Raw genomic sequence first — 57,671 nt, forward strand, 5'->3', positions numbered from 1 at the left:
ACTGAAATGTCGCATCTTCCAATTGATAAAATGCAGATTGCAGCTGTTCTACGATTGGTTGCAGTCCTTTGCTATCATATCCAGAAATGTCTTCAATTCTTGAGAGAGCAATGCTCACAGCTTCAAGTCCGCGTTGACCACTGAGCAGATCATATGCACCAGCAACACTGTCCATCATTTTCTCACTATGGGATAGTTTGACCCGTTCTTCCCCGAGTAATTCATCCTCGCCTTGTGTAAGGCTCGCTGCTGCGATCTCCTCAAGCTGAAAGCGATACATGTCCAAGAGTTGATATGCCCGCTGACTGGACTCCTGAAGGGCACGCAGTTCTTTTTCCGCCGTGATAAACTTGCTGTAGCGCTCCTGGTACTTCGCTTTGATCGGTCCGATGACTTCCGAGCCATAAGTATCGAGAAGCCCCAGATGGCTCTCAGCGCGTAGCAAACTCTGATGTTCATGTTGTCCATGAATATTGATCAGCTTCTCGCCTACTTCCCGTAGCATGGTCAGATTGACCAATTGCCCATTAATGCGGGACGTACTTTTCCCCTGCGTGTTCAGTTCACGTCGAATAACCAGATGCTCTTCAGGCTCACAATGGATACCCAGCTTCTCTAATGTCTGCCATACCGGATGACTCTGCTCCATCTCGAACAAGGCTTCCATCTCTGCCTTATCACAACCGTACCGGATCAAATCAGCTGAACTTCGTCCACCAGCAATTAAGCCAAGTGCATCTATAATAATCGACTTACCTGCACCCGTTTCCCCTGAAAGTACATGGAATCCCGGATGGAATACAACGTCCACTTCTTCCACCACAGCCAGATTACGAATCGATAACGTAACTAACATCTGCAAAAACACCTCCGGATGACTAATTCAGATATTATGTTTTTGAACCATTGATTCAAGAGGTTGTTCAAAAAGTCCGCTTTTGATTACGAAGGATGCCTGGTGGCATCATCAGCATCGAATATGGAATTCAGCCGAAATAAGTGGGATGCTTACGAAGTATGTTTCCTTCGGAAACATTGCAGTTGCTCACGTAGTTTCCCTACGCCCCGCTACTCCATTTCTAGCTTCATCCCATCTTCTCGGTACTGAAAACCAATCTTTTTGAACACGCACTTTAAGCAATATAACCCATGATTCGCTCAATAACGGTCACACTGTTACCTTCAGTCCGGCAGATAATCAGAATGGTGTCATCTCCACAGATCGTGCCCATGACTTCATTCCACTCAATATTATCAAGCAAAGCTGCAATGGAGTTGGCTGTTCCGGGCAAACATTTCATCACAACCAGATTGTTTGTGTGATCAATGTGCAAGAAGTTGTCAACGAGTGCACGCTTCAACTTTTGAATCGGATTATATCGTTGATCTGTCGGTAAAGAGTACTTGTATCTTCCGTCATCCATCGGAATCTTGATTAACAGAAGTTCCTTGATATCCCGAGATACCGTCGCTTGAGTCACCTGAAAACCTGATTTGCGCAGTGCTTCAACCAGATCATCCTGGGTCTCAATTTCATTTTGACTAATGATTTCACGAATCTTGATGTGCCTTTGTCCTTTCATATATGCCTCCAGTTAGATGTATTGCAATAAAGCAGCATTTGTAATTCGCCGCAGACTTTGCCCTGCAATGTTCATTCTTTTATATTAGTCCAGATCATCCCCATCATACACATCTTCCTGATAGTCCATGAGCCTGATTAACTTAATATCGGAATCCTCCACGTCAACATACAGCAATCCTTCACAGCCAGGATATAACAACAGATAATTGAGGAAGCGATCCCTTAGCGCAGGGCCGGTCATATCGATTGGCTGTCTGCGACGAGACGTTTTCACGAGGTATCTGAGATCCTCACGTTCTGCAACATAATCAATGAATAATCTGCTGTAATAAACGGATTCATTGGCCTCAAAAGCCAGAGGGACTTTCATTTTGCCACCGATAACTTCGTAGCCCTGTGCTTCAAGCAAATCCAAGGCCGGGGAATCTTGAATCTTCACGTTCAGTTGCATTCCAGACAAGCTTACCGGCGTCGGTCGGTTCACCCAATTACGCAAGCCAAAGAACAGCCACAAGATCAAACAGACAGCAAGTACACCTATAAAGATTGTGTCATATTGACCATCCATTATCGCTCACCTCGAAGACATATTCGAGGTTCAGTAATGATTTCCCTTTACGTCAATCACCTTTCCAGCGAAAAGAAACCCATCTTATGATGAGTTTCCCGTAAATGTATGAGCTGCTTCCTTTGCAACTTGCTCCGCAAGTGCGTCAAGTGAAGCTGGATCGATCTCTGGTTGTGTTGCCTCTGGTGCTTCCAGACGCCAATGTGCGAGAAATTCTATATTACCTTCTCCACCGGTTATCGGTGAAAAAGTTAAACTCTGCAGATGTAAACCAAGTTGACTGGAGAAATGAAGCATTGTCTGCAATACATCCTTGTGTACCTTCGTATCACGTACCACACCGGACTTGCCTACTTTTTCACGCCCTGCCTCAAATTGAGGTTTAATCAATGCAACGATATCTGCAGGTTGTTTCAAAAGAGCCAGAAGTGGCGGCAATATGATTCGCAGTGAAATGAACGACACATCAATGCTCGCAAAGTTCGGCACGGGTCCCGTCAGATCTTCAGGAGTCACATAGCGGAAATTAGTTCGTTCCATAACAGTAACTCGCTCATCATTACGCAAAGACCAGTCGAGCTGATTATAGCCCACATCAATAGCGTAGACGTGAGATGCGCCATGCTGAAGTGCACAATCCGTAAATCCACCGGTGGATGAACCAATGTCGAGCATGACAAGTCCATTCATATCAAGGTCGAAATGACGGATCGCTTTTTCGAGCTTCAATCCGCCTCTGCCGACGTAGGGATGTACCGAGCCTTTAACTTTCAGCTCGGCTTCCCTTGGAATTTTCATGCCCGCCTTTTCGATCGGCTCATTATTGGCATATACCAGTCCAGCCATGATTGCAGCTTTTGCCTTCTCACGACTTTCATAATAGCCCTGCTCAACCAGCAGAACATCAATTCGTTCTTTCGGGAGTGACATGTCTGTCTCCTATCATGTAAATTTACGAAGGAAAACGTGTTTTGGGTATGCCGTAAGATGATTGAACAGCCATCTTGCGCAGTTCAGCACATACATTTTCAACGGTAAGACCCACTTCCTCACGTTGTTCCTTAATACTGCCATGCTCGATGAAGCGATCCGGAATCCCCATCAATTGTACATGAACATCATGCAGTCCCTGCTCTGCATAAAACTCCAGAACTGCACTACCCATGCTACCTGCTTGAGATGTTTCTTCAAGTACAATCAATTTGGTGCCTCGAACAGCTAAATCACGCAACATTTGCTCGTCAAGAGGTTTCAGGAAGCGAGCGTTGATTACGCCTGCTGTGATACCTTCCCGCTTCACCATCTCTGCTGCTTCTTCTGCAAGCTGCACCATCGAACCTGAAGCGATGACAGCATATCCCTCGGATGGACGCAGTTGCTCCCATGATCCGATTGGAATCGGAACAAGTACATCATCCAAAGGTACACCGACCACATTGTTTCGTGGATAACGGTAAGCAATTGGACCTTCATTATAATCAAGCGCCGTTTTCATCATATGACGCAATTCATTTTCGTCTTTTGGCATCATCAGAACGATATTTGGAATATGGCGCATAAATGCCACATCGTATACCCCTTGATGTGTTTCCCCATCCGGACCAACAAACCCCGCACGGTCAATAGCAAACATCACGTTGGCGTTATGACGGCAAATATCATGTACAATCTGATCATAAGCACGTTGCATAAACGTAGAATACACGGCAAAGACCGGCTTCAAACCTTCCATAGCCAGTGCAGCACACATGGTCGCCGCGTGCTGTTCTGCAATACCTACGTCAATCATGCGATCGGGAAATTCCTTACTGAACGGAATAAGACCTGATCCTGTAGGCATTGCTGGCGTTACCGCTACGACCCGCTTATCCTGCTTCGCAAGATCAATTAACGTTTGACCGAACACTTCCGTGTACATCGGTTTTCCGACTGCCTTCAGCACTTGCCCAGATTCAATTTTGTACGGAGAAATCCCGTGCCACTTGTGCGAATCGGCTTCTGCTGGCTGATAACCTTTGCCTTTGGTCGTGAGCACGTGAACGAGCACAGGGCCATCAACGTTATCTGCCTGTTTGAAGGTTTCGATCAATTTGGGAATATCATGCCCATCAATCGGTCCCAAATACGTGAAGCCCAGTTCTTCGAAAAGAACACCTGGTACCATCATATATTTGACACTATCTTTGATCCAGCTTGCCGATTTGGCCAAACGGTCCCCAATAGCAGGAATTTTTTTAAGCATGCCCTCGACATCATCTTTTGCTTTCAGATAATGACGATCCGAACGAATTTTGCTCAAATATTTATGCATGGCCCCAACGTTTGGAGCAATGGACATTTCATTATCATTCAGAATAACCATCAGTTTTCTCTGCTCATGACCGATATGATTGAGGGCTTCAAAAGCCATACCACCTGTAAGCGCTCCATCACCAATCATCGCGATAACTTGGTTGTCTTCACCCTTCAGATCACGTGCAAGGGCCATCCCCATCGCAGCAGACAATGAAGTACTGCTGTGTCCAGCTTCCCATACGTCATGTTCACTTTCGTTGCGTTTGACAAACCCGCACAGACCGTTATGTTGACGCAATGTATCAAAGCGATCCATACGTCCTGTCAGGACTTTATGCACATAAGCCTGATGCCCTACATCAAAAATCATTTTGTCTGCTGGACTGTTATAACAGTAATGCAGGGCTACCGTGAGCTCAACCACGCCTAAGTTGGGTGCGAGATGCCCACCTGTAACAGACAGTTTCTCAATCAGAAACTGCCGGATCTCTGCCGACAAAAGGGCAAGATCATCCTGAGACATCGACTTTAGATCACTGGGTTGTTTAATTTGTGGAAGCAGCACGAGAATCTCCCCGCTTTCCTAGATTGTTTAGTTATTGTTGTAAATCGATATATACATTATGAATCAAATGACATTAAATCATTATAACATAAAAGAACAAGAATCATAATTTACTGCACTATACTCCCGATAACGAGCATTCTCGCCAGCAAGTTATTTAAAATTCTTCTCCATATGTATTCCCGCATCCACTCGGGACAGAATTTTTCCATCCACTCGGAAAAAGGACATTACATTCATTACACGGTTATATAGTTTTTGAAACAGACCACCCGTCAGAATCTAATGGTCTCGACTCATCAGATAATCTGCAATTTCCAACAATCTGGATGCATCAGGTAACTCGGCTCTTTCAAGTGCGTCTTTTGCAGATTGGGTAAGGGATTTCACTTCATCTACAGAAGCCTCCATGCCAACAAAATAAGGATATGTTACCTTCTGCTGATTCACATCGCTCTGTGTTTTCTTGCCCATCTTCTGCTCGTCACCCGTCAGGTCGAGAATATCATCCTGAATCTGGAACGCCAGCCCCAGATCACGTCCAAACACACGTAAGGCTTCCAATTGTCCTTCCGTTGCTCCACCAATTCGTGCTCCAGCAATGAGTGAGAAAACAATCAGGTCACCTGTTTTGTGCAAATGAATATATTGGAGCTGTGAAAGATCGGTCATGCCTTGCTCGCCTTCCATATCCGCAACTTGGCCGCCGACCATACCTCTTGCTCCAGCAAGTTCGGACATGTCCTCTACGATGGACAGCAACGCATCTGCCGCTACACCGCTACGGCGTCCAGCTTGAACAATGCTATAAAAAGCATGGGTTAACAGCGCATCGCCTGCCAATATGGCTGTTGCCTCACCATATACCTTATGATTCGTTAATTTTCCCCTGCGGTAATCATCATTATCCATAGCAGGCAGGTCGTCGTGGATCAGTGAATACGTATGAACCATCTCCACGGCGCAGGCTACCGGCATTGCAGCTGTACGCTGTGCACCGAAGGCTTCCGCCGCAGCAACGACCAGAAGAGGACGAAGGCGTTTGCCTCCGGCCATGAGTGAGTACTGCATCGCATCCGTCAACGATTGGGGTACATCCCAGTGATCGGGAAGCGTGTGTTTCAACGCTTCTGTCACCGCAGCTGTGACCTCTTCGAGGTACACTTGAAACGAAGGACGATTACTCATGGACTTCACCGCTCTCATCGTCAGCAGTTCCGAAAGGCTTCTTGCGAAGCTCTCCATCTTCTTCTACGATCATCTCGATCTTGCGTTCCACTTGTTCCAGCTTCAGACCGCAAAGTTGCGAAAGTTTCATCCCGCGTTGAAACAGATCGATGGCCTGTTCCAACGGAACATCACCATGTTCCAGCTGACCTACGATGTCTTCCAATGCCGCCATTGCCTCTTCAAAATTCAATTCCGGTTCATTCGCCATGGGTATTGTCGTCCTCCTTCATTCCCCAAACCTGACAGTCCAGCTGTCCGTCTGTTAATTTAATCTTAATTGAATCTCCAGGCTGTACATCTTTCGTTGACTTGATCAATCGCTGTTCCTGCTCGTCATAGACAAGGCTGTATCCCCGTGACATGACTTTGAGCGGGCTAAGCGCATCCAGATGCCGCACAGATGATTTCCACTGTTGCTGCTTCGATCTGGCTATAGACCTGATCGCAAGTTCCAGTTGTCTGCGTGCTGCCGCATTCTCACGGCGTGCTACATTGACCTGCTCACGAGGATTGAATCGTTGCAGTGCTGCCCGCAGACGCTCCTGCTTCTCTCCTGTCCATTTCATACGTGTATCGACTGTTCTCAAAAGACGTTGGTGCATCATATCCAGTCGTTCCGTGTGCTGCATCAAGGTACGTCTTGGATGCACCAGCACTGGCGAACGCTGTAATCTTGCGAGCCGTTCACGATTATGTACAGCACGCTGACGTAAGCTGTGCTGTAACTGGCGCTGACGTTGTCCGATCTGATCAAGCAACTCAGCTCTATTAGGTACAGCTAATTCAGCAGCTGCTGTAGGTGTAGCCGCACGCAAATCGGCTGCAAAATCAGCAATAGTAAAGTCCGTTTCGTGCCCAACCGCAGAAATGACAGGAATATCCGAAGCAACTATTGCTCTTGCCACAATCTCCTCATTAAAGGCCCACAACTCCTCCAGTGAACCGCCTCCGCGTCCAACGATAAGTACATCGGCTTCTCCCATCCGGTTCAGGTTGCCAATCGCTTTGACAATGGAAGGTGCTGCACCCTTCCCTTGAACCAGAACAGGATATAAAACAACTTTGGCAGAAGGGTATCTGCGCTGGAGTGTGATCATAATGTCTCGCACCGCCGCTCCCGTCGGTGAAGTTACAACCCCGATGGTCTGTGGATAACGAGGGATCTGTCTTTTTCGAGAAGGTGAAAATAACCCTTCATCCTCAAGCTTTTTCTTCAGCTGTTCGTAAGCCAGATACAGACTTCCAATTCCGTCCGGCTGCATATGGGTAGCATAGAATTGATACTGCCCATCCCGTTCATACACCGAGACATTACCACGGGCAATAACCCTTGCACCCTCCTTCGGTACAAAGGGTAATCGCTGGTTATGGGACGCAAACATAATTGACTTGATCCGGCTGTCCTTGTCCTTCAATGTAAAATACATATGGCCGCTGGAGTGATGTGTGAAATTCGAAATCTCCCCGCGCAGCCAGACGTCCGACAGGACCTGATCCGATTCCAGTTTCATCCGGATGTATCGGTTCAGGTCTTTGATGGAGTAGATCTTTTGATCTGCCACAGACAAAACCCTAGGCCAATCCGTGAGCGCGCTTGGCAGCGATCAATGTATTTTGCATCAGCATTGTGATTGTCATCGGACCAACACCGCCAGGAACGGGTGTAATTGGACCAGAAACTTCTTTCACACTCTCGAAATCAACGTCTCCTGCCAGTTTGCCATTCTCCAAACGGTTCATGCCGACATCGATAACAACAGCACCTGGTTTCACAAAATCAGCATCCACAAAATTAGCACGGCCGATGGCTACAACTAAAATGTCCGCCTGACGTGTAATTTCTTTCATGTTGGCTGTACGGGAATGACACATGGTTACCGTCGCATTCTCACGTTGGAGCAACAGCGATACCGGTTTGCCAACGATGTTGCTTCTTCCGATAACCACTGCATGTTTACCGGACATTTCCAGTCCAGTACGTTTGATCAGTTCAATTACACCCGCTGGGGTACATGGAAGCAGACTATCGTCTCCAATTACGAGATTACCAACATTGACTGGATGGAATCCGTCTACGTCTTTATCCACGGCAATCGCATCAATAACCGCTTTCTCTTCGATGTGTTTCGGTAGTGGAAGTTGAACCAAAATTCCGTTAATGGATTGTTGATTGTTCAGCTTGTCCACCAGCGCAAGCAGATCTTCTTGGGACGTATCTGCATCCAACCGATGCACTTCGGAGTAGAAACCGAGGTCGTGACATGCTTTTTCTTTATTACGCACATATACTTGGGATGCCGGATCTTCCCCGACGAGCACAACAGCCAGACCAGGTACTACCCCCTGTTCGCTAAGCTGTTTTACTTCTGTTGTCATGCTTGCGCGGATCTCTTGGGATACTTCTTTACCGTTAATAATAGATGCTGTCATTGTACTCTCTCTCCCTTATGTGAATATAAATTTAGAGGTTGTTCAAAAAGCCCGCTTTTGATTACGAAGGATACTGAAAACCGGTCTTTTGAACACACACTATAATTAATCATAACTTAAGATAATTTTGCTTTAATCGCGTCAACTTCCTGAATCATGCGTCCAAGTACACCATTGACGAACTTGCCGGATTCTTCTGTACCAAAATATTTGGACAGTTCAATCGCTTCATTGACCGATACCTTTGCCGGAATGTCATCACGAAACACCATTTCATACGTTGACAGTCGTAGAATCTGGCGATCTACACGTGATAGACGGCTGATCTGCCAACCTTTCAAATAATCCACAAGCAGCCCGTCAATGGCTTCCTTATTGTTCCAGGCTCCTTGTACAATCTCAGTAACATAAGTACGCATTACATCTGCATCGCGAATAACTACTTCGGTTTCATTATCTTCAGCAGCTTCATTGATTAACATGTTCACAGCTTCTGCTGCACCTACCTCATTCATTTCCATCTGATACAGACTTTGTACTGCAATTTCCCTTGCCAAACGTCTTTTCATGTCCTGCCTCCTGCAGCGCTCCGTCTGGAGCGTCATCATGCTTATTTTATAATCCATGCAACCATCTCATCAAATCCTGTATTGGATTGATCGATGACTTCCACGGTATTGTTATTGTTATCCCTTTTCACAAAAAAACCTGCAATACGTATCCTCCAAAAAACGGGCAACCTAAACTACAGCTCTATTTTCGGAAGAAACATATTGCAGGGTTCAGGTAGGTCACTTAAACGGACGCCAGCGATCGCCCAGCCATTGCCCCCACTCCCTCCAGGGAATGGACGAACCCAGCTTCGAATCGCTTCGTCTGCCTAACGTATAACCGATGAACACCAAGAGTGCAAAGAACAACATATCCCAAAAACCGATCCATACATAAAGAAATCCAAAAAAGATGCCGCCGATAATTCCGGTAATTCGGCCTCTGTGACTATCCCAAATCTCTTTCCACAGCATCAGTGAAACTCACCTCATTCCACTCGACTCTTGTAGTTAGGCGACTGGGTTACATTAGCGATATACACCGTGACAAAAGAAACCGGGATGCCCGTAATCTCTTGTACATGATCATGTATCGCCTTTTGCAGATCAGAAGTCAGCGCAGGAATAGGTGTCTCACCATCCACTACTGCACGGATCATAATCTCCAGTCCTGACTCAACCACACGTATGCGTGCCTTGACATCACGTACTCCCCGGAAACGGGAAGTTGCCTTCAAACAGAGATTCTCAATCGTCTCCATCGAAATCTGTACATCACCAAACTCAGTACGTTGATCTACAGACGGCAACGATGCACGCTCACGCCGAACCGAGATGTAGAAAAATCGCAAACTCAGGATAAACAAAATCGCTGCTGCAATAACCGACGCAACAATAACGTTTTGTTCCTGCTGGTAATTCAATTCGTAAGGCAGCACACCGCTAATCAGAAGAATGACGGCTGCCGATATTGCTCCAACGCTTATGCTGTATATAAACAACAGAAGCCGATCCAGTATTTTAGCCACGAACTGCACAGCCTCCCTTGCTCACTAACATTACTTAACCTGTTCACTAGCAAAAAATCAGATCCTCATCTAGCTTTCGCTATAATGAAGACCTGTCCAAGACGGGATAACCCCCGGCAGATGATGCCGGGGGAATCTGTCTTCTTTTATTTTACGCGCTGACTGTTCAGGTCGATCTCTTCCACTTTCTCGGTGCTCTTGAACTGAACGTCATGAATGTGCACATTCACTTCATTCACATTCAATCCTGTCATGTTCTCGATGGAACGTTTCACGTTCTGTTGAATCTCCGTAGCTACTTGTGGCAGACGGTATCCGTACTCGATAATTACGGAAACATCAACTGCAGCTTCACGTTGGCCCACTTCAACTTTAACGCCTTTGGAAAGGTTTTTGCGACCAAGCAATTCAGCAAATCCGCCAGCGAATCCGCCACTCATGCCTGCAACACCTTTCACTTCAAGGGTCGCCAATCCAGCAATCACTTCAATAACTTCAGGTGCGATCTGGATTTCACCGATATCCGTTCGTTCAAATTCAGTCGGTAGTGTACTCATAACTGTTCAACACACCTTTCGCGAGATAAGTTTGCGGCCATCCGTCAGGGCGCTGGACTCAGGTTAATCAACCTTCAGAACCCTTCCGGTCCGGCTTTACCGGAACTCCTGCAAACATCCGCGAGGTGCGGGCTTATCCTTTGCAGGAGACATGCGCTCTTATTATTCATACTATATCATTTGGGCTACATTATGACAAACAAGCCCAATATACCTTTTAAATCTCGTTTTCCTCAAGAAATTTGATATCAAAGTCACCGCGAATGAACGTTGGGTGCTCCAGCAATTTCTGATGGAAAGGAATAGTTGTAGATATGCCTTCAATCGCAAATTCCCCAAGCGCACGTTTCATCTTGGCAATCGCCTCTTCACGATTCGCTCCCCACACGATCAATTTTGCGATCATGGAGTCATAGAAAGGTGAAATGGTATAACCCGGATAAGCAGCACTATCTACACGAACGCCAGGTCCTCCCGGTGCAAGGTAGAATCCGATTTTGCCTGGTGATGGCATAAAGTTACGGTCCGGATCTTCTGCATTGATACGACATTCAATGGACCAGCCATTGATAACCACGTCTTCCTGACGGAATGAGAGTGGGTTGCCTTCAGCTACCGAGATCATCTCACGGATCAGATCCACGCCAGTAACCATCTCAGTCACCGGGTGCTCTACCTGAATACGCGTATTCATCTCCATGAAATAGAACTCGCCATTCGGGCTGAGCAGGAACTCCAATGTACCTGCTCCCGAGTAATCCACAGCAAGGGCAGCCCGTACCGCAGCTTCACCCATCAGTGTGCGCACATCTTCGGAGAGAATCGGACACGGAGCTTCTTCTACCAATTTCTGGCGACGACGCTGAACCGAGCAATCACGCTCTCCCAAATGTGCTGCATTTCCGTGTTTATCAGCAATGATCTGAATTTCCACGTGTTTCATACCTGTCAGGAATTTCTCCAGATATACACCTGCATTGCCAAATGCCTTCTGTGCTTCCTGCTGAGCAGCGGTAATCTGCTTAATCAGCGTTTCTTCATCTTCGGCAATACGAATTCCCTTACCTCCGCCACCAGCAGTAGCTTTGATAATGATAGGATATCCGATATCTCTAGCAATCATGATGGCTTCATCCATATTTTCAACAAGGCCGTCTGATCCAGGAATAACAGGTACTCCTGCATCTTTCATCGTCTGTTTGGCAACAGCCTTGTCTCCCATTTTGGTAATGGCTTCGGGTGAAGGCCCGATGAATGTAATATTGCAAGACTCACAAATTTCCGCAAAATCAGCATTCTCCGCCAAAAAACCGTATCCAGGGTGGATTGCATCACATTCCGTCAGCGTAGCTACACTCATCAGGTTTGTGAAGTTGAGGTAACTGTCCTTAGACAGTGTCGGTCCGATACAATAAGCCTCATCTGCAAGACGAACATGCAGAGAATCCTTGTCCGCTTCCGAGTAGACGGCTACCGTTGAGATACCGATTTCACGGCAGGCACGAATAATACGTACCGCAATCTCTCCACGGTTCGCAATCAGTATTTTTTGAAATTTCATTTCGTTTTGTCCTCCTTCGAAGCTCATGCGGTTAGCTGTTAACCAGCTATAACGGTTATTCCGGTTTCACCAGGAAAAGGGGCTGCCCATACTCGACCAGCTGTCCGTTCTCAACCAGCACTTCAACGATTTCTCCCTTGATGTCCGCATCAAGCTCGTTCATCAGCTTCATAGCTTCGATGATACATACCGTTGTTTTCTCAACAACTTTATCACCAGCGCTCACAAAAGGACCCGCTTCCGGCGAGGAAGCTCTGTAAAAAGTACCTACCATCGGAGATACAATTTTATGTAAATGACTTGTAGTATCGACCTGCGGTGCAGCTTCACTTACCACTGCTGCCGGCTGTACTTGCGGAGCAGCAATCATTTGCGGTTGCACAGCAGTTGCTTGAACATACTCCGTTTTGCCCGGTTTGCGGATTGATAACCGTGATCCTTCATTTTCAATTTCCAACTCTTGAACGGAACTTTCATCTACCAGTTTAATCAGTTCTTTGATTTCACTCAATTTAAACATTTCCATTATTCACTCCTTCGGCATCATGCCAGTCTCACTAGGACGGTCATATGGCTTTATGTATTATATCATAATCATTAAAAATGGAAAGAGCCCGAGAGTACAACCAGCTCCCGGGACTGCATTTCCATGATTTGGATTACTGTTCTGTGACGTATTGCACGCTGATTTTGTTCTGTGAAACCGCCAATTCTTTCATGACCAGATCCACAATGGATACCGCCTGTTTTACATCCAGTTTGTCGCTGAGGACCACAACTTTATACTTGTCGGAATCTTCTTGAACGATCGCATTAGCGTACTGTTGAGAGAGCGTCTCCTCAATGCCAGTGATTTTAGCTTCTTTTTCTTCCAGTGTACGGAGTTGCTCGGTTGCTTTGGCATTCTCCTCTGGCGTTTTGCTCAAATCACCTGCCACGGTCATCAGTTCCTCATACTTACGATTGTTGCTTTCCTCACGTTGCCACTGGTAGTTCTGGAACTGGCTACTCGCAGATGCTGTCGTATTCTGCTCTTCCATTTCCTTGAGGACTTCCTCATCTGTCTTGGTTGCAGTGCCGCCTGCCTGACCGTCTGTCTCCGGTGTAGTTGTTGCGCCTTTGTCGGTCTCTTTGTTGGTTTCTTTACCTGCCTCACCCTTATTTTCGCCTGGTTCGACAGCAGGTGTTTTCTCTGTATTTCCAGCTTCTTTACCTTCCGTAGCCGATGGTTCCTCCACAGCGCCAGCCGCACTTGGATCACTTTCAACTTCGCCGCTATTCACCACTTCATTTACAACCAAACCTTCTGTAGGATCAAGAATGCCTGCCGTCTCCTTTGCTTCCCCCTGCTTGATTCCATCCACTTGCTGACTGTCAGCCACCGGCGCGTTGACTGGACCGGAATCCTCAGTGAACAGATAATACGCGGACAAAATGACCATCAGACTCAGCATGGAAACGAGCCATACCGTTTGACGTTTGTTATTCATTAGAACTTCCTCCTCAAATTGGCTTCAATCTTATGAGAATTGAATCTTGTGATTCAACACATCAGATTAGTCTTGTTTGCGCGGTACAACCGAGATCCGGTAGGCTGCCACATTCAGTCCTTTTTCCACAGCATCGGTTATCAGGTCCTTCACAACCTTGTTCTCTGCACCCCTCGCAACCACAAGCACCCCACGGATCTGCGGTTTGAGCTTTTTGGTCACTATAGGTGTCTGATCCCCTGCTATTTCGTAAGTAATAATCTCGCCATCACGGGTATATTGCGTCATATGCCGTTTGCCCCCGCTAGCATCGGTTTCTTCGGTAAGTTGCTGAGAATCCTTCACGTTCCGCTGAACGACCAATTCTTCTGTGGAATCCACGGTAACCATCACATCAACCGTTCCCACACCAACAATGTTTTCCAGCACACCTTTGATTTTGTCTTCAAATGCAATTTCGATCGCCTGAAAAGGATTCTGTTCCGACGGATCACTCTGTATGGATGCCATGGATGTTGCCGGGTCCGGTGGTTCCCGACCGATATTTTCGGAATCAATTTTTTTGACATTGACGAAGGAATTGAACAGCATGATTCCCACCCCGATCAAACCCAGGATAATCAGCCAGCGGAAGGTTTGACTTCGCCTTGCCCCACCCTCTCCGCCACCCATCCAGGTTTCCATCTTTTTGAACCATTGTTTCATCGGACACCCTCCTTCTCAGAGCACTTCAGCACTTTTTGGTTCTGTCACTTGAACGTTGTTTGCATCAACATCCCACTTTTCAGTCAACAATGTAATAATCTGCACCGCATGTTCGGACCTTGTGGATGTCTCACCTTGCTGCTTCGTCTCATCTGCTTGATCACGTATAACAGGCTCCGAAGACGCTTCATTTCCATCACGTTGCCCTCTACTCACATCAATCTGAACATCAGGCACTTCAATCTGACCGATCTGGATGGGCTGCTGTATTTGATGTGATTTACCCTTATCGACTTCTGTGTCTGTTCCAAATATGGGTTGTGTGTTAGCAGCGACTTCTTGCTTCCCTGCCTTCACTTCTCCTTCTACACCCTCTCCGGCCATCTCGACCAACACACGCTGGATCACAGGCAGTTCGACTGATGAGGCAGCTTCCATCTCCGTTTCATATTTACTCATGGTCAGCTGTACTTCTACGGACCGCACCTTGGCTCCTGTTGTTTCTTCAATCTGACCTTTCATCACATTAGCCAGTTCTTTGGCTGTCCATTGTAAGGATTGTTCCTGTTCATTGGATTGTAGCCGTTTGCCCTGAGCTAATATCTGTTCGAGTGTCGCATTCCCATTCGATGGAGCATCCATTGCAGACATTGCCCGTTTCAGTTCGCCAACCGGATCACTTTTGAGCAGCTTGGTTATGGGTGATAAAAGGGTCAGCAGGATGAGAAGGCTCAGCACAAGCTTGACATAACGTTCCATGGATCGATTGGGCAACAACATATCCACAAAAGTCGCCAGCAGAACGATCATAATCAAATCCTGGAGCCAGTTGCTCAGCCACCCCATCCTTTCCACCCCCTTTCTTGCCAACATACATTCAGCGCATCATGACAGTCAGATTGCCCGCGGTCAGCAAGATGGTAATGGCCAGGAAAAACATCAGCCCGACGGCTGCCAGCGCCGCAAATACGTAGATCATGCTCTTGCCGATGGCCTGGAGGCATCCTACAATCGGGGTGTCTCCTAGCGGTTGCATAATGGCACCAGTTACGTTGTATATCAAGGCAAGAGCCAGAATCTTGAGTGCCGGAAAGGCACATAGAAACAAAATGATGATCACTCCGGTGAGTCCAATTGCATTTTTGACAAGTAAAGAAGCTGTAATTACCGTATCCGTCGCATCCGCAAATGTTCTGCCCACGACAGGGACAAAGTTGCCTGCGATGTATTTGGCGGCCTTCAGGCTAACTCCATCCGCTACGGAGCCCGATGCTCCCTGAACCGAGATTACACCCAAAAACATCGTCAGCAGGATACCCAGCAGTGCCACACTAATATTGCGCAGGAGGTCTGCCAGCTGTGTCAGCTTGTACTTGTCAGACAATGAACTGACGAGATGCAGAACTGCTGAGAAGAAGAGTAACGGGAATACCAGCAAGTGAATCAACGTACTCACCAGATGAATCATGAAAATGATGAGTGGATGTGTCACCGAGACGGTGATGACATTACCCATGGACGCAAGCAGTGTGAATAACAAGGGAACCATGGCCATCATGAAGTTGATCATGCCGGTTATGGCATCCTTGGCGTATCCAATCGCCACACTGAAGCTGTTAATCGCAATAATGATGATGACCATATAACAGATGGAATAGGCGATTTTGCTAATATTATTTTTCTCAAATGCAGTCTGAAGTGTCTCCAGAATCATGCTGAGTACACTTAACATCACAATCGTGACCAGAAGTTTGCCATTATATAAAATTTCATGCAGCATGAAGGTTCCTATCGCTACAAACACCGATTTCAGGCTGAACCCTTCATTGCCGGGGATTAACATATCCATGAAGGAAGGGGTCTTCCCATCCGGGAAGAAACCACCGTATTGTTGCATCAGTTGATCCCAGTATTTCTCCACCTGATCCTTGGGAAGCTGATCGGCCTGCTGCTCCATCCACTCACCGGAAGGCGAGGTTGCAGTAACCTGTCCCAGGATACCAAACAGAAAACAGAGCATCAGCACAACCGTAAGGCGCCACTGCGGCTTATGATGCATTGATTTCATATGAAGTCCGCACGCCCTTTCTACACCGGCATCAGCTTCATGACGGTTTCGATAATAATGCTGATGATCGGTATAGCAAGTACAAGGATCAGTACCTTACCAGCCAATTCGATCTTGGACGCAATGCTTTCTTGACCTGCATCCCTGACAATCTGTGCGCCAAATTCAGCGATGTACGCTATTCCAATAATTTTCAGCACCGTTTTCAGATAAATACTTTCCATGCCTGAATTCTCGGCAAGCCGCTTCAACACTTCGATGACTGCTCCGATTTTGCCAATCAACAACATGAAGATGACAATGCCGGTTGCGGCAGCAATCAGAAAGGCAAACATCGGTTTCTGTTCCTTAATGACCAGAATAAGCACTGTTGCGATGAGCGCCAAACCTACAACTTGGATAATTTCCACAGGTCACCACCATCCGGCTTCATGACCGATTTCATTGAAAAAGAAATATCGATTTGATCTCTTGTAGCAGGCTGTCCAGCATACGGACCACCATGAACAATACAACGACAAATCCGATTACGGTCACCCAGTGAGCCATATCTTCCTTTCCCATTTGTTTCAGTACCGTGTGAATCATGGCGATGATGATTCCGATACCCGCAATTTGAAAGATTGCGTTCACTTCTAGATTCATGACCTTGGCACCTCACTATCCCGGCTATTTCAGAAGATCAGAATGACGATTAACGCTCCGACAAGCATCCCGAGGCTTCGGCTCATTCGTTCATATTTCATTTGATCGGCCTGGGCGCGGGATTCCTCATGCATTAGTTGTTGAATGGCTAACGATATATGTTTGGTCTGATCCTGACGGTCACTTGTGCCAAGGCTGAAGCTTAATTGCAGCATCACTTCCTTCTCGTCAGCCTTCATGGCCGATCTTCCCCACGCCAGATTCACGCCTGACTGCAGACTTTCCCGGGCAGTGAGTCCATGAGGAGGTTCCATCTGTGTAGCTGCATGAAGAAACAACGTCTTTACAGGTTCTTTGGTCTGTGCTCCCATCTTGCCCATGGCATCGGGAAGTGGAGTGAGCCCATAGTTAATCTCCGTCATTAGTCGCTGGAGGGCTGCAATGAGTTCTCGCAACTGTCTCGGTCTTAATGCATACTGTCTGGCCTTGTAAAATCCGGCGAGGGTGCTGGCTAACAGAATAATTACCGCACCAAACATGTTAACCAAAGGCTTCACCTCCTGCCCCGGTCTGCTGCAACCCACGCATTTTGCCATCAGCCAGCCGAAAGGTCATGCCCCGGCTCGTCCGTTGCAGCTGGACATAACGTTGAAACATCTGCTCCGTAATTAAGGTTCTGAGGGCGGGTCTGGCCGACAGCTCCGATAGGTCACGGCCATGCGCAGTCGCAATCACTGAGACTCCTGCATGCAGGGCTTCCATCACCGCCTCGGCATCCTCCGGACGACCGATCTCGTCCACAATCAGGACATCGGGCGACATGGAGCGAAGCATCATCATCATGCCCTCAGCCTTCGGACAACCGTCCATCACATCTGTTCGGGGACCTACGTCGAAGCCAGGTACTCCTTTGTAGCTACCAGCGATTTCGGACCTTTCATCCACAATGCCCACTTTCAGACGTGGACGTATTCCCTGAACCAGTTCAGTTCCCCCTGTAAGCTTTGTACCACTACTAATTTGTCTCGCCAGATCTCGCAGCAACGTCGTTTTCCCTTGTTGTGGTGGTGATAGGATCAACGTGTGCAGGACCTGTCCGCTCTTCATATCGAGAAGATAAGGAAGGATACGATCAGCCACTCCATGTACCTCACGGGCTACCCGAACGTTAAACCCGTTGATGTCACGCAGGTATTCGACACGTCCACCGCTTAGTACCGTTCGTCCAGCAAGCCCGATTCGATGTCCCCCAGGTATGGTGATGAACCCTTTGCGCAGTTCCTCTTCCAATGTATAAAGTGAATGGTTACTGATCAGGTCCAGCAACCTGTGCGTTACTTCTTTCTGAGGAACATACGCTTCTTCAGGATTCCCCGTCGGACAACCTTGAGGTGTCAGGAAGTGGTATGTGTTGCCTGCATTAATCTCCAGGGGTCTGCCTTCTCGAATACGTACTTCCTCCACTTGTTCCAATAGAGCGGGTGGCATTCTTCCAAGAATGGTTCGGATCGGTTCCGGAAAAAGTTCCCTCCAGTTCACCTTCATGAGTAGGCTCCTCCAACCTTGAGATCATTTGGTTCACACTTCTGGCGCTTGTTCATATCTCAAGTTTATGCCTGTACATTTAATTTATGACGCTGAAATCTATCAAATTCTTCAGAATACGGTTGAGAGTTGAAACCATAGATGCACCTTCTGTTCTAGGCACCCGTCTAGATGTGCATGCATATAGTAATTGCAGATAGGTAAGTTCCATTTCGGTTCAAAACAGAACTACCGATCCCCAGATACAGAAAGGAGTTGTGGGGAGTGCGAGTTGATGTCGTTGGCAATGTGAATGAAGTACGTACCATTGATATTGCAGGGCGAAGTGCAGTTGTCATTGATGTATTATGTACGACCAGTACGATCGTTACGGCTCTGGCGTATGATGCTTCGGCTGTGATTGCCGTAGAGACCGTTCCACAAGCCAAACAAATGGAAGTGAAAGATTGCATTCGAGGCGGGGAGCGTTTTGACAAAAAAATCACCGGATTCGAAGTGGGGAATTCCCCCTATGAATATATGACTGCAGGCATTGCAGATAAAACAATCATTCTAACCACAACCGATGGAACCCGAGCTTTGATCAAGGCTTCCAAGGGGAAACATGTATTTGCTGGTTCATTTCTCAATGTGCAGGCTGTTGCAGCAGCTCTATGTGAACTTCAACGAGATGTATTGCTGTTATGTGCGGGGAACCAGGATGAATTTGCTCTGGAGGACGGCTTGTGTGCTGGATGTATCATCGATGAACTGCACCGTCAATCCTGTTCTCCCCTCCAGCTTAACGATCTCGGCATAGTGCTTCATCAGGCGGTATCCCAATGTCAGGAGAGCATCCCGGAGTTGGTGCAGGGGTCTGTTAGCGGGCGGAGGCTTGAAAAGTTAGGCAGGGTTCATGATATTTCGTATTGTTCTCAATTAAACCTGCTGGATTGTGTTCCCGAGATGGGGGAGGGGAACCGCATGCAGCCTTATAGAGGCATACGCGGCGGAAAGATGTTCAAGTTGATGTGAGAATTGCCATGAGAAAAACAAAAAAAGGTGTACTGCTGCCCGTTGGCAACAGTACACCTTTGCTAATTTACATATATTGAAGATACTTATCTGCGATCTTGAGGTCCACCGATAACGGCTTGCTCGGCAGTGTCGAGATCATATGCTGTATGCAATGCCTTAATGACGTCATGCAGCTTATCTCCGTCAATAACACAAGATACTTTGATCTCGGAAGTGCTCACCATCTTGATACTCACGCCTTCAGCCGAAATGACTTTGAACATCTTCGCAGCTACACCAGGATGACTGACCATGCCTGCGCCAACAATGGAGATTTTAACGAGGTTCTCCTCAGATGTAACTTCACGGTAAGGCAAGCGGCTGTGAAGGCCTTCAATGACACGTAATGCGTTCTCACGATCAGACAGCGCCACAGAAAACGAGAAGTCCGCTTTGCCATCCATCACACCGCTCTGAACGATAATGTCCACATCCAGCTGATTGGATGCAAGCGCACCAAATACTTCGGCCAGAACTCCTGGTACATCCGGCACACCCAGAATACTGATGCGAGCCACGTTTTTGTCATAGGCAATACCACTAACCACTACGCCTTGTTCCATTGCTGCTTCCTCCTTCACAACCGTTCCTTCATTATGGTTAAAGCTGGATCTTACAATTAAAGGTACACCGGAATGCTTCGCGTACTCTACTGCACGCGGATGCAGCACCGCTGCTCCCAAATTAGCAAGTTCCAGCATTTCGTCATACGATATTTCCTTCAGCTTGCGCGCAACCTTAACGATCCGCGGGTCCGTAGAGTATATTCCGTCTACATCCGTATAGATCTCACACGCATCAGCCTTAATCGCTGCCGCCAGCGCTACAGCTGTTGTATCCGAACCACCACGACCGAGCGTTGTGATCTCGCCGTCTTCCGTCATGCCCTGGAAGCCTGCAACAATAACAATGTTGCCCTCGGCAAGTGCTGCATTCACACGGTCAGGTTGAATATCATGAATACGTGCTTTTCCGTGAACCGGCTCTGTGCGGAACCCCGCTTGCCAGCCCGTAAACGATACTGCCTTACGTCCAAGCGCTTGAATAGCCATCGATAACAAAGAGATCGAAATCTGTTCTCCTGTCGTTAAGAGCATATCCATCTCACGAGCAGGCAGTTCACTATTCAGTTGTTTTGCCTGATCAATCAAATCATCTGTTGTATCCCCCATGGCCGAAACCACAACTACACACCGATGTCCTTCATCAGCTTTTTCTACAACACGTCCGGCCACACGCTTCATGCGTTCTGTATCTCCGACCGAGCTGCCCCCAAATTTCATGACGTACAATGACAACGCAAATCCACTCCCTACCTTGTGCAGTATGCATAATTAATGTCCATCGTCATTATTCTCTACGAGAAATGACTTTAACCCAGTATATTACGAAAGCGCCTGATAGGCTAATCTTTTTTCGAAAAAACCCTCTGCCAAAGGAATGGCAAAGGGTTGTTAATAACCTTTTTTAGCTTACAAGCCGTGAAAGTTACGCACGGGAAGAGTATTTACCTTCACGTGTGTCAATCAGGAGAACGTCACCTTCGTTAATGAACAAAGGAACCTGTACGTTCAAGCCTGTTTCCACTTTTGCATTTTTGGTAGCGCCTTGTGCAGTGTTACCTTTAACACTTGGCTCAGTCTCGATGACTTTCAACTCAACGCTTGTTGGCAAGTCAATTCCGAGAATTTCACCTTGGTAGCTAACAATCTTAACGACCATGTTTTCTTTCAGGAAGTTCAATTCCCATTCCAGTTGTTCACTAGTCAATGTGAACTGATCATATGTTTCGTTATCCATGAACGTGTGCTCTGTACCGCTTGCATACAGGTAGGATACGCCACGGTTTTCGATGATGGCACGACCAATCGTTTCGCCTGCACGGAATGTTTTTTCAACGGTGTTACCGTTACGCAGGTTTTTCAATTTGGAACGTACAAAGGCAGCGCCTTTACCTGGTTTAACGTGTTGGAAATCAAGCACGGTATAGATATCGTTATCTACTTGCACGGTCAAGCCTGTTTTAAAATCGTTTACTGAAATCACAAAAAATCCCTCCTGATATGGTTAAAAAGTAGGTGATATAAGACGATGGGTTAATGTTATATGTAAAATGAGCCCAAGAATGGCCACCTCGTTCACTTCGATTGCAGTACCATCCTCCGATCGCTGTTATCCCCAGATTTTTTTGATCCCATTATCAATGGGAAAATCCGGTGATAAAGGCGAACGCTTCGCTTCTTCAGATTGGTTCTGCACTCTCTGTTATGGTGAAATTTCTTATTTTCAATTTAAATAACACATTAAAAATCGTCTTATATCCCTGTGGCTGTAATTTAGCCGATTACGGTGAACTTCTTGTCCGACTTCGTGAGAATATGAATACCCGTCTCGGTAATCACTACGTCATCCTCGATACGCACGCCGCCAAGCCCGTCAATATATATACCCGGTTCAACAGTAACAACCATACCCGGTTTCAATACATCGTCGCTAAGCTTGGACAAGCGAGGAGCTTCGTGAACTTCCATACCCAGACCGTGGCCTGTGCTGTGTCCGAATTGATCTCCATATCCGTGACCTGCAATGATATCACGAGCCAATGCATCTGCTTCCCGTCCGGTCATGCCCGGTTTCAGGTTCTCCAGCGTATGTAACTGAGCTTCCAGTACAATGTCATAAATTTTGCGCAGTTCAGGTACAGGTGTACCTGTTGCAATGGTACGTGTCAGATCTGAACAGTATCCGTCCAAAAGTGCACCAAAGTCAAATGTAATTAACTCATTTTGTCCGATGACCTTGCTGCTCGCTACACCGTGAGGCATAGCAGAACGTTCACCCGATGCTACAATGGTGTCAAACGAAGAGGACGTTGCTCCATGCTTGCGCATGAAAAACTCCATCTCCAGATCCACTTCACGCTCCGTCATACCTGGTTTTGCAAACTGCAAAACGTGGCTGAACGTGGCATCCGCCAGATCTGCTGCTCTCTGCATAACCGCGATCTCATCTTCATCCTTGAACATACGAAGTTGTTCCACGATCCCGGATACAGCTTTCAGTTCGATAGATTGAAGTGCTTCAGCATAAGCGGAATGCGTGCCAAATGTGACACTATCCTGCTCGAAGCCCACTTCTTTGATATTTGCGGATGCCAGTAGTTCACGCACTGTATCCATCGGCTTGGCTCCATGCTCCACAACGGTGAATCCTTTGGCTTGTTGAGGAGCTTGTGACATATAACGGAAATCAGTCAGCAGATATGCATCCTGTTCCGTAATCAGCACATATCCCGCCGAGCCTGTAAAACCCGTCATATAACGACGGTTAATCGGGTTTGTAATCAGCATTGCAGTGAGTTCATGCTCACGCATGGCTTCACGCAACTTATTTACTCGTTTGTTTTCCATCGGTAACCCTTCTTTCTCTCACATTCCCGGGTTCCCGGCTCAGGTTTGTTTGTCCAGATGACGCACAAGAGCCAGCAATCCCAGTTCATAGCTTACTTCGCCAAATCCGGCAATCTGCCCGATTGTTTCCGCTGCAATCACTGAATGATGTCTGAACGCTTCGCGTGCATGAATGTTGGATAGATGTACTTCCACTGTAGGGACTTTTACAGCATTGATTGCATCACGTATAGCATAGCTATAATGGGTAAATGCTCCGGCATTCAGTATTATTCCGTCTGCCTCACCCATCGCTGCATGAATGCGGTCAATGATGTCCCCTTCATGGTTCGATTGATAAAAAGCGATGGAGACGCCAATTTCATCAGCCTGTCTGCGAATTTTGTCCTCAATATCCTTCAGACTAAGCGTTCCATAGATGCCCGGTTCGCGTACACCAAGCATGTTCAGGTTCGGACCATTGATCACAATAATTCGTTTCATCGCTGCTCCACCCTCTCTGCAAATAACCATCTGCTATTTTAACACAGGCATTGCCGGATTGAGAAGCTTTTTTGCGCTATGCCCCCGCTTGCTCCGGCTCGCGTTTGCGTTCGTCCGTGTACTCCATGGCTACCGTGTAACCAATGAACAGCCCCCACAGCAAAAAGAAACAGAGTTCCGTGATGATTGAATCCCACGTTAAACCGTTCAATGGTTTCATCATCCCCAGTTTTGGTCCGACCAGTATAAAGAGAATCAGCCACCAGACGATTCCATATACCATGCCGGGTAACGGTCCTTTTAGTTTTCTAATCGTGAACGTGTAGAGTAAGGATGCCAAGATGGAAAAGACGATAAAAAACAGCCAGCCTGTCAAATGTCCTGCTACGGTATATATATATTCATGTTTGAAAAAAGGCTCGGCCAGAAATCCGACAGGTACAATCGTAAAATGCAACAGATAGAATAGCCAATGTAGCCCACCCCAGATAAAACCGGCAAAGAAGCCAAGCTCTAATGCAAAGGAAAATGGCTTCGTATAGTAGTGTGCTTGACCTTGCCTCTGGGTAGGGCGCCTGCCCTTGTCTTTTGGCTGCCGTTCTTTCGGACGTTGACCTTCATCTTGTGATGTATCTTCATGCTTACGTTCTGTCATCGATATTCTCCTTCATTCAGTTGATAATCCCGCATTATGCCTCGAATTTCCGCTCCGATTCTACGAGGTAGTATGTTCAAAACAGGACAATCTTAACAACATCCTTCAAGGTTTGACTCACAAACTAGAAATTGGTCTCAAAATTCGATACAATAGGGTTATTAAACTGCCTTTGATCGCGAAGGCCTAGAACAGAATAGGAAGGTGAATAATTTGCCTCAACAATCCAAGCCTGTCAGCTATGGGGGGCAAGCTGTCATTGAAGGCGTAATGTTCGGTGGGAAACATGTCAACGTTACAGCTGTTCGTAGAAAAGACGGCGAAATTACGTATCTGGAAGTTCCCAAGCAAGACAAGTCCTGGGTCATGAAATTGCGGCGGATTCCTTTATTACGCGGAATTGTCAGCATTATAGATTCAAGTGTCAAAGGTAGCAGACATCTCAATTATTCTGCTGACGCCTATGCTGATGATGAACTGGAACCGGAAGAGAAAGCCAAGCAAAAAGAGAAAGAAAGTTCGGGCTGGAGCCTTAGCATGATCATTGGTGTGACCGCCGTTGCCATCCTTTCATTCCTTTTTGGTAAAGTTGTGCTCACATTGCTTCCTGTTGTTATCGAGAATTTTCTATTCAAAAATGCATTCGACAATCAGTTTTTGCATAATTTACTGGAAGGCGGCATTAAGCTGATCCTGTTACTCGCTTATCTGTGGTTAATCTCACAGACGCCGATGATTAAACGTCTCTTCCAGTATCATGGAGCGGAACACAAAGTAATCAGCGCACATGAAGCTGGTGAAGAACTGACACCGGAGAACGTGCAAAAGTACAGCCGACTGCACTACCGCTGCGGAAGCAGTTTCATTATGTTGACTGTCATTATTGGAGTGTTTCTATACTCTCTCTTCACGTACGATAACCTCTGGGAACGGATGGGTCAGCGTCTGTTGTTATTGCCAGTTGTGCTAGGCATTTCTTTTGAACTGTTAAAGCTCACGAATTCAGTGCGTGATATTCCTGTACTGCGTTATCTCGGATACCCGGGATTGTGGCTGCAATTGCTGACAACAAAAGAGCCGACCAACGAACAGGTAGAAGTATCCATTGCTTCGTTTAACCGTATGCGTGAGTTGGATGCCAAGCTTGCCAATGTCTCTGCTACGTCAGAAGTACCTGTTGCAACACTCGATCCTGTGAAAGGGTGAATGATATGAACAAGCAGGCAATCTTATTTTGGACGTTCATCGCACTAGCTGCTGTTGGAGTCTTGACTTGGCTGGGGAACGCTAGTCCATCCAGGATCATTATTCCTCTGGTCGTGTTCGGAGCCGTATTCCTGCTGTACAAATATCCGCCTCGTCGCTGGGCAAGCAAAACCAAATCACCAAAGATTAAGCCATCGGCACGAACCATGGCAAAAGTCAATGCACAGTCCAGTGCCAGAAAGAGCAGCGGCTCTTCAAAGAAACGCAAGGATTATCCTTTCCAAGTGATTCAGGGACAAAAAGGGAAAAGCGATGAAGATATACCGAAATTTCACTAAAAGGTACTGAACAACCAAAAAAGCAATTCTCCCAACATGCGGAGAATTGCTTTTTTCACGTTTATACAGGAATCAGAGGTGGAGCTTCTGCCTGTTTCTTGCGCAATTCTTTTCTTTGTTTGTCCAGCTGTTCATCATACATTTTCATATTCCATCCGTTGAAAAACTCGTTCCCTGCCGTTGCGCCTGATCGATATAAGGCTGTGCTATCCTGTAACGATAAATGAAATTGCGTCGGTTTAATGCCAAGCGTTGGTATCTTCACTGTACGAAACCGGTTAATCTGTTCGATGTAGCGTTCATCATGTGCTGTGAGCATCGTCTCTACAAGGGCCTGAAGCATGCTTAGCGGTCCTTTAATCCGGGCAGGTTCCACTTCCGTCTTCCCCACCATTTTGAATCCGACAACCGGAATGACGTCTCCTCCTCGTTCCGAACGATCACCATCGAAGAGCCACAACGGAAAGTTGCTAAGCAATCCACCATCCACGACATACACAAACTGATCTTGAAAAGGAAGTCCTTTGGAGAATACTGGTGATTTGCGTATGACTACCGGATCGAAAAAATACGGGATACTGCAACTCATACGTACCGCCTTTGCAACATCCAGCTTCCCAGGGTCAATGCCGAACCGCCGAATATCGTCTGGCAACACCAGAATGGTCCCATTGGATATATCGGATGCGGTAATAAGCAACTTACCTTGTGGCAAGTCAGCGAATGTGCGAATCCCTTTCTGCTCCAGCATCTTGCGAATCCATGATTCCAGCGCTTCTCCCGAATACAGTCCCTTCTTCAAGAACAGCCTTGCTGCCGGTCCGATCCATCGGGTATTAAATATGGGGGAACGACGCAGCAATGAAACAAAGGGGGTATTCTCAATAATGACTTTCATCTCCTCGGCCCTGTAACCAGCCGCTAGCAGAGCAGCTACAATGGAACCGGATGATGTGCCTGCCACTCGATTAAACTGAATGCCGCAGTCTTGAGCACCCTGCACAGCACCTGCAAGCGAGATCCCTTTGACGCCTCCACCTTCAAACACCGCGTTAATTAACATAACAAAAAACCCCCGTTCTCCAGGCAGCCACGTTTCTACTGCCACTCTATGAGAACAAGGGTTTGTCTTATCACTATATTGTTAAAATGTTTTATAGACCATAGTAGGCTTTTAATTTGGCAATCAAGCCGAGAGGGTTCTTCGTCAAGTACTGTGAACTAAAGAAAATATCCCCCTTGACCGAACCATACTTCTTGTTGTAATTCAGCTGATCGATGATCTCCTGTGAAGTCTGCCAGCCAATCTCTGGCGTACCTAACTTATAAGGAGAGTGACCGATATACAATTTTACATTTGTGTTAGCCACTTCATTCGCCCACCAGTCCACGACTTTGTCATATCGGGCTACACTCAGTGTCATACTCCAATACACCTGCGGAGCGACATAGTCGATCCACTCTTGGTTAATCCATGTCCGCACATCTGCATTCATGCTGTCATACGCGGTTACTCCTGCTTTGGTATCAGAACCTGTCAGATCAACAGATTTGTTACGCCATACACCAAATGGACTAATTCCATATTCAACGTTAGCTTTCACGCTATGAATGCTCTGCCCGAGCTGCTTAACGAACTGATTGATATTGTCCCGACGCCATTCAGCGCGGTCTTTAGTATTTAATGTGTTGTAAGTTTTGAAAGCTGCATCATCATTAAATGTCACATTGGATGGATAGAAATAATCATCCAGATGTACACCATCAATATCATACTGATTGACCACTTCCATGATCGTATCGATAATATGCTGTCTGGCTTCCGGGATACCCGGGTTAATGTACATTTTGCCGGATGCATTCACAATCCAGTCGGGATGAAGCTTCGAGATATGGTTTGCAGCCAAGTTTGATGTACTTGCTGAGTTCGTTGCTCTAAACGGATTAAACCAGGCGTGGAACTCCAGGCCCCGTTTGTGTGCTTCCTCAACCATAAACGCGAGGGGATCATAACCTGGATCTTTACCTTGTGTTCCTGTCAATACGCTGTTCCAAGGTACCAGACCTGAAGGATAGATGGCATCCCCATTGGCTCTCACTTGGACAAATACGGCATTAATGCCCATACCTTGCAACGTATCTAGCTGTTTCGTATACTCCTGTTTTTGCTTCTCTACATTTCCCTTGGCACCGGATGTAGGCCAGTCTCCATTCACAGTGGAAATCCAGGCTCCCCGCATCTCTTCAGAAGCTGGTACAGTGCCCGTGCCTCCAGGCTCCGCTGGGGTTACCGGGGTTGGTTCAGGAGTTGGGACTGATTCGTCTCCTGTGTACAGATCAATGGTCTGGGCAGCCTGATTCCAGTTCACTCGAATGCCCAGGTTCTCACTGACGAATCGAATGGGTACCATGACCCGACCTTGTTTCAATTCGACCGATGCATCCAGACCAACTACAGCGTTATCCACCGTCGCCTGCTGGCGTCCGCTCGTCATAGAGATGACCGAATCGGATTTCTGAATGGTCACGGTACGAGTAGCTTGAGACCATAGAACAGACGCACCCAGTCCTTCGCTAATAACACGCAGAGGCACCATCGTTACATTTACTTTGGGCAAGATGTAGGGTGATACATCCGATTCCAAACGGTTGCCGTCTAGAAAAATAGCGATTTCCTTCTGCCCGGCCGCTTGTGCCGTCATGCCTGCTGTCTGTAATCCAAGTACAAAAATGAGCAGCAGCATCAATCCTTTACGAACGTTCATTAGTGCAGTCCTCCAAAATCATTATAAATTTGCGGTAAATTCTACTAGTTTAATAGACGCTCCTACCGTTCGTTTAGTTGCGAAAATCACCAAATTATGGTGTGATTGAACACAAAAAAATGCTTCCTGCCATTGAAACGGCAAGAAGCATCCTTTGATCACAGGATACAATTCATTGTAGATCACCATGTGTATTCCACTGCTGAAACTTAAGATTCTGTATTACTCATGACATCCTGAAGGTTTTTGAGGTCACGCAACCGGCTCTCATCCTGACGGAAGTATTCAACCAAGGACTCGATGCATGTAATGGAGTCCCAGCTCAGATGATGTTCAATGCCTTCAACATCATTGTAGATATTTTGTTCCTGAACACCAATCGTTGTCAAAAATTGTTCAAGCAGATGATGGCGCTCCATCAAACGTTTGCCCATCTTTTTGCCTTTTGGTGTAAGCACCAGTCCGCGGTACTTTTCATAGATCAGGTACTCGTCTTTGTCCAGCTTTTGGATCATCTTCGTCACCGATGAAGGATGTACTTCCAGTCCTTCAGCTATATCAGACACACGAGCATAGCCCTTTTCATCAATTAATTTGTATATACGCTCCAAATAATCTTCCATACTGGGCGTTGGCATCTGCTTCCCTCTTTTCTCTCTGACCGGCCCCTATTCGTGCCTGGTCCCTATCTTATAATGATACATGTTATCAATACGCATTGGCAAGTCCTGTACAGTTCGGAGCGCGCTGTTACACAAGTAATTGGCAGGCGTGACTTCCCCCCAAACGAGGCAAACTAAACAAAGTTCCGCATCGAAAGGAGTGATTTCGTGAGTACAAGTGTAGCCTCACCGCCAGTTCGTAAAGCAAAAGGTACTAAACCCTTTATTCCCGATTTGGTGTATTTTGAACCCGGTGCGTTGGAATATGATAAAGGCAAAAGGATTATGGAATGGGTGACATCCAAAAACATACCTTATCAGATGACCACATCCCATAACCGAATCACAAACTTGCCGGGTGAAACCGAACAAGAAAAATATCGGATGGCAAAGCGTACTCTGGTCGTCGGTGTGCGCAAAACACTCAAGTTTGACCAGTCGAAACCTTCAGCGGAATATGCCATTCCCATCTCTACAGGCTGTATGGGGCACTGCCATTATTGTTATCTTCAAACTACACTTGGTGCCAAACCTTATGTCCGTGTCTATGTCAATACCGAGGAGATCATTCAGGCTGCCAAAGGATACATTGAAGAACGCGCACCTGAAATCACACGATTTGAAGCTGCCTGTACGTCTGATCCCGTAGGACTCGAGCATATCACGGAGAATTTAAGTGACCTGATTCGTTTTATGGCAGAAGAAGAATATGGACGCTTGCGATTCGTAACCAAATATCATCACGTTGATCCGTTGCTGAACATTAAGCATAACGGTCACACCCGTATCCGGTTTAGTGTCAATTCGGATTATGTTATCAAAAACTTTGAACCGGCTACCTCCAGATTTGAGGAACGCATTGAAGCTGCTGGCAAAATTGCACATGCCGGTTATCCCCTGGGATTCATTATCGCTCCGATCATGTGGTATGAAGGCTGGGAAGAAGGATACTCGGATCTGTTGCAGAAGCTGGCAGATACGCTTCCAGAGGAAGCAACCAAAGATCTTACCTTTGAGATGATCCAGCACCGTTTTACCAAAACGGCCAAAGCAACCATTGAGAAACGTTATCCTAAAACCAAGTTGGAGATGGATATCGAGAAACGCAAGATGAAATGGGGCCGCTGGGGTCAGTACAAGTATGTGTATAAGGATGACCAGCAAGATGCGCTGCGCGAATTCATTACGGAACGGATCTTTGAACATTTCCCACTAGCCAGTATTGATTACTTCACCTAAACGAACAACAGGATTCCCCAAAATCATATGCAGTTAAAAGCATTCCTAACAAACGATTAAAAAGCAGGTTACATGACCCAGATTGACTCTGGTAACATGTAGCCTGCTTTGTCATGCATTTTAAATTCAAATTCAGTTCATCCGTTTAAATGATCATCCAGTCTGGTGTAATCTGCTGCAACCAGATCGTAATCTTCGTCATCTGATCTGTAAAAAGCAATATGCCAAGGAACAACATTAATGCTCCCCCGACTTTCATCATGACATTGGAATACCGTAAGATCCAGCGTGTTGAACCGATGAAAAAGGCCAAAATGAAAAACGGGATTGCAAACCCTGCCGTATAACCTGTAATCAGCGCCAGCCAGGTTGTGGGCTCACTTGCAGCCATAGCAATGATTGCTGTTAGAATAGGGCCAATACACGGCGACCAGCCTGCTGAGAAACCGATACCAAATATAAAAGAGCCCAGATAGCCTGCAGGTTTCCATTTCATATCCAGCTTGCGTTCCTTCATCAGAAACTGTGGCTTGAACACACCAAGTAAAAACAACCCCATAAGCATAATCAAAATCGCAGACAATTGCCGAATCAGTTCTCGGTTATCATTGAAAAATTGGCCAAACAGTCCAGCACCCAGGCCAAGCGAATAAAATACAGCCGAGAAGCCTAAAATAAACGCCAGCGTATGCGTCATGGTCTTAAAGCGGACTTCGCGCTGATTGCGGTCATCCTTCAATTGTTGCACCGTCATACCTGTAATGTAGGAGAGGTATGATGGATACAGCGGAAGACAACATGGTGATATAAATGAGACTAAACCTGCTACAAAAGCCATCCATACATTAACATCAGGCATGAAGCGGATGTCTCCCTTCCCCGGGCTCTCGTGCTTGTTCGTTTAGCCGTCAGGCTCGGAACCCTTTTTTTCCAATCATCGTCAGAATCAGCATCATGATCAGCAATAATACAATCGTTGCTCCAGGTGCGAGGTTCCAGATACCTGCTACAACCAGTCCAAGGACTACGGCAATTTCGCCGATAATCACGGACAAGATAATGGCGGATTTGAAACTTCGGGCCATCAACAGGCTGACCGCTACCGGGATGGTCAATAGCGCTGACACCAGGAGCGCACCGACAATCTTGATCGCCGTGCTTATGACAAGTGCTGTCATCACAGTGATCAACATGTTCAGAATTCTCACAGGCAACCCTGTAACCGCTGCCGCATCTTCCTCAAAGCTAAGCAGGAAAAATTCCTTATGTAACAATGCCACTACAATCACCACGATCAGCGTAACCACACCTACGAGCTTCAGATCCGTAGCGTCTAATGTATATATACTGCCGAACAAATAACTCATGACATCTGCATTATATCCTTTGCCCAGCGTAAAGAACAAGGAAGCAAGAGCCACGCCACCGGACATGATAATGGCAATCGATAATTCGGCGTAACTCTTGTACGCTTTGCGCAATTTCTCTATCGCAAATGAAGCAAGCACGGCAAATATCAAGCCCACCGCAATGGGATACACTTCAATCAGGAATCCAAGTGCAACACCGGCAATGGTCACGTGAGACAAGGTGTCTCCAATCATGGATAACCGCCGCAAGACCAGGAACAGTCCGATTAACGGAGCGGTAATGCCAATTAACAACCCACCCGCCAGGGCACGCTGAAAAAAATCACTCATTAATATTTCCAAAACAAACACGACTCCTTCGGCCTTACTCTAATCTAATGGGCCATAAATACGGCTAGCGTACCTGTGCAGTGGTATGTTGCAGATTGGTCTCAGCACAATCCTGTACCTCATGCGAATGACGGACATGAAAATTAATTTTGCCATTCGTTACCATAGCTTCAGAACCCAGATAACTCTCCATGCGATCCATATCATGAGACACCATTAGAAAAGTCATTCGGTGATGTTCATGCATATGGGTAATCAGTTCAAAGAAACTGGCCTGTGATTCAGCATCAATACCTACGGTAGGTTCATCCAGAATCAACAGATCAGGGTGATTGATAAGCGCTCGTGCCAAAAATACACGCTGCTGCTGTCCGCCGGACAATTGACCAATACGTTTGTTCGCCAGATCCTCGATCCGCATGACCTGCATCGCATCCGTGCACTGTTGCTGACATTTGCGAGACATACGACGGAACATGTTTTTGTTATTATACAAGCCGGACATGACCACTTCACGAACGGTCGCAGGAAACAACGGGTTAAATGCATTCTTTTGAGGCACATACCCGATTCGGTCCCAGTCCTTGAACCTGCGGATCGACTGTCCGAATAGTTTGATATCTCCCTGCGCAGGAGGAAGAAGTCCTACCAGCATGCGCAGCAATGTCGTTTTACCCGCCCCATTGGAACCGATAATCCCGACAAAGTCCCGTTCCTGGGCCATAAAATCGAGATTCTCAATCACTCGCTGGTCCCCGTAGGAAAATGATAGTTTCTCGATCTCTATAATTGGATCATGACATAGTGGCATGATTTGCTGCATGGCAAAGCCGCCCTTCATTATATATAAGAATCCCATAGCGTCCTAAGAGCCTTCACCGTGAACGGTAAAGACTCTTCGATCTGAATTCTTCATTATATCTTATTTTAATGCGATCAGCAGATTTTGCAAATTTTTCTCCATGAGGGTGAAATAATCATCCCCGTTTGTTGCCTGCTCCTTGGTCAATCCCTCAACCGGATTAAGGACCATGGTCTCCACTCCTGCTTCACTTGCCAGTGTTTTCGCCAATTTGTCAGATACCAGCTCTTCGAAGAAAATGTATTTAATGCCCTCATCTTTAACCAGTTTCGCAAGCTTCACAATATCCTGTCCTGTCGGTTCAGCATCCGGGGAAAGTCCCATAATGGCATGCTGGGTTAATCCATAATCACGTGCAAGGTAGCCAAACGCTTGGTGCGAGACTACAATTTCGTTGTTTGGTACGTTAGCCAATTCATCTGTAAAACGCTGATCCAGCGTCTCAAGCTTCTTACGAAGCTCTTCATAACGTTGTTCGTAACCTGCTTTGTGATCAGGGTCTGCCTCAACCAGACTATTTTTGATGTTTTCAGCCATGATCATGGCTGATTTCGGACTAACCCACGTATGTGGATCAATATGATGATCAGCGACATCTTCACTTGCAGCCTCATCAGTATGTTCATCTGCATGCTCGTCTTCGTGCTCTTCGCCGTGACCGTGCCCATCATCACCCTCAGCAGTTAACAGCTTAACACCTTCACTGACGGCAACAGACTTCACCTGTGTATCGCTATTCAGCGACTTCAGGAAATTCGGAACCCATCCTTCCAGTCCAGCTCCATTATAGAGAAACAACTGTGCCTTGGACGTATTAACAATATCCTGACTCTTCGGAGTCCAGTCATGTGGCTCTACTCCCGTTGGCAGCAGGTTAATAACATTGGCATCCTCACCACCGATTGCAGTCGTAAAAGCATATACAGGATAAAATGTCGTCACAACGTTTACCTTGCCTTCCACAATCTTCGCACTATTGGAACTATCCTGCCCACAAGCTGACAATACCAGCAAAGTGAGAATAAGCAAACCCGTCCACAGTAACTTCATGTTGCCTCTTTTGCTCGTCTTCCCTATCCGGTTATCCTGAGCTTGATGTTGCACTTTATAAAATGTCATTATGATTCACTCCGCATCTCTTAATCGTAAACATTACTGAAAGAATTATAGGTAACCTGAACCTACTTGTCAAGCTATCCCGTCCTATTCATTCTTTCCTGAAGTACGGAGTTCATAACAGTATATGCTTGTTCCCTTCCCTTAAGTTGCGATTTATATCAACAAAAAAAGGGGCCCGAATTACATCGGGCCACCTTGAGTCATTTTTATGACAGAATTTGATTTCTTATTTCACTTGTGCGCCATTAGGCATGTTGTCTGGTACTGTAGCCAGTGTAAGTTGGTCGCCATGCGATGCTGCAAGGATCATACCCTGGGACAGTTCACCACGAAGTTTAACCGGTTTGAGGTTGGTCACACAGATGACTTTGCGTCCAACCATCTCTTCTGGCGAATAGAACTTCGCAATTCCAGATACGACCTGGCGCTGCTCATAACCGAGATCGAGCTGCAATTTCAGCAACTTATCCGCTTTTTTGACCGGTTCGCAGGCAATGACTTGCGCGACACGCAGTTCAACTTTGGCAAAATCGTCAATACCGATCTCTTCCGTACCTTCAGGTGCGGTTACCGGTTCAACAGGTGCTGAAGCTCCAGCATCTGCTTGACTTGTTTCAGGCTGTGCTGCTTTTTGGCCACCAGTCATTGCTTCGGAAATATAAGCAATTTCCTGTTCGGAATCCAAACGCGGGAAGATTGGATCACCTTTTTGCAATGCGTTTCCAGCTGGAACCAGACCCCATTGCTTGGCTGTATCCCAAGCCGTAAGCTCACCTTCCTGAATGCCGAGCTGTGCCCAGATTTTATGAGGAGCACGTGTCAGGAACGGTTGCAACAGAATCGAAGCAATTCGCAAGCTTTCGATCAGGTGAGCCATAACGGATGCCAATTCATCGCGTTTTGCTTCATCACGAGCCAGCGCCCATGGCTGCGTCTCATCAATATATTTGTTGGTGCGGCTGACAAACTGGCTGATCGCTGTCAGTGCTACGGAAAACTGCAGGTTTTCCATCGCCTGTTCCACTTTTTCCACCGTAGCATGGCCTGCTTCTTCCAGCGAAGCATCAAATTCCGTTACATTCGAAGCAAACGCCGGGGCTTTGCCTTCAAAATATTTGTCTACCATGGCAACGGTACGGTTCAACAGGTTACCCAGATCGTTTGCGAGGTCGGAGTTGACACGCTCTACGAAGCTTTCCGGTGTAAACGTACCATCGGAACCAAACGGTACTTCACGCAGCAGGTAATAACGCAGTGCATCGAGACCGTAACGGTCAATCAGGGTAACCGGATCAACGACATTGCCTTTTGATTTGGACATCTTGCCATCCTTCATCAACAACCAGCCGTGTGCAAACACTTTCTTCGGCAAAGGCAAGTCCAGCGCCATCAACATAATTGGCCAGTAGATCGTATGGAAACGAACAATTTCTTTACCTACCAGATGTACATCCGCAGGCCAGAACTTGTTATACAGGGATGCATCGGATGAACCGTAGCCCAGTGCTGTAATATAGTTGGACAACGCATCAATCCACACGTAAACCACGTGTTTTGGATCTCCTTTAACTTTGACGCCCCATTCAAATGTAGTCCGCGATACGGCCAAATCTTCAAGACCTGGCTTGATGAAATTGTTGATCATCTCGTTCTTACGGGATTCCGGCTGAATAAAGCCCGGGTTCTCTTCATAATATTTCAACAAACGATCTGCATATTTGCTCATACGGAAGAAGTAAGATTCTTCTTTGACCAATTCAACTGGGTGTCCGCTATCCGGGCTCTTGGCCGAGATAATCTCACCATTCTCATTCTTCTCTACATCCACCAGTTGAGTCTCTGTGTAATACGTCTCATCCGGAATGCTGTACCAGCCTTCGTACTCCCCTTTGTAGATATCTCCCTGTTTCAGCAAACGGTCAAAGATATCCTGAACAATGGTTTTGTGACGTTCTTCGGTTGTACGGATAAAGTCGTCATTGGAAATGTCCAACTTGTTCCACAGTTCCTTGATCCCCACAACGATATCGTCGATAAAAGCTTGCGGTGTCTGTCCTTTCTCTTGTGCCTTGCGCTCAATCTTCTGGCCATGTTCATCGGTTCCTGTCAGATAATGAGCATCATAACCGCGTAGACGCTTGTAACGAACCATCGCATCTCCCGCCACAGTTGTATATGCATGCCCAATATGCAATTTGTCACTCGGATAATAAATCGGGGTTGTCAGATAAAATGTTTTTTGGTCAGCCATGAATGACTTCTCCTCCTTCAAATGTTCCTGCTTCATGTGATCCCTTCGTCCAAATCAACTAAAAAAGAACACAAAAAACTCCCGCCCCTATGGGACGAGAGTTGCTCTCACGTGTTACCACCCAAATTCCCCATGTTTTTCACAAAACACAGGCTCTGTCGGTCCTTCGACCGCCCATTAACGCTGGATCACGCCTCAGCCTTACGACAGCAGGTCTGAAATCACTGTCTGCACGCTCGAAAGAGGTTCCTCCGGGACCATGTTCCATCCTCCTCCCAGACCGGTTCTCAGCTCATCCGGCTCTCTGCACTGGGGGTGTGTCTGTACTTATCCCTTCACTGGAAAATCATATAGGAAAAATATACTGAAATGCGGACCCCTTTGTCAAGTGGACAGCATACTCAAGTTCAATCCTGGCCTGCTTCCAGGCCACCCGAATACTTCAAGTTACATCGTTACTCTGATACCATCATGGATTTCTCCGCCTTTGGTGGCACCAGATCTACGCCGCCTGGATGAAACGGGTGACATTTGGCAATACGTTTCGCTGTTAACAACGAACCTTTGAGCGCACCGTGCACTTCAATCGCCTCCATGGCGTAAGCCGAACAGCTCGGATAGAACCGACATGTTGGCGGTGTTAATGGAGAGATATAGTTGCGGTACACCCGAATGGGTGCCTGAGCAATTCTGCGCGATAACTTCATGGTCAGTGCTTCCCATGAGCGTGTGTATGTCCCGATGCCGCTTTGGCCGGAGCATGCTCTGCACAGTCCTTACAATATCCAAATACTTCGAACTTGTGGTCTACAACCTGAAATTGCTCAGGCGCATCTGCAAGCTGCATCGGGCAAAAAATAATAGGATATGTCTTCTGACACTTCAGACAGATCATATGATGGTGATGATGATCTTCACTACAGTGCGCTTTGAATTTAACGCCATCTTCGAAGATGACCTGTTCCAGTACACCCAGTTCCTGCATCACCCGCAAATTACGATATACTGTGTCAAAACTCAGTCCGCTGTAAGTCTTACCCATATATTCATAGACGTCCTTGGGTGTAAGATACCCGGGAGACTCGGCAAATAACCGGGCCAGTGTTTTCCGCTGATCGGTAATGCGAAGCCCCTGTGAGGACATGGTTGAAATAATCTGTTCTGTCGACAGCATGATCTAAAGCACCTCCTGTCATACGAGCATTTTGCATCATTCATAGAGCGACAGTTTATTCGGCAAAAGCGAAAACTTTTGCTTTCTTGTATACCTCTAATAATGCATCAAATTACGATTAGAGTCAACGAAGACACCGGGTTAGGTCATTCCAACATCACATAAAAAGGACTCCATGCACATGCATTGCCATTAGTCTAGCTTGAGCTAATGACATTACATTTTGATGGAGTCCCTTCCTGACGGTTCAGATGATCAATCGTTCGGGCGACTTTTGGGGTGAACGGGTATATATGATATAAGCTTTCACTCCAAACCGTCCGTGCATGTTCATGATATTACTTTTCAGCCGGAAGCGGCGTGAACAGCAGGTTAACAGGCAAGTTACTTCCTGGTGCCGCCGAGAAGAGAATGGTTACACTCTCGCCGTACGAACCTGTGCGATACATTACGCTTTGCTCATTAGGTGCAGTTACAGATTTACCTGTGGAAATCTGAACGACCTGTCCATTCACGAGTGCCACACCTGAATATCTGCCTCCACGAGGGTTGAATGAAATCAACGTGCGCGGAGCAACATTATTCAATGTAATTTTGTACAATACACCGAAGTTACCTGCGTTGGACGCTTCAGTGAAAGCCATAGGGTCCGTTCCCACAAGGTTTGGATCACTTGCATTGTCTCCAAGTGGAAGACGTGCAGGTTTCGACCCTACTTCTTGGTCATACGTAATGATCCGTGTTGCATTTGGATAGGTACCACGGTTGTGAACTCCATCACGATCCAGAACCGGTAGGCTCGATAACACTTCCATCGGGTCCTTGTTTTCTTCAATCATGATAATGTTGTAATCCAATTCATAGTCACTGAATACATCCGAATACAAGGAAATGACTTGTCCCTGTTTCATCGGAAGAACGCTCAGATCATTAAGAATCAGCTTGCTTTCTCCTGGCTGGATGTACACTTTCTTTTGTCCGGTACCATTCTGCATGGACTGGAACCAACGGTCAATGGACAGCTTTCCAGCTACCGTTGCAAAAGGAGACGGTCCTGCAAAACCCATGTTTTGCTGGTCAATGGATGCCGTGTATGCATTGTTGTTTGTCGCTACAACATACATTTTTACGCTTTTGCCCGTGTTGTTCACATGGTGAATCATGAAGCGTGTCTGTCCAAAGGAAGATTCCTTGTACACAATGCCTTCCGTATTCACGGTTTCAGGGCTGTTACTGCGGATCAGCAGACTTGGTTCATCATAATAAGTGAAAGGTACTTTCTCCAATGCCGGTACTCCACCACCGTCAAAAGTGAACTTCTCACCGACTGGTGTGAACAATTGATTAAAGTCAGTCACACTATAAAGTGTTTCTCCCGTAATATTGATCATCTTGGTATAGCTATCGCTAGCACCATGTTTATCGGTAACTGTAATCGTTACGGTCTTGGGTCCTGGAACAAAGAATGCAAGTGCATTGTTATCCCATTCTGTTTTTACAATTGCGTTCTCATCATCTGTGCTTTGATCAATATAAGTGATTTTCTCACCCATTTTGTATTCTTCTTTATCTGTTGTAAACATCGCGACAGGAGGCAGATTCGGTCTTTCAACCTTAATCGTAACCGAATACGGATCACTCCACTGACCACTTGAATCCTGGACCGCATAGGTTACTGTGTATACACCTGGTTGGTCGAATGAATCCTGACGGCCAGTCCAACGCTCATCTACAATGCTGAGTCCCTTGGGAGAGCTGGATCTGGTTGTGTAGGTTACCTGATCTCCGGCAAAGACCTCTTTTTGTACCGTGAAGCTTGCCACCGGTTTGGTACTCAGATTCAATACAACCGTTTTGGCAGATTGGTTTACTTTATAAGTAATGTCCAGAGCCTGTGTAATTGAAGTCAACGGCACCATGAACGTATTTTTTTGTTGATAAGCCGCGCCCTTCATCGTTCTGGACACACCATTAACGGTATAGATCTTGCTGTTTGTTTTGAAACGCAGCTCATCTTCACCACTAATAATGATCGTTTCTTTAGTTGTGTTATCATATTTGACATCATAGCCAACCCGATCAACGAGAGCACGGATCGCTACATAGGATACACCATTTTTTACAGCCATCGGCTGTCCAGCAAGATATGTTTTGCCATCTTGCATCATTTTATTACTGTTCATATAAAGAGTGAGGTCTCCACCCCGGCCTCCAGCAACAGATGAACCGCCTGTAGATGGTTGCTCCACTTCTACTGGTGCAGGTGCTGGTGTTTCCTCAGCTGTACCTTCTTCGTCCGTAGGTTCAATTACCGGCTCAACAGGAGTCGCGTCTGTTCCTGTAGGAACATCTGTCTCAGGAGGGTTCACTTCTTCAGTTGTTTCATTATTTGATGTTGGAGTGTTTGTTCCGGATTTCACTTCGGATTCCGCGATGGTCTGTTCTTTCTTCACAACCTCCACGGATTTAACTTTGGCTGTATTCACTGATGTAGTATCGCTCTGATCTGCTGATTGTGCATTGGCAGGAATCACTGCAAACGCCTGAAACACAGCAAAAGCGGTAAGTATGGACAATTTCTTCTTCAAATTCATTCTTTGTCTTTGGCTCCTTCTGCTCCCATTTTATAAATATCCCCCTCAAAAAGTCATATTATTAGACGCTTGGAACCGGGAAAAGTTGCTAAAAAGTTAAGAGGAGAATTGTAAACTTTTAATAGAAGGAAAATACTATGAAAATAGTTATCTATCAATTATCTTTTTGGCATTCATATCCCAAAATTAACCAATAGAAAATTCCAACAAAAAAATCTCTCCAGGAGATGGTCAATTAGCACCATATCGCAGAGAGATGTAAGGATTAAATAGGTCTAGCGCAAACGGACAGGTAGACTTCCTGTTGGTTGCAGTCCACCGGTTAACACATGGGACAGTACCCGAACAACTGCAGGTGTATTCTCATATGTACATACATAACTACCCGGCCTCAAGATCTCCAGCAGATCATATGGATTGCGTAGAGCAATTACAATCAGCGAATGATTTTTACTAAGCTTTTCAACCAAAAACTGCTGCCCTTTCGGAAGATGACCTGCCGATGTGTACGTACATACGATAACTTGTTCACTATCTGACACATCAGCCAATATCCGATCTGTTTCATCATAAGTGGGCTGCGTTGTAATTTTGTGCTCACGAACTCTGCCTCGCAGCTGCGATAACGCCATACCCAACGATTCTGTATGGGACCATGGTTCATCCACCTCTGTCCGTTGCACAACCTCAGGCCAGATGACATATACGCCCTTCTCTGGGTCCAACGGCAACAGCCCATCATTATGAACGATGGTAATACTGCTTGAAGCAATCTTGAACATCGTCAATTCGTTGGGCTCAGTGGGTTTAGTGCAATCAACAGGTTCGACATCGGTTGCTTCGACCGTTTCACTCGCTTTCGGCGAAACCAGATGATCATTCTGCTGCCCACAGCGCTTTCTTTTCCATGTCATAATACGTTCAACCGCCTGATGAATAACCTCTTCCGAAATGCGCCCCGTTCGAACTGCTTCGTATATGCCTTCCAGCGCAGCAACCTGATCTTGCAAGGTATGACTCACCAGAATCAGATCTGCTCCTGCCTCCACAGCACGAACGGCAGCTTCAGCTACCCCATATGGCTTGGATATCGCATGCATTTCAAGACAGTCTGTAATAATAATGCCTTCAAAACCCATTTCCTCACGTAGCAGACCCGTTAACACCTTATGTGACAACGTTGCCGGAATGGGCTCGGGCTCAATCGAAGGGAACATCACATGAGCTGTCATAATAGCATCAACTCCGGCCTCAATCGCCTTGCGGAACGGTAACAACTCCATCTGTTCCAGCCTGTTTCGATCATGAGGTACCGTAACCATACCAAGATGAGAATCTACGGCGGTATCTCCGTGTCCCGGAAAATGTTTGGCAGTAGCAGCTATGCCCTGTGATTGGTATCCGGTGATGGCTGCTACGCCATGAGCGGCCACACTTTCAGCATGTTCACCATACGAACGCACACCGATAACCGGGTTAAGCGGGTTGTTATTCACGTCGACCACTGGTGCAAGGTTCATATCAATACCGATGTTTTTTAACTCACGACCCAGAATTTGAGCACACTCCAGAGTATATTCCGCATTGCCTGTCGCACCAAGTGCCATATTACCCGGCACTTGGGTCATTACCTCTTGGTCAATCCGTGCAACCATGCCACCTTCCTGGTCCACCGAAATCATGAGTGGTAGGGCCCCCGCTTTAGCAGCCATATCTTGCAGTTCGGCGGACAGCCGTGTCAATTGATCTACACTTTCGACATTACGCCGGAAATAAATGACACCCCCGACGTGATAGTCACGGATTAAGCGAGTAATCTGTTCATCTGCGTGCTGACTGTGAAATCCACACATCAACAATTGTCCTACCTTTTGCTCCAATGTCAGATCATTCAAGGGTTTCATTTGACCTCTCCTCCCGTTTCCCTTGCTACTACAAACCCAATTGTTTACTCTGCCTGTACTCTGAGGGTTTCATGTGAAAGTGTTTATGAAACACCTTGGAGAAGTAACGGCGCTCCTTGAACCCTGTTGCTTCCCCAATCGCTGTAATGCTCCATTCGGTTGTACTCAACAATAAAGCGGCACTTTCCATCCGTTTCTGCGTCATGTATTCCACAAAAGTAACACCCATTTGAGTTTTAAATAGCTGGCAAAAGTATCCTGGGCTGATTCCGAGCCAATCTGCGACTTCATCTATTCCCAAGTCCTGTTGCAGCCGTGCGTCCATATACTCACATGCAGACAAGATCAGTTCCGATACGGAAGGACGTGGTTGCGTTTGTTTGCCCTGAGAGGCATGGGCAACAACCTCTGCAAGTTCAAGAAGTTCCCTCATGGATACGGCCCCTTGCAGTGCATTCCAATAATTCACTTCGTGTTCTTCAGCGAGGGCCTGTACTTCACGCAGTTCCCGAAGCATGTGTACAAGCATAAACCGAAGATTGGTTTCATCTATCTTGCTGAAGGATTGTCCTGAATTCCCCATTTGCTGTTTAAGCCGCTCCAATACATCACGTAACCCCTGCTTGTTCCCTTGACGAATCCACCGAGTAACCAACTCCAGATCTTCTCTTGTAATCCATGAGTTAGCCCCTTTGGAGGCCGTATGATCATACGATAAGGTGGTTTCGGGACAACTCGCCTTCAGCACCTTGTCTTCACCCTCCGAATGGGACATCAGTATTTTTTGACAATGCCGGTATCGCTCCAGAATTTGACTTTCCAGGTTCACGGGCACAGCATCCTGAACAATCCTAACCTTCACATTTGAATCCAGAGACAATATCACATTTAATTCGAGACACAGTTGATGGGCCAGTTCCTCTGAGCGACGTTTCCACTCACCTGATGCCTCCAGCAGGATGCACCACTCCCCTTTGCGGGTCGCAAGAATCTGACACTCCTCCGTAATTCGATCTGCCACTTCCCTAAGTCTGGAACTTATGGTCTCATGCCATCGTTGATGCTGAAGCTCGGACCAGCCGATAGAATGGCGAAAATAACCGACCGCATCCACCAGCAGCAACGTATACGGTGTAGCAGTTGTTATGAATTCAGGAACAGAAGCAGGATAGGCAATCTTCAACGGCGCTTCTCCTCGCAACAGGTCAATCAACTGTTTGTGTCTGATCCAGCTTTCCATCTCTTGGCTGCGATAACGTTGCGATTCGTTTTCCAGACGTCTCTTCTGGATCTGTCCGGCAAGCTCACGCAGTTTATGTTCCAGATTCAAATAATCAATGGGCTTACATATGTATTCATGTACGTTATACTTGATAGCAGTTCGAGCATATTCAAACTGCTGATACCCGGTCAGCAAAATAATCTCACACGTTTCACCCTGCTCTCGCAGCAAACGAATAAGTTCCAATCCATCCATAGACGGCATCCGAATATCACACAAGAGAATGTCTGGATGACTTTCTGTTACTTTCCCCAGCGCTTCTACACCACTTCTCGCTGTACCTGTGATTTCAATCCCCATCTCTTCCCAGGGTAAAATGTAGTTCAGATTCTCCAGAATCGGCAGCTCATCGTCAACCAGCATTGCAGTCAGATTCATCCGGCTTCCTCCTGCTCATATAATGGAATGATGCATCGAATAACTGTGCCATACCCCGGTGCTGAACATATAAATATGCCATACCCGGCCCCATATTGAATACGAATTCGATCTGCCACACTTCGTAATCCCAATCCCCTGCGTTCCGTTATGGACGATAATGATTCCGCCCCTTCCGTGAGCATATCTTCCGGCGGATCTTCTGCCATATACTCAAATCGTGCGAGCATTTCCTGGGGAATACCGATCCCATTATCCTCAACACATAACACCAGATGATCCCGTTCTGCATATGCGCTTATCCGCAGTACACCTGGATAGGTGATCCCCTCAAACCCATGTTGAATACTATTTTCCACCAGAGGCTGAAGGGTAAGCTTAAGCAGAATTGAGCTGTATAGATCGGGTGGAATGTCAATCTCATAGGTGAACAAATCACTGAATCTGTACTGTTGAATCTCCAGATAACTCTGCAAATGCCTAATTTCCTCACCCAGCGGAATCTCCTCCTGATCCTGAATGCTGATACGAAGCATATTGCCAAGTCTGGTCACCATCTCGCTTACTTTGCGGCCCTCCCCTCGCAGCGCTAATCCATTAATGGATTCCAATGTGTTAAACAGAAAATGAGGTTTGATCTGCGCCTGTAGTACACGCAGTTCCGCTTGGGCCTTCTGCTCTTGCTCTGCCCGAACACGACGGAATAATCCCCCGATCCGATCCAATAGTTCATTGAACCCTTGTGCAAGCAGCTGCATTTCATCGAATCCTTTTCCTTCCACCCTCGCATTAAAGTCACCATCATCCACACGACGCATAAACCTTACAAGTACAGCAATGTTACCCGTAATGCGATTCATGAAAAAAAGATTAAAGATCATCGCTGCGAGCAGGCATGACAGAATAATGATGACAGACCAACCTGCAAAGGCATTGGTTTCCGCAGATAAGGCTTCCCATGAAGTCACACTGACGAGACTCCAGTTATAGTTCTTCAGATGATATTGTGAAATGATGCTCTCCTTGCCGTCAAAGACCGTTCTGACGCTACTAAAACCGGGACCGTACCTGCCAGATTCAACACCAAGGTTTTGCATGTTCTCACCGTTATATATACCTGCAGGATCATAGACAATCAGCCCTTCTTCATTAATTAACAGGAATGATGTATCCTGTGCCGAATCGCTGATTTGTAGGTGACGGAAGATCCGGTCGATCTCTCCTTTTTTGATCTGAACAACAAGCACGCCGATATTTTGAAAATAACTGAGTTCTTTGACCAGTCTGATCTGGGTGAAGACAGGCTCTACCCCGGTTAATTCGGGATATTCCAGAGGTGCGAGCCATTTAGGCACGCCATTAAGTTGCTGAATTTCGTTGAATAAGGGATGCACTTTGAATTGCTGAAAAGGAAGGGCTTGAAAATTTTCTTTAGTGAAAATGGAGACAATCTGGTTGTTCTCAGAAGAACGCAAATCATATAAAAAGGCATAACTAATGAACGGATAATTATATAGAAGGGAACGGAAATTGCGCTGGCTGGCATTCAGGGATAACTGATTACCGGTCCCCAGATCCTGCTTGGTCGGATCTTTGGCGTTCAACGCCATTTGAAAAACCGATGTCGCTATCCCGTTGTCGGTCACATTATTAATCTGCTGAAATACATTTTCGATATTGTAACTGATGGCCTGAAGCGCATATTCGGCCTGTTGATTGTATTTTTTCTCAATCGTGTGTGATGTGACCAGAAACATGCCAATGCCCAGTGCACACATCGGTACAATAATCAGCAGCAGAAATGCCAAGGCCAGCTTCATTCGCAAGTTCATATCCCGTTCTCCCTATTAACTGGTTCATGGTATTAACCTTTGACACCACCTGCAGTTACTCCTTCTATAATTTTCTCCTGGAGTATAGCGTAGATCACAAGTACAGGTACAACGCTGTATACAATACCTGCCGACATCTGAGCATAGTTCATCTGATATTGATCCCGAAACTGGACCATGCCGACTGGCAGCGTACGCAATTTATCGGTGGATAAAAAATAGTTGGCGAGTAAAAATTCGTTCCAGTTGCCGAGGAAATTAACGATAAAAACGGTAACAATAGCCGGAACCGTAAGAGGTATCACTATTTTAGCAAAGATACCCGGGGCCCTCAAGCCGTCCATGACCGCCGCTTCCTCAATCTCCCCAGGCAGAGAACGCATAAAAGCCGCCAGGATAATAATGGTAAAGGGGATCGCATTGGCCACATAGGGCACGATCAATGCCAGATGTGTATCCAATATGCCCATTTTGCGAACAAGCAGATAGATCGGAAGCATAAGTGCATTGTTGGGAATAAGCATGCCCGCCAGAATTAAACTGTACAGAAACAGGCTCCATCTCCGGTGTCTCATCCGGGTTACGGCAAAAGCAAACATGGCGCCGAGGACAATCGTACACGCCGACGATAAAACCGAAATGTACAGACTGTTCCAGAAATAGGTGCCAATCTTGGCATTCACCCAGGCCTCCACGTAATTGTTAAACTCCCATGTTGTAGGCAAACCGAATGGATTCAGGGCGATTTCATTGTTATCCTGCTTGAAGGAAGAGAAAATTACAAATAAAAAGGGAAACAAAATCGCGATCAAATACAACATTAACAACACATGAGGTATACTGCTTTTTATGCTTTTCGCCATCAATATTCCACCTTCTCGCCCCGCCTCGCCACCAGCAGTTGATACACCACAGTGAGCACAAGCGTCAGAGCAAAGATCAGCACTGCAATGGTATTGCCATAACCATATTTGAAGTTGGTAATTGCATATTTGATCATATATGTCGCCAGAACCTCAGTGGACCCAGCGGGCCCACCTTTGGTCATGACAATCACGATGTCGGCTGCTTTCATGGCACCTGCGATGGACAACATGATCACCACCGAAATGATCGGCCGGATCAGCGGCAACGTAATTCGCATTGCACGTTGTACCGCCGTTGCACCATCAATTGCGGCCGCTTCATCCAGATCACGGGGAATCGCCAGTATGGCCGCCAGCACCATGACAATGTAAAATCCCGTCCACTGCCAGGCATTGGTCACCAAGATGGACAACATGGCAAATCGGTTATCCGATAACCAGTAGATTGGATCGATTCCCAGCACATGAAGCATTTTGTTTAATAGCCCGATATTCGGTTCATAGATGAATCCCCATAAAATACCGATAACGGCTGTCGACATGATGGATGGTAAAAAAACAGCGGTTTTATACAGACCTTTCAGCCTTTTCACATTGGCAATCAGAAGCGAAAACAGGACGATTATGGGTACCTGAATCAGTACCGAAAATCCGATGAAAAAGCCGTTATTCCGTGTGGAAATCCAAAAACGTTCATCGGTCAGTGCCTTCACATAATTGGATAAACCCACAAAACGCGGCTCAGCCGATACCCCATTCCAACTCGTCAGACTGTAATACAGGGAGCTGCCAATAGGGTATAGAAAGAACATCACAAACAGAATTAGGGCTGGCATTACAAACAACGTATAGATTAACGGGCTGCGGAGTGAAGTATTCATAGTCAGCCTCCTTCAGTCACTTCAACGATCGCAGTTTCGACTTGAATTGGTTTATTCCACTGAGGCGTTTGCTTCCTCTTGCACCTTTTGCAACTCTTCTGCCATTTTCTCTGGCGTCGTCTGCCCACCAATCAACTTCTGAATCTGCAGATTGCTGATCTCTGTCGTCACATCGGCCTGAACAAGTGCATCAAATGCCGGGAACGACGTCTTGGACGCATTAAGCACAGCCACAATTTCTTTCATCAGATCATCGGTAATGCTATCGGTCAGCACTTTCTCGTCCAGCTTCATGGCAGGCAACACACCGTCTTCCACAAGGCCGCGGATCTGCATATCTTCATTGTAGAAATTTTTGATAAAAGCTTTCACTGCGTCCAGCTTCTGCGGGTCATCCGCCACTGCTGCCGAGAATCCGTATCCATTGTTCACATCCCGCATCAAAGACGTCTGATCACCTGCTCCGTTCTCTACCGGAGGCATATTGAAGAATCCAACCTTGCCAATGAGCGATTCACCGCTCTGACCTTCCTTAAATACAGATGATTTCCATGTTCCGTCATACATTAATACCACTTCTCCACTTGTAAATTGCGTGGTATATTCGGCATACTCAAAGCCCAGTTCACCTTTTTTGAAATAACCCTTATCCACCCATTCCTTATGTTTGGCAAAACCTTGCACAACACCCGGATCGGTCCACTTCGCTTCACCTGTTGCAAACTTTGCGGTAATCTCCGGCCCGGCATACCGGGACCACAGATGGTTGGTTAACATAAGCGGCACCCAGCCCGCCTTAGATGCGGAAGCAAGCGGCACTTTGCCATCAGCCTTGATCTCAGCCAGTATATTGTCCAGTTCAGCCATGGTAGTTGGGGCTTTCCATCCTTTTTGTTCGAAGTACTCTTTATTATAGAAAAAACCTTCGCCCGAACCGCCAATCGGCAGTCCATATACTTTGCCTTCATACGTAAACGGTTCAAGGGATGTAAACTGGTCTTGAATGCCCAGCTCTTGCAAGATCGGAGTCAGATCAAGCAGCATACCTTCCTTGGCATAAACTTTGGAATCCGGGCTACCGAACAGTTCAAATATATCCGGCGGGTTACCGGCGGCCATCTCTCCGCGAAGCTTTTCCTTACGATTCACATCGGATTCGACGCCATCCAGCGTAAAGGTCAGATTGGGTACCTCTCCCTCCACTTTGTCCACAACATCCTGCAGAATGGCCAGTCTTTTCTGTTTGTCGGCTCCCACCTGCGTGTGGCGGAGAAGCATTTCAACCGGTTCCTTACTTGTTTCCTCCACAGGTGTATTGCCTGCGCCTTGCTGTGGCTCGTTACTTGAGCTTGCACATCCCGCCAAAGTCCATGAAGTGATAAGCAATAATGAAAGCAGTAATGTCATTCTTTTTTTCATCTGGTTGACCCTCCTCAAGATATTGAGCATTTGGCTTTACACTCTGATTATAAAAAGCCGGAGCTTACATCGTAAGGATGACAATTCATCAATGGAGGGATAAAATCCTTCACTGGACCCATAATCTTGCATTTACAATGGATAACAGCAAAAAAAAAGCCCCTGCGAAACATGTTCGCAAGGACTGCTTGGGTTGAAATATAAGTTGAACTTAAAAATAATTACACTTGCCACTCCGATGACAGAACAACCTTCCGATCGCTGTTATCCCCAGATTATTTTTAATTCACTTTTACAAAGGTGAAAATCTGGGGATAGCATATGCTTCCGATGTAGCTTTCTTGCAGAAAGCTTTTAGGCGAACGCTCCGCTTCTCCAGCTTATTTCTGTCCTCTACGTTCTCGTGTAAATAGTTAGTTCAAATTATAAGGTCTTGTAAATAACGGTAGTTACTTACCTGAACAAGCCATGCCAGCCGTTTCCTGGCGACCTTGTTCGATCAGGCGATACGCCCGCTCCACTTCTTCTTCACTTGGTGAAGGAACTCCATCCAGTGGATATACTTTACCGAGCGCCTCCCATTTGTAGATCCCCATCTGATGGTATGGAAGAATTTCGAACTTCTCGACGCCATTTAATGTTCCAATAAACCGTCCGAGGTTAAGCAAATCCTCTTCCTCGTTATGAATGCCAGGCACATACACGTGGCGTATCCACATTTTCCGACCTTGCTCCGATAACCACTTGGCCGTTTTCAACGTTCTCTCGTTGGATTTGCCTGTCAACTTGATATGTTTCTCATCATCAATATGTTTGAGGTCCAGCAGAACCAGGTCTGTGTGATCCAGGAGATCGTGAATCCGTTCCGGTTCGTTAAATCCGTTGCTGTCCAGTGTCGTATGCAATCCCCAGCGCCGCTTCACTTCCTTGAAGATTTCGGCTACAAAGTGAGCCTGTAACGTTGGTTCTCCACCAGATATCGTGAGCCCGCCTCCGGAGCTGCGGTAGTAAGACAGGTAAGGCTCAATTTCAGCCAGTACCTCCTCAAGCGTCATTTCTTTTCCACCATCCAGCGCCCAAGTATCAGGGTTGTGGCAATATTGACATTTGAGTAGACATCCTTGCATAAAAAGCACAAAGCGGATGCCTGGGCCGTCAACCGTCCCGAAAGTTTCGAGTGAATGAATATGTCCGTTAACCATGCTGCCTCTTCCTTTCTGTATCCGCATCCGCTGTGCGTTTAATATGATTTGGAATACCTTGCTCTAGCGGTCTTCTACTAGCAAATTACTTACATCGAGCCATGGAACGTACGGTTGATGACATCCAACTGTTGTTCACGAGTCAATTTAATGAAGTTAACGGCATATCCGGATACCCGTATAGTCAGTTGTGGATAGCTTTCCGGGTGATCCATCGCATCAATCAATTGCTGACGATCAAATACGTTAACGTTCAGGTGATGAGCGTTTTGACCGAAGTAACCATCCATCATCGCAGTCAGATTGGATTTACGTGTAGTCTCCTCTTTACCCAATGCTTTTGGCACGATGGAGAAGGTATTGGAAATCCCGTCAAGACTGTGTTCATAAGGCAATTTGGCTACCGAGCCAAGGGATGCCAGTGCACCTTTTTTGTCACGACCATGCATTGGGTTTGCACCTGGAGCAAATGGTTCACCTGCTTTACGACCATCCGGTGTAGTCCCTGTTTTCTTACCATATACCACGTTGGAAGTGATCGTCAGAACGGATTGTGTTGGAACTGCGTTACGGTAAGCTTTGTGCTTGCGAATCATGCCCATAAAGTTCTCGACCAGTTCAACAGCAATGCTGTCTACGCTGTCTTCATTGTTACCGTAACAAGGGAAGTCTCCTTCGATTTCGAAATCAACAGCGATGCCTTGTTCGTTACGAATTGGTTTTACTTTGGCATATTTGATCGCACTCAGTGAATCTGCTGTAACCGACAGACCAGCGATACCGCAAGCCATCGTACGTACAATGTCACGGTCATGCAATGCCATTTCGATACGCTCATAGCTGTATTTATCGTGCATGTAGTGAATGACGTTGAGGGTGTTCATATACAGCTTAGCCAGCCACTCCATCATTGGTTTGAAGCGTTTCATAACCTCATTGTAATCCAGCACTTCGCTAGTAATGGCAGGATACTCAGGTCCAACTTGTGCTCCGGATTTCTCGTCACGACCACCGTTGATCGCATACAGGAGAGCTTTTGCCAGGTTGGCACGAGCGCCGAAGAATTGCATTTGTTTCCCGATCTTCATCGCCGACACACAGCAAGCAATACCGTAATCGTCACCGTAGATCGGACGCATCAGATCATCATTTTCATACTGGATTGAGCTGGTTTCGATGGATACTTTACTGCAATAATCTTTGAAAGCTTCTGGAAGTTTCGTTGACCAGAGAACAGTCAGGTTCGGTTCTGGTGCAGGACCCAGGTTGTGCAGCGTATGCAGGAAACGGAAGCTGTTTTTGGTTACACGCGTTTCACCATTCACGGACATACCACCGATGGACTCAGTCACCCATGTTGGATCTCCACTGAATAGTTCGTTGTAATCCGGTGTACGCAGGAATTTGACAATCCGCAGTTTCATTACAAAATGGTCAACTAATTCCTGAGCCTGTTCTTCGGACAAAATGCCCTCTTGCAGGTCACGTTCAATGTAGATATCCAGGAAAGAAGATACACGTCCCAGTGACATCGCAGCACCGTTTTGTTCTTTGATCGCAGCGAGATAACCGAAGTACAACCATTGGAACGCTTCTTTTGCTGTAGTCGCTGGTAAGGAAATATCGAACCCGTGCATATCGCCCAATTGTTTCAATTCTTGCAATGCACGAATCTGTTCAGACAATTCTTCCCGCAGACGAATGACATCTTCATCAATAACATCAACTTCGAGTGCATTCAGTTCGCCTTTTTTGTTACGAATCAGGAAGTCTACCCCGTACAAAGCTACACGACGATAGTCACCGATGATCCGGCCACGGCCGTAAGCATCTGGCAGACCTGTAATAATTCCTGCTTTACGCGCTGCACGCATGTCGGAAGTATAAGCATCGAATACACCCTGGTTGTGTGTTTTGCGAATGTTTGTAAATATATCAATGACGCCCTGTGGCATTTCAAAGCCATATGCCTCACATGCGTCAATCATCATGCGGATTCCGCCTGTTGGTTGAATGGAACGTTTGAACGGAGCATCGGTCTGAACGCCGACAATCTGCTCTTTGGATTGATCCAGATAACCGGGTTGGTGAGAAATAATAGTACCTGGTGTGTTCACATCAACGTCAAGGACACCGCCGTTATCCCGTTCTTTTTTGGTCAGATCAGATACGATCTCCCACAATTCTTTGGTATTCTGGGTTGCACCTGCGAGAAATGCTTCGTCGCCGTAATACGGAGACAAGTTGTGTGCCAGAAAATCATTCACATCTACGGATTTGGTCCATGTTCCTTTGGTAAAGTTTCTCCAGCCTGTTTGTTGTTTGACATCTTTTTCAATCACCGACATCGTAATCCCTCCACTAATTTGGATTTCTGGACACATAACATCTTGCTTCATTCGTAGCATTGTGTGCCCAGAGCCGCGATTAATGTGAATTGTTTCACATAAACCGGAACATGTTCTCTCTACTTGGGAACCGGAACCGCGGGATGAATGTTTTTCTTACATTTTCAGTATACGACTTGGGGCTTTCATCATCTGTGATTTTTGTCACAAAGCCAGTGAACTAACTCACTCCACCTGCGCTGTGTCCCATTGACCCCTGTAAATTCACACTTAGCCACTGCGCGGGCAGAACAACTTCCGATCGCTGTTATCCCCGGATTTTTTCAATTTTATATTTCAAAGGGGAAAATCCGGGGATAAAGGCGAACGCTCCGCTTCTTCAGTTTTTTCTGCCCACTCCGTTATTGTGTGAACATCTGGCTCAAACAGCCACGTCACGGATTCCGTGTAACCTCTATAGAACCCGTTGCTCCTCTATGCTCGGAGCAAATCAAATCTTAGAATAAATCCTGAAAAACAGGTGCTTCGCTCTTCTGTTTTTCTGCCCACTCCGTTATTGTGTGAACATCTGGCTCAAACAGCCACATCACGGATTCCGTGTAACCTCTATAGAACCCTTTGCTCCTCTATGCTCGGAGCAGCAAATCAAATCTTAGAAAAAATCCTGAAAAACAGATGCTCGCTCTTCTGTTTTTCTGCCCACTCCGTTATTGTGTGAACATCTGGCTCAAACAGCCACATCACGGATTACGTGTAACCTCTCTAGAACCCTTTTGCTCCTCTATGCTCGGAGCAAATCAAATCTTAGAATAAATCCTGAAAAACAGATGCTCGCTCTTCTGTTTTTCTGCCCTCTCGTTATTGTGTGAAAGACGGCAATCGGGGCTCCCCTCTCGGGGAACCCTGATCTTCTTGCCGTAAAGCACGCTTTGTTCTAAATTTATTATTCAAACTTTCCGTAGAAAGCGTTGCGGTATACATCAGCCAGTTCAGTTACCAGCGGCAACTTCGGATTGGCGGTTGTACATTGGTCTTCGAAGGCACGGTCTGCCAGATAATCGACATGTGCTTCAAAGTCTTTGGCATCGAATCCGATCTCTTGGAACGATTCTTCAATACCCAAGATTTTGTTCAGGTTACGGATGGCATTGATAAGACTGGTTACCCCTTCTTCTGTCGTGCGAGCAGGCAATCCCAAGATACGGGCAATTTCGGCATACCGCTCATCCGCTACAAAGTGCGAATATTTCGGGAACGATGCAAATTTGGTCGGTTTTTTCGCGTTGTAACGAATGACGTGTGGCATCAGAATGGCATTGGTGCGTCCGTGTGCGGTGTGATACTGACCGCCCCATTTGTGCGCCAAGCTGTGGTTAATGCCCAGGAATGCGTTGGCAAACGCCATACCTGCAATCGTGGAAGCATTATGCATTTTCTCACGTGCCAGTTTATCACCTTGCAGCGCAGATTGCTCCAGGTATTGGAACACCAGTTGGATTGCTTTGATCGCAAGTCCATCCGTGTAATCATTTGCCATAACAGATACATAAGCTTCAATCGCATGCGTCAGTACGTCCATTCCTGTGTCGGCAACCGCTGTTCTAGGCAGGGAATATACGAATTCTGGATCGACAATCGCTACGTCTGGAGTCAGCTCATAGTCGGCCAATGGATATTTGGTGTTACCTTGATTTTTATCTGTGATAACCGCGAACGATGTCACTTCAGAACCTGTACCCGATGTGGTTGGGATCGCTACAAATTTCGCTTTTACGCCGAGACGTGGATATTTGTAGATCCGTTTGCGGATATCCATGAATTTTTGTTTCAGATCGTTGAAGTCCGTGTCCGGATATTCATAGAACAACCACATGGCTTTGGCAGCATCCATCGGTGATCCACCGCCGAGTGCGATAATGCAGTCTGGTTGGAAGCGGCGCATCATTTCGGTTCCGCGATCTACCGTTGTTGTGGATGGATCTGGCTCAACATCGGAGAATACTTCGATGGCTACCGGCATTTGGCGTTGACGCAGATAGTGTTCTACCTTTTCAACATATCCAAGCTTCACCATCATGGCATCCGTAATAATGGCCACACGTGTGATGTCAGGCATTTTGGCAAGATACTGCGTTGCCCCTTTTTCGAAGTAGACTTTGTTCGGCACTTTGAACCATTGCATATTCACGGTACGGCGAGCCACCCTTTTCACATTGATTAAGTTCACAGCGGTTACGTTGGAAGAAGTCGAGTTACGTCCGTATGATCCGCATCCCAGTGTCAATGACGGCATGTTTGTGTTGTAGATATCCCCGATGGCACCGTGTGTGGATGGTGAGTTCACAATAATCCGTCCGGTTTGCAGACGATCTGCGAATTTGCCAATCACTTCTTCATTTGTGGAGTGGATAACCGAGGAGTGACCCATGCCGCCAAAAGCAACCACTTCTGCTGCACGTTCAATTCCCTCTGCTGCCGTTTTAACTTTGTAACAAGCCAGTACCGGGCTTAATTTCTCAGCCGACAATGGGAATTTGGTACCTACCCCTTCAATCTCGGCCACGAGAATTTTGGTGCCTGCTGGAACTTCAATACCACACAATTTCGCAATGCTTACCGCAGATTGACCAACAATCGCCGGGTTCACCGCACATTTCTCGGTATTAATCGCACCTGCTGTCAATTTTGCTGCTTCATCTTTGTTAACAAAGTAACAGCCATTTGCAATCATTTTTTTCTTCACTTGATCGAAGATCGGTTCTTCAATGATGACCGCTTGCTCGGAAGCACAGATCATGCCGTTATCGAAAGACTTGGACAGGATCAAATCCGTAACTGCCTGATTGATATCCGCGCTTTTCTCGATAAAGCAAGGTACGTTACCCGGTCCTACGCCCAGTGCAGGTTTACCACAGCTGTACGCTGCACGTACCATGCCTGATCCGCCTGTTGCCAGAATGAGAGCCACATCATTGTGATTCATCAGTTCATTTGTACGATCCATGGAAGGATCATCAATCCACTGGATACAATCTGCTGGTGCACCATGTTTCACAGCCGCTTCCAGCAGGATTTTGGCAGCTTCCCGGCTACAATTCTGTGCAGATGGGTGGAAACCAAAGATGATCGGGTTACGCGTCTTGATAGAGATCAGTGCTTTAAACATCGTCGTTGATGTTGGGTTCGTGACCGGTGTAATCCCCATAATAATGCCGACCGGCTCCGCAATTTTCTGGAAGCTCTCATATTCGTTATCTTCAATCACACCTACGGTTTTATCGTACTTGATACTGTGATACACATATTCTGTTGCAAATATATTTTTGGTGATTTTATCCTCATACACTCCGCGGCCTGTTTCTTCTACGGCCATCTTGGCGAGCATCATGTGTTTATCCAGACCCGCAAGCGCCATCGCTTGCACAATCCGGTCAATCTGCTTCTGGTCCATCTTCATGAATGCGGCGTGTGCTTTATTCGCTTTGTCGATTAACGTTTGGATATACTGACCTGCTGTCGGTTCTTTTGCTGGGGCGACTTCGTTCTTTACAGCCATCTCCCTCATCCTCCTAAAGGTTCGTATTAGTTTGTCTCTCTCGTTTACATTCACATCGTAACATGACAATAAACTTAATTATGTGATTTTTTTCACAAAGTATAACAAATTTAATTTAAGTTTTGTAGTGTCCTTCATACGACCATTTCCACTTCCTATTTAAAATATAGAGCTGTAAAATTCATCCTCTCCATTAAAAGTGAATTTTATCACAATGTTTGAAATTTCGTCATTTTTGCCCCCTTTCCTTCCCCCTCAAACGGTAAGATTAGGTATATACTGAACTTAAAAATTGAACCACCGCAATTTGTACCGTCCTTCCTCCCGGCCGAGATGACCCTGATCAGGACGGCAACGGTTTGCGGCGAACCTCGGAGGCTACTGCTTACTACAGAAGGTCGTCCGATGGACATAAAGGGGAGATAGACTTATGAGAGAACTAACAACTGTACTGGAAAAGCGCGGTAATACTAACTGTTTCTCGGAAGCAAATTTCAACCATCTGCTGGTTACCATGAAAGATAGAACCTATCCGGAAGGTACACATCTGTACTGGGAAGGCGACATCTCTGACAAACTTTATTATATGAAACGGGGCCGTGCCCAGATCACCAAATCCACGGATGAAGGCAAGGAACTGATCATGTACATGTATCAATCCGGTGATATGATTGGGCAGGCTGATCCTTTCTTTGGCTCTAAACACAGCTTCTCAGCGGAAGTATTGGAGGACAGTGAGATCGGTGTACTGGAGCATAAAGACCTGGAGATGCTGATATGCCAGCATTGTGACTTCGCGATCGATTTTATGAAATGGATGGGCATCCACCATCGGTTGACACAGACCAAATTCCGGGATCTCATGTTATATGGCAAACCGGGTGCACTTTGCTCCACCCTCATTCGGTTGTCGAATTCGTATGGTGAGCCTCATGGAGAGCATGTCATTATTCACAAAAAAATTACCCACACGGACCTGTCCAATATGATTGGAGCCACTCGTGAAAGTGTAAACCGCATGTTAAGCGACCTGCGTAAGAAAGATGGGATTGAATATGACAATGGAATGATTGTCATCAAAGATCTGAAGATGCTGCAAGGAATCTGTCACTGTGAGCTTTGCCCGAACGAGATCTGTCGTATTTAATATTTGACTATGCTGATCGGATCTTGTTTATATATTTAATGAAAAAAAGCCCAGTTCTCTAAAAAGAGATTGGGCTTCTTGGTATACTTAGGATGCATTGGTTAATTCGAGCTTTACCGCATCACGTGGATTCAATTTCATGTCCAGACCATTTTCCATTAATTCTTTGTCATTCACCATAATGACCCAACGCTCATTCATACGAGGCGTGACATTCTCGACCGAGACGACAAATTTGTTGTTCTCCGACATTCTTACAATGCCGCTGGACTTCAACACATCGCGAACTGTGCACTCTTGAACGTAGACGCCGGCATATTGACGATTAAGGGTTGGCATAATGTTTCCACCGCTAACCTTGAGTAACGTTGTCTGATATGCAACGCCATCCCCCCCACTGTCAGCGGCTTTCACGTAAATGATCACTTCATCTTTGGCATGAAGCTCCATGTCCCAATCTTCCTGTTCAATATCCTTGCCGTTTAATTTGACAGCCCAGCTCAGCGAAGAATCCAGAGA

54 protein-coding genes (2 of these 54 running past the window's edge) are annotated in these 57,671 nt (G+C 46.4%); 5 read left to right on the plus strand and 49 right to left on the minus strand.

Annotated features, from left to right (window positions below):
* From recN to spoIIIAA, 23 genes are all read right to left on the minus strand, one after another.
* Nucleotides 1–856: the beginning of a DNA repair protein RecN gene (gene recN / locus V6668_RS19700; RefSeq protein ID WP_338706492.1), read on the minus strand. It extends 863 nt beyond the left edge of the window; only the first 856 of its 1,719 coding nucleotides appear in the window; the start codon lies at nucleotides 854–856; its stop codon lies beyond the left edge, outside the window.
* 277 nt (nucleotides 857–1,133) lie between these two features.
* A complete protein-coding gene (gene ahrC / locus V6668_RS19705) occupies nucleotides 1,134–1,583 on the minus strand; it encodes a transcriptional regulator AhrC/ArgR (RefSeq protein ID WP_017687604.1) in 450 nt (149 codons plus the stop codon).
* 84 nt (nucleotides 1,584–1,667) lie between these two features.
* On the minus strand, nucleotides 1,668–2,153 hold the full coding sequence (locus tag V6668_RS19710; protein ID WP_036614357.1) for a hypothetical protein: 486 nt from the start codon (nucleotides 2,151–2,153) through the stop codon (nucleotides 1,668–1,670).
* Nucleotides 2,154–2,237: 84 nt separating this feature from the next.
* Nucleotides 2,238–3,083, minus strand: a complete 846-nt coding sequence (locus V6668_RS19715) for a TlyA family RNA methyltransferase (protein ID WP_036614359.1) — start codon at nucleotides 3,081–3,083, stop codon at nucleotides 2,238–2,240.
* Between the two features lie 22 nt (nucleotides 3,084–3,105).
* Nucleotides 3,106–5,013, minus strand: a complete 1,908-nt coding sequence (gene dxs / locus V6668_RS19720) for a 1-deoxy-D-xylulose-5-phosphate synthase (protein ID WP_036614362.1) — start codon at nucleotides 5,011–5,013, stop codon at nucleotides 3,106–3,108.
* A gap of 282 nt (nucleotides 5,014–5,295) precedes the next feature.
* Nucleotides 5,296–6,219 carry a polyprenyl synthetase family protein gene (locus tag V6668_RS19725; protein ID WP_338706493.1) on the minus strand — a complete coding sequence of 308 codons (924 nt, stop codon included), beginning with the start codon at nucleotides 6,217–6,219 and terminating at the stop codon, nucleotides 5,296–5,298.
* A complete protein-coding gene (gene xseB, locus V6668_RS19730; protein ID WP_017687599.1) occupies nucleotides 6,194–6,451 on the minus strand; it encodes an exodeoxyribonuclease VII small subunit in 258 nt (85 codons plus the stop codon). Before xseB ends, V6668_RS19725 begins: the two co-directional genes overlap by 26 nt.
* Nucleotides 6,441–7,805 carry an exodeoxyribonuclease VII large subunit gene (gene xseA / locus V6668_RS19735; RefSeq protein ID WP_074095694.1) on the minus strand — a complete coding sequence of 455 codons (1,365 nt, stop codon included), beginning with the start codon at nucleotides 7,803–7,805 and terminating at the stop codon, nucleotides 6,441–6,443. The genes xseB and xseA overlap by 11 nt, the downstream gene beginning before the upstream one ends.
* Nucleotides 7,806–7,815: 10 nt before the next feature.
* On the minus strand, nucleotides 7,816–8,673 hold the full coding sequence (gene folD / locus V6668_RS19740) for a bifunctional methylenetetrahydrofolate dehydrogenase/methenyltetrahydrofolate cyclohydrolase FolD (protein WP_017687597.1): 858 nt from the start codon (nucleotides 8,671–8,673) through the stop codon (nucleotides 7,816–7,818).
* A 116-nt stretch (nucleotides 8,674–8,789) separates the two neighbouring features.
* Nucleotides 8,790–9,242 (minus strand): transcription antitermination factor NusB, encoded by a 453-nt coding sequence (nusB, locus tag V6668_RS19745; RefSeq protein WP_017687596.1) that lies wholly within the window; start codon nucleotides 9,240–9,242, stop codon nucleotides 8,790–8,792.
* Between the two features lie 222 nt (nucleotides 9,243–9,464).
* Complete coding sequence (locus V6668_RS19750; protein ID WP_017687595.1) at nucleotides 9,465–9,698, minus strand: DUF2273 domain-containing protein; 234 nt, start codon at nucleotides 9,696–9,698, stop codon at nucleotides 9,465–9,467.
* A gap of 14 nt (nucleotides 9,699–9,712) precedes the next feature.
* On the minus strand, nucleotides 9,713–10,252 hold the full coding sequence (amaP, locus tag V6668_RS19755) for an alkaline shock response membrane anchor protein AmaP (protein ID WP_017687594.1): 540 nt from the start codon (nucleotides 10,250–10,252) through the stop codon (nucleotides 9,713–9,715).
* Between the two features lie 146 nt (nucleotides 10,253–10,398).
* On the minus strand, nucleotides 10,399–10,809 hold the full coding sequence (locus tag V6668_RS19760) for an Asp23/Gls24 family envelope stress response protein (protein ID WP_017687593.1): 411 nt from the start codon (nucleotides 10,807–10,809) through the stop codon (nucleotides 10,399–10,401).
* Between the two features lie 217 nt (nucleotides 10,810–11,026).
* Nucleotides 11,027–12,370, minus strand: a complete 1,344-nt coding sequence (accC, locus tag V6668_RS19765) for an acetyl-CoA carboxylase biotin carboxylase subunit (RefSeq protein WP_036614375.1) — start codon at nucleotides 12,368–12,370, stop codon at nucleotides 11,027–11,029.
* A gap of 55 nt (nucleotides 12,371–12,425) precedes the next feature.
* Nucleotides 12,426–12,890 carry an acetyl-CoA carboxylase biotin carboxyl carrier protein gene (gene accB / locus V6668_RS19770; RefSeq protein WP_076251231.1) on the minus strand — a complete coding sequence of 155 codons (465 nt, stop codon included), beginning with the start codon at nucleotides 12,888–12,890 and terminating at the stop codon, nucleotides 12,426–12,428.
* Between the two features lie 139 nt (nucleotides 12,891–13,029).
* Nucleotides 13,030–13,860 carry a SpoIIIAH-like family protein gene (locus V6668_RS19775; RefSeq protein WP_047843622.1) on the minus strand — a complete coding sequence of 277 codons (831 nt, stop codon included), beginning with the start codon at nucleotides 13,858–13,860 and terminating at the stop codon, nucleotides 13,030–13,032.
* A gap of 66 nt (nucleotides 13,861–13,926) precedes the next feature.
* Nucleotides 13,927–14,565 carry a stage III sporulation protein AG gene (spoIIIAG, locus tag V6668_RS19780; RefSeq protein ID WP_036614381.1) on the minus strand — a complete coding sequence of 213 codons (639 nt, stop codon included), beginning with the start codon at nucleotides 14,563–14,565 and terminating at the stop codon, nucleotides 13,927–13,929.
* A 15-nt stretch (nucleotides 14,566–14,580) separates the two neighbouring features.
* Entirely contained in the window at nucleotides 14,581–15,411 is an 831-nt protein-coding gene (gene spoIIIAF / locus V6668_RS19785; RefSeq protein WP_047843623.1) for a stage III sporulation protein AF, read from the minus strand.
* A gap of 31 nt (nucleotides 15,412–15,442) precedes the next feature.
* Nucleotides 15,443–16,585 carry a stage III sporulation protein AE gene (spoIIIAE, locus tag V6668_RS19790; RefSeq protein WP_397376270.1) on the minus strand — a complete coding sequence of 381 codons (1,143 nt, stop codon included), beginning with the start codon at nucleotides 16,583–16,585 and terminating at the stop codon, nucleotides 15,443–15,445.
* A 68-nt stretch (nucleotides 16,586–16,653) separates the two neighbouring features.
* On the minus strand, nucleotides 16,654–17,043 hold the full coding sequence (gene spoIIIAD, locus V6668_RS19795; protein WP_017687586.1) for a stage III sporulation protein AD: 390 nt from the start codon (nucleotides 17,041–17,043) through the stop codon (nucleotides 16,654–16,656).
* 31 nt (nucleotides 17,044–17,074) lie between these two features.
* A complete protein-coding gene (spoIIIAC, locus tag V6668_RS19800; protein ID WP_017687585.1) occupies nucleotides 17,075–17,278 on the minus strand; it encodes a stage III sporulation protein AC in 204 nt (67 codons plus the stop codon).
* A 29-nt stretch (nucleotides 17,279–17,307) separates the two neighbouring features.
* Nucleotides 17,308–17,826 carry a stage III sporulation protein SpoIIIAB gene (gene spoIIIAB / locus V6668_RS19805; protein WP_036674991.1) on the minus strand — a complete coding sequence of 173 codons (519 nt, stop codon included), beginning with the start codon at nucleotides 17,824–17,826 and terminating at the stop codon, nucleotides 17,308–17,310.
* Nucleotides 17,819–18,823, minus strand: a complete 1,005-nt coding sequence (gene spoIIIAA, locus V6668_RS19810) for a stage III sporulation protein AA (protein WP_036674989.1) — start codon at nucleotides 18,821–18,823, stop codon at nucleotides 17,819–17,821. Before spoIIIAA ends, spoIIIAB begins: the two co-directional genes overlap by 8 nt.
* Nucleotides 18,824–19,087: 264 nt before the next feature.
* On the opposite strand from spoIIIAA, the gene V6668_RS19815 reads away from it, so the two are divergent.
* Nucleotides 19,088–19,837: a 2-phosphosulfolactate phosphatase gene (locus V6668_RS19815; protein ID WP_047843624.1), complete on the plus strand. Its 750-nt coding sequence runs from the start codon at nucleotides 19,088–19,090 to the stop codon at nucleotides 19,835–19,837.
* Nucleotides 19,838–19,923: 86 nt separating this feature from the next.
* Here the strand turns inward: V6668_RS19815 and V6668_RS19820 are convergent, their stop codons facing one another.
* From V6668_RS19820 to V6668_RS19840, 5 genes are all read right to left on the minus strand, one after another.
* Nucleotides 19,924–21,177, minus strand: coding sequence for an aspartate kinase (locus V6668_RS19820; RefSeq protein ID WP_036614392.1), 1,254 nt, complete (start codon nucleotides 21,175–21,177; stop codon nucleotides 19,924–19,926).
* A 190-nt stretch (nucleotides 21,178–21,367) separates the two neighbouring features.
* Nucleotides 21,368–21,925, minus strand: a complete 558-nt coding sequence (gene efp, locus V6668_RS19825; protein ID WP_036614394.1) for an elongation factor P — start codon at nucleotides 21,923–21,925, stop codon at nucleotides 21,368–21,370.
* Nucleotides 21,926–22,215: 290 nt separating this feature from the next.
* The gene (locus V6668_RS19830; protein WP_036614396.1) at nucleotides 22,216–23,289 is read right to left on the minus strand and encodes a M24 family metallopeptidase; all 1,074 of its coding nucleotides are present in this window, start codon (nucleotides 23,287–23,289) and stop codon (nucleotides 22,216–22,218) included.
* A gap of 39 nt (nucleotides 23,290–23,328) precedes the next feature.
* Nucleotides 23,329–23,772, minus strand: a complete 444-nt coding sequence (gene aroQ, locus V6668_RS19835) for a type II 3-dehydroquinate dehydratase (protein WP_036614400.1) — start codon at nucleotides 23,770–23,772, stop codon at nucleotides 23,329–23,331.
* Nucleotides 23,773–23,848: 76 nt separating this feature from the next.
* Complete coding sequence (locus V6668_RS19840) at nucleotides 23,849–24,427, minus strand: YqhR family membrane protein (RefSeq protein ID WP_338706494.1); 579 nt, start codon at nucleotides 24,425–24,427, stop codon at nucleotides 23,849–23,851.
* Nucleotides 24,428–24,640: 213 nt separating this feature from the next.
* Between V6668_RS19840 and V6668_RS19845 the strand changes: the two genes are divergently transcribed.
* Together V6668_RS19845 and V6668_RS19850 are read left to right on the plus strand one after the other, a co-directional pair.
* On the plus strand, nucleotides 24,641–25,633 hold the full coding sequence (locus V6668_RS19845) for a DUF1385 domain-containing protein (RefSeq protein ID WP_036674982.1): 993 nt from the start codon (nucleotides 24,641–24,643) through the stop codon (nucleotides 25,631–25,633).
* A 5-nt stretch (nucleotides 25,634–25,638) separates the two neighbouring features.
* Entirely contained in the window at nucleotides 25,639–25,971 is a 333-nt protein-coding gene (locus V6668_RS19850) for a hypothetical protein (RefSeq protein WP_036614407.1), read from the plus strand.
* Between the two features lie 61 nt (nucleotides 25,972–26,032).
* Here V6668_RS19850 and V6668_RS19855 read toward each other — a convergent pair whose 3' ends face one another.
* The 3 genes from V6668_RS19855 to mntR all read right to left on the minus strand — a co-directional run bounded on the left by V6668_RS19855 (nucleotide 26,033) and on the right by mntR (nucleotide 29,374).
* Nucleotides 26,033–27,034, minus strand: a complete 1,002-nt coding sequence (locus V6668_RS19855) for a patatin-like phospholipase family protein (protein ID WP_127551279.1) — start codon at nucleotides 27,032–27,034, stop codon at nucleotides 26,033–26,035.
* A gap of 91 nt (nucleotides 27,035–27,125) precedes the next feature.
* Nucleotides 27,126–28,736, minus strand: a complete 1,611-nt coding sequence (locus tag V6668_RS19860; RefSeq protein WP_127551281.1) for a family 10 glycosylhydrolase — start codon at nucleotides 28,734–28,736, stop codon at nucleotides 27,126–27,128.
* 209 nt (nucleotides 28,737–28,945) lie between these two features.
* On the minus strand, nucleotides 28,946–29,374 hold the full coding sequence (mntR, locus tag V6668_RS19865) for a transcriptional regulator MntR (protein WP_036614415.1): 429 nt from the start codon (nucleotides 29,372–29,374) through the stop codon (nucleotides 28,946–28,948).
* A gap of 192 nt (nucleotides 29,375–29,566) precedes the next feature.
* Between mntR and splB the strand changes: the two genes are divergently transcribed.
* Nucleotides 29,567–30,637 (plus strand): spore photoproduct lyase, encoded by a 1,071-nt coding sequence (gene splB, locus V6668_RS19870; protein WP_047843632.1) that lies wholly within the window; start codon nucleotides 29,567–29,569, stop codon nucleotides 30,635–30,637.
* A gap of 145 nt (nucleotides 30,638–30,782) precedes the next feature.
* Here the strand turns inward: splB and V6668_RS19875 are convergent, their stop codons facing one another.
* The 17 genes from V6668_RS19875 to adhE all read right to left on the minus strand — a co-directional run bounded on the left by V6668_RS19875 (nucleotide 30,783) and on the right by adhE (nucleotide 56,005).
* The gene (locus V6668_RS19875; RefSeq protein ID WP_074095704.1) at nucleotides 30,783–31,496 is read right to left on the minus strand and encodes a cytochrome c biogenesis CcdA family protein; all 714 of its coding nucleotides are present in this window, start codon (nucleotides 31,494–31,496) and stop codon (nucleotides 30,783–30,785) included.
* 49 nt (nucleotides 31,497–31,545) lie between these two features.
* Entirely contained in the window at nucleotides 31,546–32,349 is an 804-nt protein-coding gene (locus V6668_RS19880) for a metal ABC transporter permease (protein ID WP_047843633.1), read from the minus strand.
* Between the two features lie 52 nt (nucleotides 32,350–32,401).
* Nucleotides 32,402–33,160 carry a metal ABC transporter ATP-binding protein gene (locus tag V6668_RS19885; protein ID WP_338706495.1) on the minus strand — a complete coding sequence of 253 codons (759 nt, stop codon included), beginning with the start codon at nucleotides 33,158–33,160 and terminating at the stop codon, nucleotides 32,402–32,404.
* A gap of 99 nt (nucleotides 33,161–33,259) precedes the next feature.
* On the minus strand, nucleotides 33,260–34,318 hold the full coding sequence (locus tag V6668_RS19890) for a metal ABC transporter solute-binding protein, Zn/Mn family (RefSeq protein ID WP_422395220.1): 1,059 nt from the start codon (nucleotides 34,316–34,318) through the stop codon (nucleotides 33,260–33,262).
* 226 nt (nucleotides 34,319–34,544) lie between these two features.
* Entirely contained in the window at nucleotides 34,545–36,569 is a 2,025-nt protein-coding gene (gene metG, locus V6668_RS19895; RefSeq protein ID WP_422395221.1) for a methionine--tRNA ligase, read from the minus strand.
* A 455-nt stretch (nucleotides 36,570–37,024) separates the two neighbouring features.
* On the minus strand, nucleotides 37,025–37,276 hold the full coding sequence (gene yidD / locus V6668_RS19900) for a membrane protein insertion efficiency factor YidD (protein ID WP_017687565.1): 252 nt from the start codon (nucleotides 37,274–37,276) through the stop codon (nucleotides 37,025–37,027).
* A gap of 2 nt (nucleotides 37,277–37,278) precedes the next feature.
* A complete protein-coding gene (locus V6668_RS19905) occupies nucleotides 37,279–37,743 on the minus strand; it encodes a Fur family transcriptional regulator (protein ID WP_017687564.1) in 465 nt (154 codons plus the stop codon).
* Nucleotides 37,744–38,081: 338 nt separating this feature from the next.
* A complete protein-coding gene (locus tag V6668_RS19910; protein ID WP_338706497.1) occupies nucleotides 38,082–40,337 on the minus strand; it encodes a stalk domain-containing protein in 2,256 nt (751 codons plus the stop codon).
* 275 nt (nucleotides 40,338–40,612) lie between these two features.
* Nucleotides 40,613–42,241, minus strand: coding sequence for a beta-N-acetylhexosaminidase (gene nagZ / locus V6668_RS19915; RefSeq protein WP_338706498.1), 1,629 nt, complete (start codon nucleotides 42,239–42,241; stop codon nucleotides 40,613–40,615).
* A 28-nt stretch (nucleotides 42,242–42,269) separates the two neighbouring features.
* On the minus strand, nucleotides 42,270–43,901 hold the full coding sequence (locus V6668_RS19920) for a response regulator (RefSeq protein WP_338706499.1): 1,632 nt from the start codon (nucleotides 43,899–43,901) through the stop codon (nucleotides 42,270–42,272).
* The gene (locus V6668_RS19925; protein ID WP_338706500.1) at nucleotides 43,898–45,733 is read right to left on the minus strand and encodes a sensor histidine kinase; all 1,836 of its coding nucleotides are present in this window, start codon (nucleotides 45,731–45,733) and stop codon (nucleotides 43,898–43,900) included. Before V6668_RS19925 ends, V6668_RS19920 begins: the two co-directional genes overlap by 4 nt.
* Nucleotides 45,734–45,765: 32 nt before the next feature.
* On the minus strand, nucleotides 45,766–46,596 hold the full coding sequence (locus V6668_RS19930; protein ID WP_036674968.1) for a carbohydrate ABC transporter permease: 831 nt from the start codon (nucleotides 46,594–46,596) through the stop codon (nucleotides 45,766–45,768).
* On the minus strand, nucleotides 46,596–47,480 hold the full coding sequence (locus tag V6668_RS19935) for a sugar ABC transporter permease (RefSeq protein WP_338706501.1): 885 nt from the start codon (nucleotides 47,478–47,480) through the stop codon (nucleotides 46,596–46,598). Before V6668_RS19935 ends, V6668_RS19930 begins: the two co-directional genes overlap by 1 nt.
* A gap of 51 nt (nucleotides 47,481–47,531) precedes the next feature.
* Nucleotides 47,532–48,899, minus strand: coding sequence for an ABC transporter substrate-binding protein (locus V6668_RS19940; protein ID WP_076327974.1), 1,368 nt, complete (start codon nucleotides 48,897–48,899; stop codon nucleotides 47,532–47,534).
* Between the two features lie 449 nt (nucleotides 48,900–49,348).
* Entirely contained in the window at nucleotides 49,349–50,101 is a 753-nt protein-coding gene (pflA, locus tag V6668_RS19945; protein ID WP_036614436.1) for a pyruvate formate-lyase-activating protein, read from the minus strand.
* Nucleotides 50,102–50,190: 89 nt separating this feature from the next.
* The gene (pflB, locus tag V6668_RS19950) at nucleotides 50,191–52,449 is read right to left on the minus strand and encodes a formate C-acetyltransferase (RefSeq protein ID WP_076327975.1); all 2,259 of its coding nucleotides are present in this window, start codon (nucleotides 52,447–52,449) and stop codon (nucleotides 50,191–50,193) included.
* Nucleotides 52,450–53,392: 943 nt separating this feature from the next.
* Nucleotides 53,393–56,005, minus strand: a complete 2,613-nt coding sequence (gene adhE, locus V6668_RS19955; protein WP_076250984.1) for a bifunctional acetaldehyde-CoA/alcohol dehydrogenase — start codon at nucleotides 56,003–56,005, stop codon at nucleotides 53,393–53,395.
* Nucleotides 56,006–56,435: 430 nt separating this feature from the next.
* Here adhE and V6668_RS19960 point away from each other — a divergent pair, with 430 nt between their 5' ends.
* A complete protein-coding gene (locus V6668_RS19960) occupies nucleotides 56,436–57,152 on the plus strand; it encodes a Crp/Fnr family transcriptional regulator (RefSeq protein WP_036614443.1) in 717 nt (238 codons plus the stop codon).
* 87 nt (nucleotides 57,153–57,239) lie between these two features.
* Here V6668_RS19960 and V6668_RS19965 read toward each other — a convergent pair whose 3' ends face one another.
* On the minus strand, nucleotides 57,240–57,671 hold the 3' portion of the coding sequence (locus V6668_RS19965) for a hypothetical protein (RefSeq protein ID WP_017687552.1). The gene runs 282 nt beyond the window's last position; the window shows 432 of its 714 coding nt (coding positions 283–714); its start codon lies beyond the right edge, outside the window; its stop codon occupies nucleotides 57,240–57,242.

This window comes from Paenibacillus amylolyticus (assembly GCF_036894225.1).
In the GTDB taxonomy this organism is placed as follows: Bacteria; Bacillota; Bacilli; order Paenibacillales; family Paenibacillaceae; genus Paenibacillus; species Paenibacillus amylolyticus.

Bases quoted from the DNA above. Each gene is read 5' to 3' on its own strand.
- nusB (WP_017687596.1), bottom strand. From the start codon at position 9,242: ATGAAAAGACGTTTGGCAAGGGAAATTGCAGTACAAAGTCTGTATCAG.
- V6668_RS19830 (WP_036614396.1), bottom strand. From the start codon at position 23,289: ATGGAAAACAAACGAGTAAATAAGTTGCGTGAAGCCATGCGTGAGCAT.
- folD (WP_017687597.1), bottom strand. From the start codon at position 8,673: ATGACAGCATCTATTATTAACGGTAAAGAAGTATCCCAAGAGATCCGC.
- V6668_RS19925 (WP_338706500.1), bottom strand. From the start codon at position 45,733: ATGAACTTGCGAATGAAGCTGGCCTTGGCATTTCTGCTGCTGATTATT.
- spoIIIAE (WP_397376270.1), bottom strand. From the start codon at position 16,585: ATGCTCTGTTTTCTGTTTGGTATCCTGGGACAGGTTACTGCAACCTCG.
- V6668_RS19935 (WP_338706501.1), bottom strand. From the start codon at position 47,480: ATGAATACTTCACTCCGCAGCCCGTTAATCTATACGTTGTTTGTAATG.
- mntR (WP_036614415.1), bottom strand. From the start codon at position 29,374: ATGCCAACGCCCAGTATGGAAGATTATTTGGAGCGTATATACAAATTA.
- xseB (WP_017687599.1), bottom strand. From the start codon at position 6,451: ATGGCGAATGAACCGGAATTGAATTTTGAAGAGGCAATGGCGGCATTG.
- spoIIIAA (WP_036674989.1), bottom strand. From the start codon at position 18,823: ATGAAGGTGAACTGGAGGGAACTTTTTCCGGAACCGATCCGAACCATT.
- V6668_RS19905 (WP_017687564.1), bottom strand. From the start codon at position 37,743: ATGCTGTCGACAGAACAGATTATTTCAACCATGTCCTCACAGGGGCTT.
- V6668_RS19760 (WP_017687593.1), bottom strand. From the start codon at position 10,809: ATGAGTACACTACCGACTGAATTTGAACGAACGGATATCGGTGAAATC.
- V6668_RS19850 (WP_036614407.1), top strand. From the start codon at position 25,639: ATGAACAAGCAGGCAATCTTATTTTGGACGTTCATCGCACTAGCTGCT.
- V6668_RS19960 (WP_036614443.1), top strand. From the start codon at position 56,436: ATGAGAGAACTAACAACTGTACTGGAAAAGCGCGGTAATACTAACTGT.
- V6668_RS19920 (WP_338706499.1), bottom strand. From the start codon at position 43,901: ATGAATCTGACTGCAATGCTGGTTGACGATGAGCTGCCGATTCTGGAG.
- nagZ (WP_338706498.1), bottom strand. From the start codon at position 42,241: ATGAAACCCTTGAATGATCTGACATTGGAGCAAAAGGTAGGACAATTG.
- V6668_RS19875 (WP_074095704.1), bottom strand. From the start codon at position 31,496: ATGCCTGATGTTAATGTATGGATGGCTTTTGTAGCAGGTTTAGTCTCA.
- spoIIIAF (WP_047843623.1), bottom strand. From the start codon at position 15,411: ATGGGGTGGCTGAGCAACTGGCTCCAGGATTTGATTATGATCGTTCTG.
- adhE (WP_076250984.1), bottom strand. From the start codon at position 56,005: ATGGCTGTAAAGAACGAAGTCGCCCCAGCAAAAGAACCGACAGCAGGT.
- aroQ (WP_036614400.1), bottom strand. From the start codon at position 23,772: ATGAAACGAATTATTGTGATCAATGGTCCGAACCTGAACATGCTTGGT.
- V6668_RS19855 (WP_127551279.1), bottom strand. From the start codon at position 27,034: ATGTTAATTAACGCGGTGTTTGAAGGTGGAGGCGTCAAAGGGATCTCG.
- pflB (WP_076327975.1), bottom strand. From the start codon at position 52,449: ATGTCGGTGATTGAAAAAGATGTCAAACAACAAACAGGCTGGAGAAAC.
- V6668_RS19860 (WP_127551281.1), bottom strand. From the start codon at position 28,736: ATGAACGTTCGTAAAGGATTGATGCTGCTGCTCATTTTTGTACTTGGA.
- spoIIIAC (WP_017687585.1), bottom strand. From the start codon at position 17,278: ATGAATCTAGAAGTGAACGCAATCTTTCAAATTGCGGGTATCGGAATC.
- yidD (WP_017687565.1), bottom strand. From the start codon at position 37,276: ATGAAGTTATCGCGCAGAATTGCTCAGGCACCCATTCGGGTGTACCGC.
- pflA (WP_036614436.1), bottom strand. From the start codon at position 50,101: ATGGTTAACGGACATATTCATTCACTCGAAACTTTCGGGACGGTTGAC.
- accC (WP_036614375.1), bottom strand. From the start codon at position 12,370: ATGAAATTTCAAAAAATACTGATTGCGAACCGTGGAGAGATTGCGGTA.
- V6668_RS19910 (WP_338706497.1), bottom strand. From the start codon at position 40,337: ATGAATTTGAAGAAGAAATTGTCCATACTTACCGCTTTTGCTGTGTTT.
- V6668_RS19715 (WP_036614359.1), bottom strand. From the start codon at position 3,083: ATGTCACTCCCGAAAGAACGAATTGATGTTCTGCTGGTTGAGCAGGGC.
- accB (WP_076251231.1), bottom strand. From the start codon at position 12,890: ATGTTTAAATTGAGTGAAATCAAAGAACTGATTAAACTGGTAGATGAA.
- V6668_RS19930 (WP_036674968.1), bottom strand. From the start codon at position 46,596: ATGGCGAAAAGCATAAAAAGCAGTATACCTCATGTGTTGTTAATGTTG.
- metG (WP_422395221.1), bottom strand. From the start codon at position 36,569: ATGGCTGACCAAAAAACATTTTATCTGACAACCCCGATTTATTATCCG.
- V6668_RS19775 (WP_047843622.1), bottom strand. From the start codon at position 13,860: ATGAATAACAAACGTCAAACGGTATGGCTCGTTTCCATGCTGAGTCTG.
- spoIIIAG (WP_036614381.1), bottom strand. From the start codon at position 14,565: ATGAAACAATGGTTCAAAAAGATGGAAACCTGGATGGGTGGCGGAGAG.
- V6668_RS19840 (WP_338706494.1), bottom strand. From the start codon at position 24,427: ATGACAGAACGTAAGCATGAAGATACATCACAAGATGAAGGTCAACGT.
- V6668_RS19750 (WP_017687595.1), bottom strand. From the start codon at position 9,698: ATGCTGTGGAAAGAGATTTGGGATAGTCACAGAGGCCGAATTACCGGA.
- ahrC (WP_017687604.1), bottom strand. From the start codon at position 1,583: ATGAAAGGACAAAGGCACATCAAGATTCGTGAAATCATTAGTCAAAAT.
- V6668_RS19710 (WP_036614357.1), bottom strand. From the start codon at position 2,153: ATGGATGGTCAATATGACACAATCTTTATAGGTGTACTTGCTGTCTGT.
- V6668_RS19885 (WP_338706495.1), bottom strand. From the start codon at position 33,160: ATGCAGCAAATCATGCCACTATGTCATGATCCAATTATAGAGATCGAG.
- V6668_RS19940 (WP_076327974.1), bottom strand. From the start codon at position 48,899: ATGAAAAAAAGAATGACATTACTGCTTTCATTATTGCTTATCACTTCA.
- V6668_RS19725 (WP_338706493.1), bottom strand. From the start codon at position 6,219: ATGAGAGCGGTGAAGTCCATGAGTAATCGTCCTTCGTTTCAAGTGTAC.
- V6668_RS19890 (WP_422395220.1), bottom strand. From the start codon at position 34,318: ATGACATTTTATAAAGTGCAACATCAAGCTCAGGATAACCGGATAGGG.